The following is a 41,668-nucleotide window of genomic DNA, read 5'->3' on the forward strand; positions in this document are numbered from 1 at the left end:
GATCGCGACCGGCGCGCAGGTCCCCGAAGGGACCGAGGGCATCATCCGCCTGGAGCACAGCACCGTCGAGGACGAACTGGTCGACGGCCCGGCCGCGCGCGAATGGCGCGAGGCGGGCGAGGAAGCCGCGCACGGCGAGGAGCTGCTGCCCGCCGGGACCCCCGTCAGCCCGCCCGTGGTCGGCCTCGCGGCCGCCGCCGGGCATTCGACGCTGCCCGCGCACGCCCGGCCCGACGTGCGCGTCGTCGTCTTCGGCGACGAACTGCTGACCTCCGGCGTCTCCCGCGAGGGCCGGGTGCGGGACTCGTTGGGCCCCATGGTCCCCCACATGCTGCAGGCCGCCGGTGCGGCGGCCGGGCCGAGCATCGGACCGGTCGAGGACACCCTCGAGGCGCATGTGGCGGCGCTGCGCGAAGCGCTCGCCGACGCGGACCTGGTGTGCACCACCGGCGGCACCATGGTCGGCCCCGTCGACCACCTGCACGCCGCGCTCGCCGAGATCGGCGCCGAGTACGTCATCAACACCGTCGCGGTGCGGCCCGGGTTCCCGATGCTGCTGGCGCGCACCGCGGACGGGAAGTTCATCGCCGGCCTGCCCGGCAACCCGCAGTCCGCGGTGATCGCCGTCGTCTCGCTCGTCGCACCGCTCCTGGCGGGCCTGCGCGGGCTGCCGCTGCCGCCGCTCGGCACGATCGGCCTCGCCGAGGACGTGCCCGGCCGCGGCTCGTTCACCCACCTGGCCCTCGTCGACCGGGCCGGGCGTCGGCTCGGCCACCACGGCTCCGCGATGCTGCGGGGCCTGGCGGGCGCCGCCGGGTTCGCCGTGATCGGACCCGATGCCGCTGGGGCCGAAGGCGCCACCGTCGAACTCGCCACCGTCCCTGGAGTGTGACCTCATGATCCGCGCACGCGTACTGGACGCCCCGCTCGACGTCGCCGAGCACGAAGCCGCGGTCGCCGCGGCCGAGGCCGGGGCCGTCGTGTCCTTCTCGGGCGTCGTCCGCAACCACGACCACGGCCGCGGCGTGCTCCGCCTCTCCTACGAGGGCCACCCGTCCGCAGGCGAGCTGCTGCGCACGGTCGCCGAAGAGATCGCAGCCCGGCCCGGCGTGCGCGGCGTCGTCGTCTCGCACCGCGTCGGCGACCTCGAGATCGGCGACCCGGCACTCGTCGCGGCCGTCGCCGCCGAGCACCGGAAAGAGGCCTTCGACGCCTGCGCCGACCTCGTCGACGAAGTGAAGGCCCGCCTCCCGATCTGGAAGCACCAGTTCTTCGACGACGGCACCGATGAGTGGGTCAACTGCCCCTGAGCCGCGCCGTTGCCGAGCGGGTCGGCCCGCCCTTGTTCGACGCGGGATGTCGTACCCGTGGGGCAAGGTTAAGACCGGGGGCCATCGATGTCCGATTTGCCGGGACCCTCCATTCACATTCGCGCCCGGAGGCAGGGCGCGCCTCAGGCGGAGCCTTCCCCGTCCTCGGTCTTCTCCTTGCGGCCCAAGGTCTTCACGAGCACCACGCCGCCGACCACGACCACGAGGAGGCCGAGCAGGATCGCGGCCAGCGCCGCGCCCGTGTTCGAGTCCTCCTCGTCCTCGCTGCTGAGGCCGCCGGTGGCCCGGCTGGTCTCCTCCTGCGTCGCGGGCTCGGTGGCCGCGCCGTCGGTCGTCGCGGCGACAGTCGGCTCCGCGCCCGGCGCGTACAGGCCCTCGGGGATCGACTCGACGGTGAAGGTGATCGCGTCGTCGACGCGGTGGCCGTCCTCGGAGATCACGCGGAACGCCACCGTGTACTCGCCGGGGGTGGTGTAGAGCATCGGCTGGGTGAACGTGTCGCCGTCGAAGGTCGGGTCGGCGACGTCGACGACGGCGCCGGTCGGGTCGGTCACGGCGATCTCGGTCGACGGCCCGTCCAGCAGCTCGGAGAAGGTGGCCGTGACCTCGGCGGGGGCTTCGGCGACGGTGGCGCCGTCCTCGGGGTCGGTGCCGGTGAGCGCCGCGTGCGCCGAGGCCGGCGCGGCGGGGCCGAGCGTCAGGACGCCGCCCGCGGCGGCGGCCAGTGCGAGCGCGGCGGCGCGCCGCAGGGGCTGTCGTTGAGAAGCACGGAGAGACATTTCGCCATAGTGCCACGGCGGCCCCGGTTCCCCGTTGCGGGAAAGGTCACATCAATCACCAGGTCACAGGAGGGACGTGACCAACAGTGATCCCCGTTCGGGAATATGGCCCGGTTGGCGGAGATAGTACCGCTGACCCTCGTGTTGACGATCGCGAGAAGTTGTGGTGTGCTTACGTCCATGGTTGAACCGATCCGATGGGGAATCCTGGCGACCGGTGGAATCGCATCGACCTTTGTGGAAGATCTTGCCCTCCTCGACGATTGCCGCGTCACCGCTGTGGCCTCTCGATCGGCGGAGCGCGCCGCCGCGTTCGCCAAGAAGCACGACATCCCTCAGGCCTGGGAGTCCGTCCAGGCCCTCGCGGCGGACGACGAAGTCGACATCGTCTACGTCGCCACCCCGCACTCCCATCACTACCTGCCCACCCTGCAGCTCCTCGAGGCCGGCAAGCACGTCCTGTGCGAGAAGGCCTTCGCGTACAACGCCTCCCAGGCCCGCACGATGTTCGATGTCGCCCGCGAGCACCAGCGGTTCCTCATGGAGGCCATGTGGACCCGCTGCAACCCGGCCATCCGCGAGATGCGCCGGGCCATCAAAGAGGGCATGATCGGCGAGGTCGTGTCGGTGCACGGCAACTTCTCGTTCGCCGCCGAGATGCCGCCGAGCCACCGGCTCCGCAACATCGAACTGGCCGGGGGCGCCCTCCTCGACCTCGGCGTCTACCCGATCACGTTGGCGCACTTGGTGCTCGGCAAGCCCGACTCGATCCAGGCGCACAGCGTCATGGACTCGACCGGGGTGGACGCGCAGACCGCGCTCACCCTCCGGTACCCGAACGCGATCGCGCAGCTCTCCTGCTCCTACCGGGGCGGACCCGCGAACGAGGTCACGATCTCGGGGACCGAGGGCCGCATCGAACTGCGCGAATACGCCTACCGGCCCAGCGGGTACACGCTCGTGCGGTACGACGAGGCGCCCCGGGAATTCGAGGCGCCTTACGTCGGCCACGGCTACGTCCACGAAGCGCTCGAAGTGCACCGGGCGCTGCGCCAGGGCCGGCTCGAGTCGACCCTCGTGCCGCCGCAGAGCACCATCGAGGTCATGGAGATCATGGACGAGGCGCGCGCCCAGATCGGACTGCGCTACCCCGGCGAGACCCACCCCAAGTAACCGGCTTTCGAAGGCCCGCAGGCGGATCAGTACTCGATCTGCTTGCGGGCCGCTTCGCGCTTGGCCGCGATCGCGGCGTGCTTCTCGCGCAGCCAGGCCACGCGCGCCTCGGCGTTCTCGATGGTGGTCTGCTCGGCCTGCTCGACGAGCACGCCGCGGCGGGCGGCCTCGTCGCGGAAGACCTGGTCGAGGTTGGGCAGCAGGGCCATCACCGGCCCGGTGAAGAACCCGGTCTCGGCCTCCTTGGTGCGGATCCAGCCCTTGTACTCGATCTCGCAGACCACTTGGCGGCGACCGGCTTCGGGGTCGCGGATGGCGAGGTCGGCGACCATAGCCCAGATGGTGAAGATCGCGGAGGTGGCCTTCTCGGAGACCCAGCCGCGGCCGGGCACGAGCGGGAGCAGGTTCTCGATGCTCTCGGTGAACGAGTCGGTGGAGAGCTTCTGGATGATGCCGTCCAGGGAGCGGGTGCGGATGGCCTTCACCTTGTGCCACTTCGCGGTCGAGCCGTCGAAGCCGACCTCTTCGGGGCCGATGTCGATGGTGCCGAAGTTGTCGAGCAGGCCCAGGAGCATGCCGGTGCCGAGGGGCGGCTTGTTGCCCGAGGTGATGAGCTTGCCGAGGCTCCACTGCCATTCCTCCTGCACCGGGGAGGCCGGCAGCGGCAGGCGCTTGAGCAGTTCTTCGAGGTCGCCCTCTTTGAACGCGGTCTTCGCGTCGCTCGCGAAATTGACGGCGCCGTCGCGCTTCTCGACGACGAAACCAGTAGTGGCGTCCACTTTGCTCTTCGCGAGGCCGACGGCGGCGTCGCGCTTCTCCTTCGCGGCGTCCACGCCGACGTCGACGACCATCTTGCCCGCTTCCTGCGCGCGCTGCTTCATCTGCTCGAGGCGGTCCTTCATACCCATGCGAGCAAGATACAGGTCTCGGGCAATCGCCCGGTCACCCAGCGCATGGCCACCGGTCCCGTCCCGGGTTCGATACCGTGAGGGCCGATCACCCCACCCGAGAGGACCGCGATGCCCCCCGCCCGCGACGACCTGCCGCGCTCCCGCCGCCCCGGCCCCGGCTCGTACGGCTCCCGCGAGACCGCCCTGGCCGAGCCACGGCCGCTGCGCCTGCGCGACAACGGGATGCGCGTGCTCAACGACCGGATCTCGGCGCAGGTCCGCCCCGCCGCCTCCCGCAGCGAACCCGGGCTGCCGAACCGCAAGCCCGTGCGGGCCTTCCAGGACCCGGAGCTCGCGCCCGGCCCCGGCGAAGGCGTCCTCTCGGTCCTCGTCGAGAGCACCGACCTCGCGCCCGTGATCGCCGTCGACGGCATCCCGGTCGCGGTCGGCAACGGCCAGCTCGACCTGGTCCTCCTGACCGGGCCGCACACGGTCGAAGCGCAGAGCACGTCCACCCTCGACCCGGTCGCGGTCGCCGTCGCCGACGGCGGACGCCACCGCCTGCAGTACTTCGAGCACTGGCCCGCCGGCCACCGCGTCCTCGGCGACCTGCCCGAGACGCACGAATTCATCCCCACCAACGCCGGGTGCTGGTCCTGGCTGGCGATGACCTCCACGATCTGCTGCCTGCCGATGAGCGCGGCCATGACCCTCTTCCCTTCCGAGGACTGGCACTGGATCTCGGGGATCATCCTCGGCGCGCTCGCGGTCGTCCTCATCGCCACCGGTATCCCCCTGTGGCGCAAGGCCAAAGCCAAATACCAGCGCGACATCACCGCGCAGCGCCAGAGCCTCGCCCGCGAACCCGTCCCCCACGGCCCGGACGCGGTCTTCCTGGGCGACAACCCGACCGCTCCCCCGCCGCTCCCGATCGGCGCGGCCGCCATCGACCTGCACCTCGCCTGCGGCAGGCACCTGTGGGCGGGCGGCCGCACAGCCGCGCACGGTTCCTTCCTCGCCCGCGCCTGGACGCCGGCGCCGCGCGTCCGCATCGACGGCGTCGAGCAGCCCGCCTCCTGGGGCCACTGGCGCTACCACGTTCCCCCTGGCGCGCATCAGATCACGGTCGTCACCGACGGCCGCCCCGCGAACCTCGACATCGCCGCCCGCCACACCGGCCGCCCCGGCAAGCAGCGCGAGCTCAACGTCGAAACCCAAGCGGGCCAGACGATCACGCTCACGGCCGAAGCGCACGTGTACGCCGTCTGGCGCCCGGCCACCGGCGAGATCGAGTCGTTCGAACCCCGCCTCTGGCTGGAGAGCGCCTAACCGTTCAGCGCCGCCGCGAAGCGGCGCTGCAGGTCGGCGAGCTTGTGGGTGTACAGGTGCTCCTTCTGGCGCTTGGAGTCCGCGCCTTCGACGAGCATCGGCGTGGCGTACACGAACATGCCGCCGCGCCACATCCACACGACCCGGCGCATGTTCGGCTCGGCCTTCGCGGCCTCGGCCGCGGCTTGGGCGGTCGCGATGTCCTTGGCCCACACGGTGACGTGCACCGACGTGTCGAGGAACTCGTTGACCTTCCCGGCGATGGCGCGCCCGATGAAGCTCTTGGTGAACCGGCCGCCCTCCTTGATGGCGGGCTTGTCCGCCGCGTACGCCGCGGCCTTCGCCAACCCGCGCGGGTCGCACCAGGCCACCTCGTCGGGCACTTCGCCGCGGCTGGAACGGTAGTCGCACACCAGATCCGGCGCCTGCACCGCGGCCGGCATGACCCAGATCCGGTACGGGATGACCTTCCCGTCCTCGTCGGCGTCGCACACGCACAGGTTCTCGAACCGGACGCCGCCGCTCTCGCCGCGCACGAGGCTCCGCACCCGCTGCATCGGCAGCCCGAGCGCCCGCAGCCGCTCCAGCAGCGGACCCCACTGCGGCAGCGCGAACGCCTCGGCGTCGCTCTTCACGTCCGCGTACTCGAGGCCGTTGAGCCGCGAATGCGACTTCCACAGCCGCGCCGCGCCGTCGACCTCGTCGATCTTCGTGGAGGGCCGGTCGAGGGTGGCGTCCCCGAAGACCATGTCCGTCACGTAGACGAAGTTCTCCAGCTTGTGCCAGCGGCGTTCGTCCCCTCCGCCGCCGGCCCACTCGCCGGTGCCCGACACGCGCTACCCGATCTGGATCTTCGGGACGTTGATCATCTGCTCGAGGAAGGGCAGGAACACGTTGAAGATGTCCCACACCAGGTCGAGGGTCTGACCGAGGTTCTGCACGAACTGGACGGCGGCGTTGATCGCCTGGATCGCGTCGAGCACGAGGCCCATGATCTGGGCGATCGTCATCGCGATGCACAGCGGGATCATCGCGCCGAACGTCGCGGTCGCGGCGGCGACCTGCGGCACGATCGTCTTGATGATCCAGGCGACGCCCTTCGCGATCAGCTTCTCGACCTGCTCGCGCAGCGCCCGGGCGACGCCGGCCATCATGTTGAGCACCTGCTGCATGCCCAGCGCCAGGAAGCCCATCGCGTCCATCATCAGGCCGAGCTCCATGACGCGGGTGCGCGCGACGTCGCCGTCGTCGCCCATCCAGCTCGCGAGCTCGCCCTCGACCGTGGTGTTCATGTAGTCGGCGATCGGCGGCATCGAGTTGCCGACCTCCTGCCACATCTGGCCGGACTCCTGCATGCGGGTCTCGTTGCCGGTCACCAGGCCGAGGAGGTCCTCGAGCGGCTGGAACGTCTCGATCAGGAAGCTGACGATGGTGCCCGCGAGCCACGCGACCGGGTCGATGCCGACCACTTTGCCCGCGGCGGCGGTCAGCTGCGTGTAGCCGTCCTTGTTCGCCGCGAGCTTGCCCTTGAACTGGGAGAGCGAGCCGCTCACGCCGTTCCAGTTGATCGACTGGAGGTCGTTCTTGAGCATGGTGCCACCCGCTTTGAGGGTGTCCTTGTTCTTGTACGCCTCGTAGCCGGCCTTGATCGGCCCGTTGAGTTTGAAGCCCTGCTGCCCCCACCCCTGCTGGTCGAGGGTGCTCAGCGCGCCCTGCCCGACGTCGGCGCTCCACGTGTCCTGGTGGCCGGGGGAATTGGAGAAGTCGTTCATGCCGTGATCGCTCATGGGGCTTCCTTACTTCTGGACCATGGGGTCGTTTTGGGTGTCCTTGGAGTACTCGTTGACGGCGCCGGCGATGCCGGTGGCGATCTTCGCGAACTCCTCGCTCATCATCGTGTCGACGTCCTCCCAGGACGCCCCGGAGTCCTCGAGGCGGGTGGCGACGCCGTCGATGCCCTGGCTCGCCTTGCTGAGCAGGTCGCGCCAGCCGTCGGCGAGCGGGAAGTAGAGCATCGACATCGGGATGCCGGCCAGGCCCCACATCCACGGGTCGGGGTCGGCCTCGGTGGAGTACTCGGAGGCCTTGTCGGCGTAGGACATCGCCTCGCGCAGCTTGGTCGCGGCGGCGCGCAGCTGCTCGGGCTCGATTTCTTTCGCGGGCATTGGTGCCCCTTCCAGGGGGTAGCGGTGGATCGGGTGGGTCAGCGCGGACGTTCGGGGGCGATGCGGTCCAGGAGGTCGCCGAAACCGGTGTTGCCGAGGAACTGCCGGGCGATCTCGGCGGCCTTCTCGGCGTGCGCGACCCGCGCCTGGTCGACCAGGGCGATGATCGTCGGGGCGATCGACTGGCGGCGGCGCATCGCGTACTCGTCGATCTTGATCTTGTCGATGCGGCCGTTGCCGTCGAGCTTGACCGAGATGAGGCCGTCCTCGGAGAACACCTCGATGTCCGCGGCGTTGATCTGCTCCTGCATGCCCTCGTACTGGCGCAGGGTCTCCTCGGCCTGGCGCTGCATCGCCTCGAGCCGCGCCATCATCTCGTGCGGGTCGGGACGCTGGGGCCGGTCGCTCATCGGCTCCCCTCCTCTTCGGTGAAGGCGCCGAGCGAGCCCATGGCCGCCTGGATCGCCGACGTCAACTGGGCGTCGAGCTGGTCTTCGGCGGTGCGGAGGGTGGAGACGATGAGCTCGCCGAGCTCCACGCCGCTCAGCTCGAACGCGCTCAAGCGCAGGTCGAGCTCCTCGATCCGGCCGCCGGCCTTGGCCACGATGCGGACCTCGCCGTTCTCGCTGACGGCCTCACCACGGGCTTCGGCGGCCATCCGCTCGATCTCCCTAGTGCGGGCCTGCATTGCTTCACCGCTGTCGGACATCGGCTCCCCTTTCCTTCCGCGCGGCGCTCAGGTTCGTGCACGCGGTCCTCCTGCGATGCTATAGCGCACTGGCCAGTCCCCCCAAAGTGCGCCCCACCTGGGGTTGCGCGCCCGCCCGCGAAAGCGGACCCGTCCTACTCCCCCGGCGCGGGAGCCCCGGGCGGGTCGACGAGGAACCTGATGTGCGGCAGCGCGTCAAGGAACTTGGGGGTCTCATCCGGTGCGCCGAGCGCCCTGATGTGCTCCTCCTCGAACATCACCAGCCATGATCCGCGGACCATCCAGTCCCGCTTGAACACCAGCGGCTCGTACGGCCGCGCGGCCACTTGGGCCGCATAGGCTTCCGAGGCGGTGTGGACATGCGGCGGGTAGGTGAGGAAGTCATCGACGAACTTCCGCGCCTCCCGGATCCCCGGAACCTTGCCGAGCACGCTCGGTTTCAGCTTCGACGGCGGTTTGGGACCGTCGACCTTCTTGTACTCGCCGAGCCTCGGATACAAGTGTGCTCTCTGCTCAGGATAGGAGTTGAGGCGAAGATCGAAGGTCAGGTCCGGGTAGGGGCGCGACAGCGGCGTGCAGACGAACCGGAACGTTTCGAGCCCTCCGGTCGTGCGCATGGCGTACGCGGCGAAGCTCGTGAACGGCACCCCCTGCCATTCGGCCTCCAGGTAACCCGCGGCGCCCTGGACCGGGATGTGCAACTGCCGCATCGTCTCGAAGAACCAGGTCAGCCTCTGGTCCGCCAGCACCTCCGCGACCGGCAGCTCCTTGCGGTACGGCAGATCGCGCTTGCGGGCGAACTTGCCCCACCGCTTGACCCCGTTCGCCGCGACGTCGTGGACACTGATGCGGACGGCCCCGTCATCGGCGTCGACGCTGGTGGCGCCGTCCGACATGGCGGCGTCGACGATGTCCACCAGCGCCCGAGCCAGCGGATGCGACTTCCTCGGCTCTCCCGCTCCGGTCATATCGGCAAGCCCGGCTTCGGGACCTGGACGAGCTCGGCGACATACGGCTGGAAGATCGCGAACACGTCCTGGATGAGCGTGAGCAGGGCACCGAGCCCCTGGAACATCTGGATGGCGCCCTGGATCATCTGGATCGCGTCGAGCACGAGCCCGGCGATCTTCGCAACGGTCATCGCGATGCAGACGGGCGCAGCAGCACCGAGCGTCGCCGCCGACAGCGCGAGCTGCGGAGCGATGGTCTTGATGACCCACACGACGCCGTCCGCGATCTTCCCCTGCACGTAGGCGCGGAGCGCCTTGGCGAGCCCCGCCATCATGTGCAGCACCATCTCCATGCCGCCGGCGAGATGGCCCATGACGTCGACCATGAGGCCGAGCTCCATGACCCTCGCGCGCGCGGCCGAGCCGGCCTGGCCCTGCCACTGGGAGAGCTCACCGTCGACGACGGTGTTCATGTGGTCGGCGATCGGCGGCATGGCGTTGCCGACCTCCTGCCACATGTTGGCCGAGACGTTCATCCGGGCTTCGTTGCCGGTGACCACTCCGAGGAGGTCCTCAAGCGGCTGGAAGGTCTGCACGAGGAAGTCGACGATGGTCCCCGCCAACCACTTGAGCGGATCGATCCCGATCGCGCCCTTGGATTTGTGCAGGAAGCTCTCGTATTTGCCCTTCTGCCTCTCCGCTTCCAGGTCGACGTTGCGAGTCTTGTCGTTGATCGTGTTCCAGTCCAGCTTCAGATCCGCGTGGAGTCCTTTGGCGCGGTCCATGAAACTGCCCCGGCCCTCGCCTCCTCGCAGGTCGGACCGCATCTGGTCGATCCCGCCCTTGAAGGTCTCCCGGTTCTCGAAGACCGAGGTCGCCATCTTGAAGGGGCTGTTGACAAGGCGCTGGTGGTCGAGCACGTTGAGTGCGGCGTTGCCGGGATCGGCGACGTTCCCGTTCGAGTCGACACCGAACTCGCCTTGCTGCGGCGAATCGGAGAAGTCCTGCATACCGTGATCGCTCATTGGTTCGTCGCCCTCAGGTGGTGGTGATCATCGGGGGGTTCTGGGTGGAATCCTTGTAGTCGTTGTACGCACCGGAAAGGTCGGTGAGCAGGGACCCGAACTCCTCGCCGACGACCGAGTCGATCTCGACGTAGCCGTTGCAGCTGTCTTCGAGACGCTGACTCAAGCCCTCTATGGCTTGGCCCGTCTCGGCGAGCAGGTCCCGCCAGCCATCAGCCAGCGCGAAGTAGATCGGGGCCGTGACGACGCCGGGCAGGCCCCACATCCACCATTCCGGGTCGGCTTCGGTCGAGTACTGCGACGCCATGTCGGCGTACGAGACGGCTTCGCGCAGCTTGGACGCCGCCGCGGTCAGGTCATCGGGATTCACGTCGATTGACGGCATGGGTGGGGACCTCCATGAATTGCGTGGGATGCAGCAATGCTACTAAGCGTGGGCAATCGGCACGGTCCCGTAGATAACCAGACGCAATATCATCAGATCGAGCCGCGATGCCGTTAGCGGTAGCGGCGCAAGTCGACCCCCGACCCGTCGGCGAACGTGATCCGGCGGTAAACCCCGGCCGGTTTGAACCTGCGCAGGATCCTGGTGCGGCGCAGGCGGTCGACGTCTCCTTCGAACTCGTAGTGCGTATCGCGCACTTCGAGAACCGTCCGAACCGGCACCGGGCGGGCGAACTCGCTCGGCTTCCCCGACCCGCTCAGGAACTTCCCGTAAATGCGCCCCTCGACCACCACGAATGCGAGCCGCCGGTCGGTGAACACCCACAGGCCGCGCTCCCGTAGCTTCGGCGTCACCATGCGGCCCATGACCGACTCGCGGCCCTGCCCGCGCAGGACCACGTTGGGACCCTTCAACTTCTTGCCGCCACCGCTCCCGCCATCCGCTCCGCTGAGCCCTTCGGCGATGAAGGAGAGCACGATCAGCAAGACCACCGACCCGACGATCCACGCCAGCGTGAGCCAAGCGATCTTCGCGGTCCGCCGCGCAACCTGCTCCAACGTCCAAGGCGGCTTCGGAATGCCTTCGAAGGAGGGCAACTTCCATTGCGGAATCCAGTCGACGAGCCGTTCCTCAGGCTCCAACCACTGCCGTTCGAGCGTGCCTTTGGAGTCGAGCTTGAGGTCGAAACGAGGGGCGCGGGGCATCGGGGTGCTCTCTCACTAGTGCCTTGAAACGACGATGCGGGACACCGAAACCGGTGCCCCGCAAAAGGATCATCGCCTACGCGTAGGGGTCTTCTTCTTCGTTGCCGATGCCCCAGACGTCGTCGTCCTCGGTCAGCCACGTGCCGGACTCCTGGCCGTCTTCGCCAGGTCCGCCCATGCCGCGGCCGCCACCGGCGCCGCCCATCATGCCGCCGGCCATGCCGCCGCGGCCCATGCCCTTCGGGCCACCGGCACCGCGACCGCCGGCACCACGGCCGCCACCGGCTCCAGCACCGGCGCCGCGGCCACCACCGGCGCCGCCCATCATGCCGCCCATGCCACCAGCGCCCATGCCCGCGCCAAGGCCGCCACCAGCACCGCCACCGAGACCGCCGCCCATGCCGCCACCAGCGCCACCGCCGAGACCGCCACCAAGGCCACCGCCTCCGCCGCCGAGGCCGCCGCCACCGGAGGCCAGACCACCGGACGGCTCGTCGAGGTCAGGGGTCGAGGGCTTCCACGGATCGGTGTCACCGGTTCCGGGCAGCGTGTAGTCCTTGTTGGGGTTGGGCTCGTACACGCCGTCTTCGCCCAGGCCGCTCGGGTCGAAGCTCCCAGGCGGGGGCGTGTCCATCCCGGGGTAGTCACCCGACGGCATGCCCCCGCTGGGCACGCCGCCACCGCCACCGCCCCCACCTCCGCCGCCACCGGGCGGCAGGTTGGCCTCGGTGTTCGAGGCGCTGGTGGGCTGCTTCGCGGTGGTCGGGTCGTCGTGGGTGGAGTAGGTCGTGTTCGCGTTGTACTCGCGACCGATGATGTCGTTGTTGATGTCCTCGGACGCCTGAACGTAGTCCGAGTTGACCTGGCTCATGACGTCTTCGTTCTCGAGCAGGTACTGGTCCCGCTTCTCGACGTAGAGCTCTTCCCAGTCGGTCGACTTGAGCGGGTACGCCATGGGGCTGCCACCCTGCTCGATGTACCGCATCACTTCTTCGTTGTACGCCTGGTTCGCGGCCTGCTGCTCGCGTGTGGCGTTCTCGATCTGGGTGTTGTACTCCTGCATGGTCCCCTGAGGGAAGCCGACCATCTGGAGCGCGTAGTCGGGGGTGATGTGGTTGCACTCCCCTTCGCTCCACCACGGGGGACGGCAGTGGGCGTAGTCGTCCTTGAAGAGGCCGACGAACCAGTTCTGCTCCCTGGTCCAGAGCTGCGGAGCGGGGAAGGGGAGGAAGCCCTCGGGACCGCCTTGGGCGGCCCAGATGCCTTCGGACTCGTCCTTCAGCATTTCGCTGATGGCCTGCGAACTGTCGACGACTTCTTGGGCAATCTTGGTCAGGTCTTCGATGTTCTTCTCGAGCGCGTCGAAGTCGTCGCCGGTCCATTCCTCGGCAAGTTGACCCGTGTAGGTCGTGAGCAGACCGGGAAGGTCGACCAGTACCTGGTTGACCTCCTTGTACCAGGTGTCGCCGAGAAAATCGATCGCGTGCTCTTCGATGCCGGCGGGACGGATCGACTGCATGATGCGATCGAGGTCCGACTGCTTGGGCATCGCGTGGGAGAGGTTGTTCTCCGGATAGAGCGTGCTGCCGTCGGCGTGCTGCCGCTTCGGAACGGCCGACATCAAGTTCTGCCAGGCCGTCTCGACCTCGACATTGTTCTTGAGCGGGCATCCGTCTTGACCGCAGGCGGAACTCGACGATTGGGTGTTGATGCTCTGGAGCGTCTGCGCGTCCCCGGAGTGGCCGGCGGTTTCGAGGGTGACGGGTTTGGTCTCTGCCTCGAAGGTGTCGTCGAATGTCGGTCCTCTGTCACCCACCGGTGATCACTCCCTCTTCTTCGAGGCGTGCCGTTACGGCACTCTGCACGCCCGGCAAAGCCGTGTCGATCAAGTAGTCCCTGGCTTCCTCGACCGTGAAGTCGGCCTGAGTGCCAGTGCCGCCAGCTACGAGTTCGCTGCCGGTTTCGAGTCCGATTCGAATCAGATATGAACCGTCCCGGACGAGGACGATGAAGGTGTCGCCGACGCCGTAGTCGCCGAGGAACAGGAGGCCTTCATCCCAGCCCGGGATTTCCTTTTCCGCCGCGTTGCCTTCGTAAAGTTCGCGGTAACCATCGGTGAGCTCGGCAAAGCGCGTCGCGGCGTCTTCCTCGGATCCCTCCGGGACCAGCGAGATGTCGACCAGACCGTCGGCGTTGCCCGCCCTGGAGTCAGGGTCCTCGGCCCAGGTCACATCGGTCGAGCACATGGCGTGGTCGGGAAGGACACCGCCGCCGGTCTTCTTGCTCAGCAATTCGTTGGCCGAGGCGGCGTTGAGGGATTCGACCATTGCGTTGAAGCTGTCACCGAGGACCTCGCAAGGGTCCCAGCCGGTGATCGCCGCATCGATAGCGGCAGCGTCACCCGATCCGCTTTCCGCCGCTGTCGATTCGGCGCCTTCGCTGTTGCCGCTGCCCGGAGGGGTGGCACCGTCATCGCCGCCTGATCCGCAGGCTCCGAGAATCAGCAAGGCCGTCAGCGAGACCGCAGCGGTACCGGTTGCATTGCGGATCTTCATTCAGCGCTCCTTGCAGTAGTCCGATGCTTGTGAGTTGCTTCTTCTACCATGACGCGCCTATCCGAGCGCGTTCGCGTAGTCGTCCGAGGTAGCACCCGTGTCGCCCCCGTCGCCGCCGCCGGTCGCCGAGGTGTTCCCGCCCGCCGCGGAACCCGCACTGCTCGAAGCGAACTCGTCGTACTGGGTCTTGAAGTCGTCGACGTTGTACTCCTCGGAGGTCTCCACACCTTCGAGCGCGGCGTTCAACGCCTGGATGATCCCGAACAGCGACTGGCGAAGCGCCTGAAGGTTCCCCCACGCCGTCTGGTGCGACGTCGCGTACGTCGCCGCGGCTTCCTTGCCCTCGGAGGTCGTTCCGAATGCCGGCGCCTTCTTCAGTGCCCCTTCCCTCATGGAAGAGATCGGGCCGCCCTCGGCCTCGAGGACGTCCTCGAGCCAATACAGGAGGAAGTCTCTGTACCGGGCTACCGCGTCAGGATCGAACTTGCGCTCTGCCATTGGGGGTCCTCCGGGGCCGGGGGTAACGGGTATCAGGTCAATTTCAGGTTAGCAAAGCCTCGCAACCCGTGCTTCCCCGTAAGTACGCCGCAAATCCCCTGTTCAGGACAGGCATGAATCACTGCTTCGGGGCCAAGGTGGAGGGGCGCGCGAAGGGTCGCCGCGCCGCCGCCGGGGGAGGCTGACGACTGCTAAACGACGCAGCTCCTGCCCTGATGCCCTGCAGGTCAGGCGTAGAGGTCGTCGCCTTCGGTCAGGCGGGCGATGTCGGTGGCGACCTGCTGGTCGACGGTGCCGCCGGTGTCGATGGCGGTTTGGAGGCCGGCGATGAGGCCGTGGAGGGTACCGCGGAGGTATTGGAGGTTGCGCCAGGTGGTGGCGTGGAAGTCGGCGTATTCGACGGCGGCGGTTTCGGTGGCGCCAGGGGCGGTGCCGAAGGCGGGGGCCTTCTTGAGGTCGCCGTCGCTGAGAGACGGGATGATCTCGTTCTCGAGCTCTTCGAGGAGTTCGGCGAGGAACTGCCGGTAGCGCTCGAGCGCGGCCGGGTCGAATGCGCGCGTGGGCATGGCGGGGATCCTTCTCTACGCGTAGGGGTCGTCGTCTTCGTTGACGTAGCCCCACATGTTCTCGTCCTCGACGAGGTCGACGTCGGGTTCGCGTTCCTTGTCGTCCGTGTTCATGCCGCGCCCGGCGCCGGCGCCGCCTCCGCCGCCCATCATCGTGGTCGAGGCGCGGGAGGCGGGCGCTGCAGCGGCGGCGCCCGCGGCTGCGGCGCCGACGGCGGCGCTGCCCATGCCGCTGCCCATGGAGGGAGCGGCACCGGTTGTGCCCGTGGCGGGTGCGGAGCCGAAGCCGCCGCCTCCGCCGCCGAACGCGCCGCCGGTGCCTGAGCCGCCGCTCGCGAGGCCACCGCTCGGTTCGTCCTCGTCGTCCGGAGCGGGTTCCTCGGGCGTCGGCTCAGGCTCGGGGGCCTCGCCCGCAGGCGGGTCGAGGGACGGGTCCTCGCTGGACATGGGCTGAGCAGTACCGGCGGGCTGCTCCATGGCCGGGGGCTCGAGGTTCATGTAGGCGGGGTCGGCGGAGGCCGGGTACTCCTTGTCGCTGCGCACGGTCCGCACGGAGCGGTCCTCGGCGTCGGTGTCCGTGCTCCGCTGCTGGATGTCCTCATTGGATTCGGCTTGGCGGGCGTCGTACGCGCCCCAGCTCTGGTCGACGAGGGTGCCGTAGTGGTCCATCGCGTCGGCGACGGCAAGTTCCTTGGCCTCTTCGACGGTGAGCCCCTTGGCGGGGTCGAGGCCGTCGCGCTCGATGTTGACCGGGCTGGCGTAGTATTCGATGTAGTGGAGGATGCGCTCGTCGATGTAGTCGATGATCTCGGTGGCGAGCTCGGGTTCGGCCCCGCCGAGGGCGAGCACGTGTTCGGCGTCCTGGCAGGTGTACTCGATGCAGTCGCCGTGCCACCAGGCGGGCCTGACATGCACGGACACCCAGCTGTGCCAGTCGCCGTCGATCCAGAACTGCGGTGCGGGGTAGGGGATCTCGCCGGAGTCGCCGCCCTGGATCGAGTACAGGGCCTCCTCAGTGGACTGGAGGTTGGCGACGGTGGCGTCCACGTCGTCGACGAGGTCCTCCACGAGCTCGCGCGTCTGCGCGCAGGCGGCCTCGAAGGCCTCGAAGTCGGCGCCGGACCAGCCTTCGGCGAGGCCGTTCAGGTTCGACCTGATCCGCTCGGACCAGTCGGCGAGCCGGCCGGAGACCTGGTCGGTCCAGGCGCCTCGCAGCCGTTCGAGGGAGTGCGCGTCGGCGCGCTCGGGCCGGACGGCGGCGACGGCGGCGCGGAAGTCGGCCTCGGTCGGGAAGGCCATCCCGGCTTCCTTGGGGCGCAGGCGGTACAGCTGGCCTTCGACGGGCACGGCTGAGACGAGCTGCTGCCAGTCGAGTTCGGCCGGGTGCTCGGTCGGGTTGCCGCAGTTGGGGTTCGAGCAGACGGGGCGGCCGGACGGGACGGGGAGGAGCGTCTCGGCCTCGCCGGGGGGCGGCGGAGGCGGCGGTGCGGCGCCGCCGACGGGGACGTCGCCGAACGCGGGTGCACTCAAAGCCGGGGCGGCAGGGTCGAGTCCCTCATAGGACCCGATCGAGTTGTCGCTCATCGATTCGCACCTCGCGGCGTCAGGGGTGACCGGTTGCGTTCACGGTAGCAACCGGACGCCGGGAATGGGAGCCTGCCGAACCCCGTGCTCACCGTTCGGGGGGAATGTCGTCTTTGGTCTCCCAGTGGCGGCCGGTGGCGGCGCGCCTCAGGCCGCCGCGCACATCGGCTTTCGGCGCCTCAGGCGCCTCCCGCTCGGACTGCGGGCCGAGCCGGTCGATGCGGCAGTGCCACTGGTGCAGCACGGGACGCAGCGGATCGGGCACCGCGGTCACCGTCACCACCAGGTCGATCAGGGCCGCTTCGCCGGCGGCGAGGTTGACGACCGCCGACGCGTGGTGCGGCCGGTGCTCACCGCCTTCGACCGGGAGCGGCGCGTCCGGCGTGCGCACCTCGAGCCGGTGCGACCCGGGCGGGACCTCGAACCACATGCGGGTCCAGCACGCCCCCACGGGCGCGCCGTCGAGCAGGATCTCAGGTGGAGGCATGGCGAAACGGTGCGCGATCGGCTCGACCTCGCCGACGGCGTCGAGCGCCTTCCGTTGCCCCGCATGGATGTGCCGCTGCCCCTCGGGCAATTGCAGCGCCAGCTCGCCAGAGGAGAGGTCGGCCTTGAGGAACCGCGCGTCGACGAGGATGCCGCCGGCCCCGGCTCCGAGTGCGGGCAACGGCCCGTCGCCGTCGAGGACGACGGCATCGCGGAGCGCGAGCGGCGCTTCGTGCCCGAGCCGGTTGCACCGCAGAAACGTCCAGAGCACCCGGACCCCCCACAGCGCGAAGCCCACCGCCACGAGGATCCACCAGGCGACCATCGCCGCCATGAGGGGAACGCCTACGGACGTGAGCGCCAGCGCGACCACGCCGGCCACGAGGCCGCCGATCAGTGTCGCCGCGAATCCGAGGCGCTGGCGGGCGTGCGCGGGCAGGTACTGGAAGTAGTTCAGCCGCCCGCGCGGGCCGATCGTGTATCCGCTGAGGTCGCGGAGTCGCTGGGGCACTTCGAGGTCGCCGTACGAGCGGTGGCTCTCGCCGAGCATGCCGACGTAGTCGATCTTCGTCGCCGCATCGCGTTTGACGTCGATCGCGCGCCATGCCCGCGAGTGCTGGCTCTGCACCTCCACGAGGTGCCGCCCTGCCGTGAGCGGCAGACGGAGGCGTCCCCAGCCGGTCGCGACCGGTTCGCCGTCGACGAGCACGACCGGCACGAGGCTCGACCGGAGGAAGCCGTCGCTGGCGACGGGGTCGCCGGACTTCTCGCGGTCGAGGGCGATCTGCAGCCGCTCGGCCGGGTCGGCGATGAGCCAGCGCCCGCCGCACCAGCCGACGCGGAGATCCAGGGTGCCGCCGTTCGCGACCGGCCTGCGCTCGCCGATCGGCGCGAGGCCCCAGCCTCGCCGCGGGGCCCGGAAGACGGGGCTGGCGGAGGCGATCACGACCAGTCCAGGTCTTCGGGGTTCTTCATCGACTCGGGGGCGTTGTCCTCCCACAGCCAGTTCAGCGCCGAGTCGGGGATGCCGAGGAGGGGGCCGCCGCCGTCGTAGCCGCCCGCCCAGCCGTCCTCTTCGCCCTTGTACGTGGGGAACACGGCGGAGAGCGCTTGCGTCGCATGGCTGGCGAAAGCCCCCCAGCTCTCCATGGCCCCGGTCGCGTGCCGCCCGCCGGAGGTCATGGTCGCGGCGTTCAGTCCGTAGACGAGGAGGCCTTCGACCATGTTGGTGAGCCCGGACCCGGCGATGTCGAGCGGGGAGACGGGGTTGCCCTTGACCTTCTGGAACGCGAACGTGAAGATCGACATCGCGCCGGTGATCGCCGCGCACCCGGTGGCGATCGAGATGAGCGTGGCCTCGAAGCTCTTCGCGGTCGCCAGCAGCGCCGCGGCGGTGACGTTGGCGCTCGCCATGATCGCGGGCGCGCCGATCGAGCTGACGACGCCCGCCAGCGCGGCCGCGTACGCGCCGAAGTAGACGACCATGATCGCGGTGGCCGCGGTGAGGAAGAGCCAGAAGACGGTGAGCATCACGGCGAACGCGAGGAGCTGCGCCCCGACGAGGTAGGCGTTGACGGCGAGCTGCGTGAGCTGGGCTTTGACGTCACTCGAGGCGGCTTTGAATGCCTCGGCGTCCTCGCCGGACCAGTTCCCGTCGTTGACCTTGTCGACTTCGGTCTGGAGCGCTTCGACCGCTTCGAGGTTCTTCTCGGCGAGGGCGATCCAGGCGCCGGCGCCTTTCATGATGTCACCGGGGTTGCACTGGTTGAGGTAGACGACGGTGGCGAGGGCCTGCGTGGAGAGGCCGAAGGCGATGGCAGGCATGGCGATGCCGATGGCGCAGCTCTTGATGACGGCGTTGTATTCGCCGGCCATCGCCTCCCCGGCTTCCATGATGCTCTCCCCCGTGGACACTGGACCGCTCCTATCCGTTCGCGCCGAACGCGGTGGCGCAGGCTTCGTCGGTGTCGTCCATATCCTGCGCGCACGCGTCAAGTGCGGCGTTGACCTCGCGGAAGCATTCGGCGGCTCCGGCCATGGAGTGGGTGGCGGTGGCGGTGGCGATGGAGTAGGCGGCGGCCATGGGGAGGGTGACGGTGGTGTAGAGGCCGCGGTCGATCTCGCTCATGACCTCCAGGTACTGGTCGGTGCTCTCCAGGATCGGCACGACGTTGGCCTCGATGTCGGCGCCGAGCTGCCGGACGAATTCGCTGTCGAAGACGCGGGTCATTGTCCTGCCTTTCGCTGGATGCTGTCGCTGAGCTGCTGGATGCGAGCGGCCATGTCGTTCGCGGTGCGGGCGGCGCGGTCGGCGGCGTTCGGGGCCTGCTCGGTCTTCTCGGCGAGGTCGGCGGGGAGGGCGCCGCGGGCGCGCTGTTCGGCGGTGCGGCGGAGGTCGTCGCGGGCGCGGGCGATGAGGTCGGTGAGGGCCTGGCCGAGGCCGTCGAGGCCGCGCTGGCGGGCGGCGGGGGCGATCCAGACGTGGGCGACGGCGCGTTCGGCGCTGGAGGTGACGGCGAGGTCGCCTTCGTCGCTGTGGACGGTGACGTCGAGGGTCTCGCGGTCGGGCTGGGCGCGGGCGGCCTGGGCGGCGCGCATGGTCTTGAGGACGCCGTCGAGGTGGCCGGCGAGGGCGCGGTCGTGCTCGGGGTCGCGGCTGAGGGTGGCCGGGCCGCCTGCCCCGCCGGGGCCGATGGCGCTGGCGACGCCGTCGATGCCGAGGCGGCCGCGCATCATGGCGGCGAAGGCCTCGTAACCGCCGGTGGCGGCGGCCTGCTGGAGTTCGCCGATGGCCTTGATGCCGTTGGCGACGGCCGCGTCGGCTTCGGCGCCGGGGCGGGGCATCCGGGCGGCGAGTTCGGTGACGAGGCGGGCGATGGTGCTGGGGGGCTGGCGGAACCCGGCGGCCGACACCGCGACGGTGATCTTGTCGCCGTCGAGGCGCAGTGTCACGTATTCGTCGATGTCGGTGAAAATCGGGCCGGGTTCGGTCACAGTGGCGGCTCACTTCGGTGGACGTCACCATGACAATACCGAACAAACTCGTGTCGGGCGCACCGCTGCGCGAGCCGTGAGCGGGACCGTTCTGCCAGCTCACCTGGGCGGGAACGACAAATCTCAGCGTTCGGCTTCGGCTTCGGTCCGGCCGCTGTCGCCGTTCTCCAAGGGCCAGACGGTGGCTTCGACGGAGCCGACGAGTTCGAGGGGGCCGACGAGGGAGGCGGTGCGGGCGACGGTGAAGTCGTCGAGGGCGAGGAGGCTGATGCCGCCGCGGGACTGGGCGACGGCGGCGTAGTAGGCGCCGGTGCCGCGGTCTTGGAAGACCCAGCCGGGGCGGGTGTCGGTGGGGATGGTCGGGACCTTGGAGCGGGGGAGGCTGCCGGTGGCGGCGGTGTCGGGCGCGTACGGCGAGCGCGGCTCCGAGTACTCCTGGTACTGCGGGTGGCGCGGTTCGGGCGCGGTGTGCGGGTAGTCCTGCGGCTCGGGTTCCATGGGGGTCTCCGTGTAGTCCGGCATCTGGTAGCGGGTCGGGTCGCCCGACACCGGGATCGGCGGCGGGTTCACCGGCTGGTCGGGCGCTGCGATGAGCGTCCGCATCTCTACTTTCCCCGCAACGTAGCTCACCAACCACAATCCGGCCGCGAGGGCCGCGAGGTCGACGCCGACGGCGAGGAGGACGCGCAGGTTCGCGTTGAGTCCGGTCCCGAACTGCGCCAGGGAGAACAGTGCGGCGGCGAGGGCGAAGACGACGAGTCCGGCGAGGGCGCCGGCCATGACGGCGGGGCGGCCGAGGCGCGGGACGGGGGCGGAGGGCCACTTCTCGGAGGCGCGGACGCCGCCGAGGGCGGCGGCGGCGAGGAGTGCTACGGCGAGACCGGCGACGGCGAAGGCGATCGCGGCGGCGGTCAGCCGCCCGGCGATGTCGTCGATGTAGTCCATGTTGGTCTCCGCGAGGTAGGTGCTCGGCCTGGTGGCCGGCGGTGTGGGCTGGATGGAGTTGTGTCGGGCGGTACCGGCTCGCCGGGCTCTATTGTGCGGTGCCGGATCGTCTCCGAGCGTAGGACACCGGTCTCCCCGAGTTTAGTGTCGGATTGCCGACACGGAGTGATCACGCCCATCGGATTGCCTTCGGGGGCTGAATCAGATTCACTGTCTCGTGGCAGCGCTTGCAGTCGCTCTTCGGCCCGACGAAGGTGCGTTCCGTCAGCACTGCGGCATATGATGAGGGCAGACCCCGCAATGGGTTGGGAGACAAGAAACATGAGTGAAGATTGCGTTACGTGAGACTGCAGTGACTCCTGTGACGAGAGGATGGGACTGAACGATGATGAGCGAGACACTCTGGACGGTAGCCGCGCACGCCCAGGCCGGCGCCGAGATCAACACGCAGGGGATCATCGGGTTCTTCCTGTCGAAGATCGCCCCGATCCTCCTGGCCATCCTGGGACTCATCTTCATCGCGCGCTCCAACAAGGGCGAGGTCAGCCGCGTGCTCACCTCCTCCACGATCGCGATCATCGGCATCGCCTTCATCGCTGGAGCCGTGGTCCTGGTGGCCGTCGGCAGCGGCCTGGTCGACATCCTCTTCAGCTCCGAGGACTAGCAAGCCCCCCAATCGCCCCTGAAGCAAGGCCGGACGGAGGACGCCCATGCGCTTGCGCACCGACGACGACATCTACCGTGCCCGCCTGCTGTACCTCGGCCCTCCCGGCTACACCCTCCCGGTCCACCTCCCGTACGGGCAGTACGGGGCGTTCGCCGCGCTCCTGGGACTGTTCATGTTCCTGCGCTGGGCCTTCACCGGCGACGTGGACCTCTTCCCCGCCATCGAGATCTCCCTCGCCCTCGTCGCCACCTCGCTGATCTTCCGCTACGTCGACGCCGACCGCCCCGCCACGACCGTCGTCCGCACGCTGCTCACCGACTGGAAGCACACGCGGGACGCCGGCGACGAGAAGCGGATACCGGCGTTCACGACCCGTTCGATCCGCCTGCGGCCCACACTCGTGGAGCCAGTCCGAACTGAGGAGCGCCTATGAGCGGCGAGGATCGCCGACAGCCCGTCGCCAAGTTCTCCGCCCCCCGGCCGCCCGCGCCGGTGCGCGACCGGGAACGGCCCTCAGGCGACCTCGGCGACGACGCCACCGCGCTGGCCGACGCCGTCTTCAAGGCGGAGCCGGTCAAGGCGCACCGCTCGGCGACCCCGCCCGCCCCGAGCCCCACTCAGCCGAGCCCGACGGCCACGCCGTCCCCAGTGGACCCGCTGCGACACGCTTCGCCACCTGCGTCGATGACACCCCCGGCGACTGGTCGTCCACAGGGTTATCCCCAGGGTTATCCACAGAATCCGCAGAGTTATCCACAGGGATATCAACAGCGTTACCCACAGGCTCCCACCAGCGGAAATCCACAGGGTTATCCACAGCGCAACGGCAGTTATCCACAACCGGGACAGAGTTATCCACAGGCTGTTGACCAGCGGCGCGGGAATGTTTCCACAGGTCGTACAGCAGCTGAACAAAAGGGTGCACAACGGGTGCCCGGCCAGGACCTCGTCCCGGTCAAGCAGGCCCGCGCCGAGGCCGCGCTCCTCGACACCGCCGACCCGAAGCCGACCCGCGTCAAGCCGCTGCCGGCCTCCAAGGAGAAGCAGCCGCTCCGCGAACTGAGCCTCACCGAGATCGCCGGGCACGCCACGTTCACGCCCGCCTCGGTCACCGCCTGGTACAAGCTGCCCGGCGTGCGCTGGTCCTTCCGGCCCGACCTCGAGCGCGAAGCCCTCATCGTCGCCATCGCCGAGCAGTTCGCCGGCCTCGCGGGCATGCGCGTCCATCTGCGCCGCACCACCCGGCCGTTCCCGGCCGACCAGTGGGCCCGCACCGTCGACCAGTACACGGCCCGCCCGCTGCGCACCGTCCCCGGCGGCACCAGCTGGGCCGACCACCTCGTGGCCGCCCAGCGCCACCTGCAGCAGCTCTCGCACGCCGAGGGCGAGACGTTCCTCGGCATCACCTTCAGCCGCCGCGGCGCCATGGACCAGCTCGGCGAGAAGGTCGGCCGCATGTTCGGCCGCGGCACCAAGCTCTCCGAGCGCGAGAAGATCGAGAAGCGCAGCCTCCAGTTCGACGAGGTCCTCGGCTCCTTCGGCGTGCGCGCCCGCCGCGCCACCACCGCCGAGCTCGAATGGCTCGTCTACCGCTCGGTCGCCCTCGGCATGTCCCCACCGCGCCTGCTCTCGGGATCGAACGGCGAGTGGGAGTCCGGCGACGTCCTGGCCCTCACCGAGTCGATCGAGCGCTACCGCAGCCCCTACGGCTCCACAGTGAAGCTCGTCAACCGCCTCACCGGCGAGGAGAAGCACACCGCGGTCCTCACCGTCGGCCGCATGGAAGAGCTCGAGATCCCGCAGCGCCACGAGCCGTGGCTGCACTTCCACGAGCGTTGCCCCTGGCCCGTCGAGCTCTCCAGCCGCATCGACATCCTCGGCCCCGGCGAGGCCTTCCGCGACCTCGACCACCGCCTGCGCCTCATCCGCAGCCAGCAGCGCGACTACGACGAGCACTCGATGGACGCCCCGCCGGAGCTCCAGCGCCTCGCCGAACGCGCCCTCGGCGTCGGCGACGAGATGACCACCGGCCTCCCGATCGACGCCGCCCGCGCCCACGGCTGGCACCGCCTCGCCGTCACCGCGGACACGAAAGAGGAGTGCCTGGAGCGCGCCCGCACGCTCATGCAGATGTACCAGCGGGACATGCGCATCAGCCTCCAGCACCCCAAGAACCAGGACTGGCTGGCCCGCGAGTTCATCCCGGGCGAACCGGTCGCGCAGACCGGCTACGTCCGCCGCATGCCGGTCAAGCTCTTCGCCGCGGCCCTGCCGCAGGCGGCCTCCACCGTCGGCGACCAGCGCGGCGACCTCATCGGCCGCACCGCGGGCACCTGCCGCCGCCCCGTCTTCCTCGACATGCACTTCGCCACCGAGGTCCGCGAGAAGTCCGGCCTCTCGGTCTTCGTCGCCGAACCCGGCGGCGGCAAGTCCACGCTCATGGGCGCGATCGGCTACCTGGCGGCCCGCCGCGGCGTCCAGGTCACGCTGCTCGACCCCTCGGGCCCGCTCGCGCGCCTGTGCGAGATGCCCGAGCTCAAGCCGTTCTCGCGGGTACTCAACCTCACCGGCTCGGAGTACGGGACGCTCGCGCCCTACGCGCTCATCCCGTCCCCGCGGCGCGAGCACTTCGACGACTCCCCTGACGGCCAGCGCGAGTACGACATCGCGATCTCCAACGCCCGCAGCGAAAGGCGCATGCTCGTGCAGGACATCTGCGCGATGCTCCTGCCGCCGCAGATCCAGCGCGAGGCGAGCACGGCCCGCCTCCTGCGCCACGCGGCCCGGCACGTGCCGGCCGAAGAGGACTCGACGATCGAGGACATCGTCGAGTCCCTGCAGGACGCCGAGGACCACGCCACCGGCGACGGCGCCGAACTCGCCGCGCTCCTGCTCGACACCGCGGAGATGCCGCTCGCGAAGCTGTTCTTCGGCAGCCCCGACAAGGGCGTGCTCGAGGACGACACCGCGCTCACCGTCATCACCATGTCCGGCCTGCGCCTGCCCGACCTCGGCATCGAGCGCGAGTACTGGAGCGCTGAAGAGGCCCTGGCCCTGCCGATGCTCCACACCGCGCACCGCCTGGCCGTGCGCCGCGCCTACGGCGGCGACATGCACCGCCGCAAGCTCGTCGGCCTCGACGAGGCGCACTTCATGGAGGGCTGGAAGTCCGGCCGCTCGTTCCTGGTCCGCCTCGCCCGCGACTCCCGCAAGTGGAACCTCGCGGCCCTCGTGGCCTCCCAGAACCCGAAGGACATCCTCGGCCTCGACGTCCAGAACCTCGTCTCCACGGTCTTCGTCGGCCGCATCGCCGAGGACCGCGAGGTGGCCGAGGAAGCGCTGAAGCTACTCCGCGTGCCCACGGGTGTCGGCTATGAGAGCGTCCTCGCTTCGCTCTCCGAAGTGGACGCTGCCGAGACGCAGAAACTCCCCTACCGCGAGTTCGTGATGCGCGATGTGGACGGCCGCGTCCAGCGCATCCGGGCCGACTTCAGCTGGGTCCGCAACCTGCTCGACTACCTGAACACCACGCCTGGGGAGGCGAAGTGACCGACCCCTCCGCCGATCACGACCTTGCTCCTCCTACTTCCACCCACCGACGATCCGGCCTCGCCACACGCGTGGCCGGCCGCCTCGGCCGGGTCCTGCTCGCCCTGACGGCGGCCTCCGGCGCCCTGGTCTTCACACCGGGAATCGCGGGGGCGCAGGGCGACGCGGAGGGGTGCACGGACTACGAATGGCACACGGCGTGGTCGCAGTGCGTCGATGAACTGCCTGCCGGCCAGGAACTCCAGTGCGAGGCCGCGCCCCAACCGGCCTCCCCGGACTCGGGCATGGCGGGCTGGTTCGCCGACCCGAGCAACCTCGACAAGAGCGAGGGCATCGGCACGTACAGCCGCTACGGCTACGCGGGATACCAACTCCCGATGTACGGCTCCCAGGAGATGGCCATCGGCGGCGGCTGCGTCGACGCCGTCTCCATCCCCAACGGCGCCGACACCGCGAACGCCCTCGCGAACATGGAGTTCAACCTGTCGGTCGCCACGGTCGGCGCCGCGAACTCGATGCGCCAGGCCGCTTGGGAGCCCGACAACATGTGGGGCTGGTCCAACGAGTTCATGGAGCGCGGCACCGAGATCCTGTACCGCCAGATCTTCACCGTCTTCGGCGCGGTCACGGTCGGCCTCATCGGTCTCTACCTGCTCTGGCGCTCAAGGCAAGCCGACATGAACAACGCGGTCACGACCGTGGCCTGGGCCGTCCTCATCCTCGTCCTGGTGACCGCCGTCGTGCGCTGGCCGGTCAAGGCCGCCGAGTACACCGACCAGGCACTGACCATCGGCATGAATCTGAGCACGGTCCTCATCAACGACGACCAGGTCGAGGGCTGCATCCGCGAAGACGGCATGGACCAGGACCGCTACGACGAGCTCAAAGAGCTCAACGGCGAGAACTTCTGCATCGACACCCGCACAGCCGCCGTTGTCGCCTCCGACACCGTCTCCGGCCAGGTGCTCTACCAGAACTGGCTGCGAACCATGCTCGGCCAGAGCGAAGAGGTCACCTTCCAGGAACGCGACGGCGAGGTCGTCGAGGACGCCGAGGGCAACCCGGTCGTCACCGAATCCAACGCCGCCTACAAGTACGGCCCCGCGCTCTTCGCCGCTCAAGCCTTCTCCTGGCAGGAAGACGCCGAGGCCGAAGACCCGGGCACTCGCAACGACCTCATCGAGGAGAAGCAGGAACTCTGGAGGAACCTGGTCGCGCAGATACAGACCGAGGACCCCGAGGCCTACGCCAACATCAGCGGCCAGCGCGCCTGGGAGCGCACCGGCACCGGCTTCCTCGCCCTCCTGACCGCAATCTTCTTCTCGCTCTTCGACTTGACCGCGTCGATCCTGATCATCCTGGGCTTCATGATCGTGCGCTTCGCGATCGTGGCCCTGCCGATCATCGGCACTATCGCGCTGCTGCGCCCGGCAGGCGGTCCGTTCAAGCGCCTGGTCAACACGGTGCTCGGCGCGATCATCAACGTCGCGATCTTCTCGCTGGCCGCAGTCATCTACATCTGGGCCTCAAGTCGCATCCTCGGCACCACTATGCCCGTCTGGCTGCAAGTCGTTCTCATTGGACTCCTGGGCATCGCCGCATGGCTGCTCCTACGACCAGGCAGACGCATCGCCGGACTCGTCGCCGGCGGCGGCGTCGCCGACTCCCTCCTCGGCAGGCGCACCACCGAGGCCGATCGGGAAGCCGACCGCGAACGCCAGCGCATCGCCCAGCGCCGCGACGACGTGCGCCCCGAAGAGGTGCCCGACACGGTCCGCACCTCGCGCAGCACCAACGACACCCTGCCAGAGCAGAAGACGGCCGCCGACCAACCGGTCGGCGCCAGCGGCCCCAGCGGGACGGGCACGTCCGGCGGTGGCGGCGGCTCCGGTGGTGGAGAGGTCTACCGGCCTTCGAGAAAAGAGTGACCGTTGAACCGAGCCCTCCGGATCATCTTCTCCCGCTACGGGATCGTCGTCATCATCCTGATTTTGGTGCTCGGGGTGATCGCGCTTGCGTCGCAACGCCAGCAGACGCCGCTCGACGGTGGCAACACGGCCAATGGAGGCTCGAGCTCGGAAGCGAGCTCTGAGGCGTTCACCGAGGACGACGGCCTCGCGACCGAGAACTGCGAAGGCGACGACTGCTACCCCGAAGAAGAGCTGCCGCAGGAGGCGGTCGACCGCTCGGTCGAGTTCGCCGAGGTCTGGCTCAACCCGAACGGCTACAGCGCAGACGGCTGGTACGACACACTCGTCCCGTTCCTCACCGACGATCAGGCCGAGCTGATGCAGGGCGTCGACCCGATCTCGGTGCCCGCAACGGAGATCACCGGGGAACCGGTGCCCGAGGGCTTGAAGGTCGGCATCCCGATGGACACGGGCACGCTGACGCTCACCATGACTGAAGGCTCCAACAACTCGACCGAGCTGGACTGGCTCGTGTCGGCGATCGACTGGGAGCAGTCATGACAGGCATCGGCGACGACACCACCGCGAAGGAACGCGCCGCGGAACCCTTGGCCCCCAAGGTCCCCAAGAAGCTCCGGCCCTGGCTGTGGACCATCACGGTCCTCAGCGTGTGCTGCCTCGGCGCGGTCGTCTCGATCGTTCAGCTGCTGTCCGACCAGTCGAACGGAGAGGACGGCACTGTCACGCTGGCCGGCTGCGGCACGAACTCGACAGTGGACCCGAACGCCGAATTTCCCGCGATCGCCCCGTACACCTCCGAAGAGATCAAGAACGCCGCGATCATCATCTCGGTCGGGCAGGATCTCGAGATCCCGGCCCGCGGCTGGATCATCGCGGTGGCGACGGCGATGCAGGAGTCGAGCCTGACCAACCACGGCCACCTCGGCGACCAGAACGACCACGACTCCCTCGGCCTGTTCCAGCAACGCCCCTCATCCGGCTGGGGCACACCCGAGCAGATCCAGGACCCCGTCTACGCCTCGACGAAGTTCTACGACAAGCTCGTGACCATCGACAACTGGGAGACACTGCCGCTTACCGTTGCAGCCCAGAAGGTCCAGACTTCCGCGTTCCCCAACGCGTACGCCAAGCACGAACCCAAGGCCACCGAAATCGTCAACACCCTGACCGGTGGGGGCGGCCGTGTGGCGGCGGTCGACACGCAGCTCGGCAACTGCAACCCTTCCGGCGAGCTTTCCGCCTCGGGCTGGATCATCCCTGCCAAGGGGCCGATCAACTCCGGATTCCGGACCGCGCAGCGCCCGACACACAACGGCGTCGACATCGGTGCCCCGCGCGGCGCCCCCATCGTCGCGGCGGCGGCGGGCACCGTGATCACCTCCGAATGCAACGCGAGTCTCTACGGTGCGCCCTACTCCTGCAACCAGGACGGGTCGCCTGAGGTGGCCGGGTGCGGCTGGTACGTCAACATCGTGCACGCCGGCGACTACCTGACCCGTTACTGCCACATGACATCCGCACCGCTGGTGAAGGAGGGCGATGTGGTCCAGGCCGGTCAGCTCCTCGGGTACGTGGGCTCTTCGGGCCGCTCGAGCGGCCCGCACCTCCACTACGAAACCCACCTGAACGCCGACCGCAGCCCCGCCGGCGCGGTCGACCCGGTCGACTTCATGAACCAGATGGGCGCGCCGCTCGGGTAATCAGCTCACCGGAACCACGCAGGCCGCACAAGCCGCAGATCCCAGTTTGCGGCGTACACAACGGTTTGCGTGAAGTCGATAGACTCTCGTGTCGTGAGCGGCACACAACCCCTTGTGCTGCTTGAGCACAGAGGAGTTGCGATGGTCGGAGCGATACCCGGACCTGAGGAGTCGAAGGAGCGCCTAGCGGCGTGGAAAGGCAAGATCGACCAGCTCGCCGCCGACACGCAGGCAATGAGCGATCGGATGCAGGAACTTCGGGTGACCGTCTCGGACCCGAACTACATGGTCACCGTGACCGTCGATTCGACGGGCAACCTGCTCGACCTCCAGCTCACCGAGCGCAGCAGGCGCGTCGAGCTGCAGCATGTCTCCCAGACGATCATGCAGACGATCCGGACGGCCAAGGCGCAGGTGGCTGAGCAGGCCAAGGAGATCATCGAATCCACCCTCGGCGAGGATTCTGCGGCAGGCCGCGCCATCGCGGAGCGGGTTCGCAACCAGCTCATGCCTCCGGTTGAGCCCGAGGAGCGGTGGTAGCCATGGGAAACGGATTCACGGTCGATCCTGAGGAATTGCGCGCGCATGCGGGACACCTTGAGGAGTTGAAGGGCCGATTCGACGCGGTCATGAACGCCAGCACCCACATCGAGCAGGACGACGAGGCCTACGGCACCCTGTGCGGCTGGATCTCCGGCATTCTCGAGCAGCGCCACCAGGACCATTCCCGGATCACTGCGTATCTGGCGGAGAACTTCACGATCGCAGCCGAGTCGCTTCGCGCCTGCGCGGACGACTACGAGACGAGCGATACCGAGTCGCAAGGGGCTTTCTCCGAGCTCGAAGGTCGGATGGGGGTGTAGGTCGATGTCGGACAATTCGTTGATCGCCCCGGTCCAGTCGGATCGGAAGGGGTATGAGGGCGCGGGTCTGGTCGAGGGCTACTTCGACATGGTCGCCGCTTTCAAGTCGGATGGCTGGGTGGACGACGCCCTGGGTGTGAGCGGGTTCGCGCTCGAAGTGGTCGGCTCAGTGATCGACCCTTTCAGCGCCCTGTTCGCCAATGGCATCGGTTGGGCGATGGAGTACTTCGAGCCCCTTCGAGAGATGCTCGAAGAGCTCACGGGCAAAGCCGATGTGGTGATGTCGCACGCGCAGACCTGGACGAACATGTCCAGCGAGCTGAAGTCGATCGCCGATGACCTGCAGGCGTTCATGGCCTCGGACATGCCGAGCTGGAGCGGCGCCGCCGCCGACGCCTATCAAGCATTGATGGTGCACAACGTGAACGCCGCCAACGCTATGAGCGCCACCGCCGAGGCCCTCGCCGCCGCAACCGAGGGGGCGGGCGGACTGGTGCAGGTCACCTATGAGCTGGTGCGCGACCTGATCGCAGAACTGGTCGCACATGTCATTGTGTGGGCCATCGAGGCGATCTTCGTGGTCACGATTCCGGTGATTGCGGCCCAGATCATTGCGGCAGTTGTGAAGTGGGCCGGAATTATCCTGGGATACGGCATGGCCTTGGTGCAGAGCCTCCAGAACCTAAAAGCGCTGCTGGGACTGTGAGGAACCATGCGACAAGCTCTCAAAATCCTCCTGCTCCTCGGGATCGGCTTCATCCTCGCTAAAGACAAGGATGGCGGCGGAATCACCCCCGGCGATGGCAATAACACCATCGATCCCAACACCGGCAAGCCGAAGACCGACGAGCAGCGGAAGCAGGACTCGACCTACAAGGGCACCAACGCCCAAGAAGACTTTGACGGTGTCATTAAAGCAGGTGACCAGGAAAGCCAAGACGGCCGAGAGGAAGGCTCGAACGGCGGCGGAAACGATCAACCGGGCACCGACAGCCCGAACCTGGAGCCCAGTTACCCCGATCAGTGGGCCAGTGACGCAAACCTGCGAAGCCACTGGGAGGATCACCGCAACGACCACAACGCCGACTGGGAATCCGAGGCCGAGTATCGGGAGGCAGCGATCGACTTGATGAGCACCGACGGAGGCAGGCGACCAGGTGTCAAGATCAAGACTGATGGCGACACCTCGTACTTCTTCGATCCAGCCACAGGTGAATTCGGTAGATCCGGGCCGCGAGGGATTATTACCTACTACATTCCGAGCCCTGATCCTCAGGCTCATTTCGATCGCCAACCGGGAACGGAGGTCTAGCATGACCATGGGAAATCGGTTCCCTTGCCCTTGCTGCGGGCACGTCGTGCACGAATCTGTTGGATCTTCAATGATTTGCCCCATCTGTCGCTGGGAAGACGATGTGACGCAACTTCGTTGGCCCGCTTATGAAGGCGGTGCGAACAGGACCAGCTTGCTGCAGGCTCAGGACAACTACCAACGCTTCGGTGCCTCGAATCCTGACGCCGCTGCGCGGGCGCGCAAGCCACGCGAGAATGAGCCCCTGGAGCCCGGCTTCAGATTCGCAGATCCCGCGATCGATGATTTTGAGTCGCCGGACGAGACCGGCAGTCCCTGGCCGAGCGACCGCTCCGTCTTTTACTGGTGGCGCCCCACCTTCTGGCGTAGGCGTTGACAGGCTCGAGGCCGTGAGGTCCTCTAACATCGATAGGATCGGCGCATCGCCCCACCGCGGTGCGCCGACCTGTCTCTGGTGCTCCGCTTAAGCCTCGCAGCCTCGGGTGATCGATGCCCAGATCGATACGGCCTCGGCGACAATGTTCTGAGCGTGCTGCTCAGCCCACTCGACTTCCATCGGGGCGCAGACCCGCAAGCCGGGCTCGGCAGTGCCGAGCCGGATCACCGAACCTAGGGCCTCGGTCCTTCGCTCCCATGCGCGGGCCATCGTGATCCGAAAGCGCGCTTGGGAAGGGATCGCCTGGAAGTACAGACGGCGGCCGCCGATCACCGCCGTGAAGTGGAGACCGTCGAGTTCATCGCCGGCGTCCGAGTGCGTTGTCTCGCAGACGAGTTCGAGGCTCACAGGGCCATCGTCTCGCGGAAGGCCTGGCGCTCGTCGAAATGTCGCTCCCAATGGCTGAGGTACGGGCTGATCGGGTTGGTCCGGTGCAGCCCTTGCAACGGCGTGCCCGACAGGAGACCCCGCGGCGGCACCTGGCCCCCTTGCACGACGGTGCGGAGGGGAACGGTCGGTCCTTCGATGGGTTCGGCTTCCTCCGGTGTGTGGATGCCGAGCGCCCGGAAGAGCAAGGCGCGCAGGGTCAGCCAGAAGTGCACCCAGCGGTCGGCGAAGGTGGTCGTGGCGACCAGGTGGGCGTGGTGCAGCTCTTGCGATCCGGCCAGGAACCGAGCCCATGCGTCCTCGCGGAGCTTGCCGAAGTCGTAGCGGTCTTCGTTGTCGTCCGCCCAGAAGCGACGTCGAGGCCGCTCAGGCGGTTCAGGCGGCTCGATCCCGGTGCGCCCGGGCGACGGGCGGCGTCCTTCGGCCCCTTCGGGAGTCTGGCCGGGTGACGGTCGGTTGGCGCGTTCGCTTCGGGGCTCGACCGGCTCGCGGGACGGGTCGGGCAGTTCGCCTCGGCGGTGTCGGCCAGTGCGGGTGTCGGGGCGCCAATCCGGGGAGCCGAACGGGCCGGGGTCCTTGGGATCGTGCGGGCGATCGCGGTCGATGATCCACGTGTCGCCGGGCCGGTGCCGCAAATGCGGCGGTTCGTAGCGCGGGGATCGCGGGTCGGATTCGGGCAGCGTCGGGTCGGAGGCGTCGGGGTCGTACCGGCACGCGCCGGGCGAATCCGACTCGACGGAAGCGGCGTAAACCACCTGCTCAAGGTAGGCGGGAACGCCCGGTCGGCGGTTCTGAATCGCCCCGGAATGGCTGTTTGCGGGCAGCCCGAAATCGAGTATGGTCGTAGTTGCCAAGGGAGCTTGCTCCTCTGGTGTTTGGGGCCGCCCGGTGGAACATGATTGGTAGTCGGTGCCACCGGGCGGCTGCTGAATCTGCCTTATTCAGTTGGGCGCAAGCCATCGCACAGACGGATCAACCGTCAGTGCACAGGCGCGCTGAGCAAATGGTGAGCGAGCAACGCTCGATTGTCAACCACCAGTGTCGGCGTGTCGTGAAGTCTCGAATGGACTTTCCCAGTGACACATTTAAATCAAGCCATCTCCGCCCGTGAGCGACGCAACGCAGTTGCCCTGCACCCCAATGACAAAGGCGTAAGACTCCTGGTCGAGATCGCCCGTCAGAGAGACCTCGACACTAAAGGCCGTGACCGAGGTCTCTGTGGACTCGGCCTGTTCGATGCCGTTAAGGAAGGCTGTTGTCGCACCCCATTCGGTGATTGCCAGGTCAAGTTCTTCGGGCGTTGGGCCTGTGTAGCTTGAACATTGAAGAGCAGCAGCGGTTTGGGGGTTGCGCTCCACGACAATTGCGCGTAGGAAGTCCGTTGCCAAGTCCTGAGGGTCGACCACCTCGCCAGTTCCATTAGTTGAACTGGGCTCCTCGTCTTGGAGGCGGACTGCGTTTGAAACGCAGTAGGTATCACCGGACTTCTGAACAGTCACAACGAATTCCTCATGGCGCTGCGAGCTCTGGTAGATGTACGAGACCGTCGCCGCGACCGTGGCGCCATCGACGCCCGCAACCGGGTCGCCCGTTTCAAGGTCAACATCAGTGATGCCGCCGAGCTCGTCGGCGTAGGTCTGGCGGAGGTCGTCCAAGTCGCTCGGTGATACCTCAGGCGAAGCGCCATCGCAAATGGTGGCCTCGGACCGGTCGAGTTCCTGATTCGATCCGTACCGCAGATATCGCCAAGCGGCGTTCTTCTCACTCGAAGCGGCCTCGTCCCGCGGGTCCTGGTTCTCGGGGTTGCCGCTCGCGGCGAAGGTGGGGGCAACCCATCCACCCAGGGCAAGGGCGAGCGCCCAGGCTGCGGCCATGACGCCGACGCGGCCCCATTTCCTCGGGGGGTCTGCGAACTCGTTGTTCTCGGGCTCGTTGACCGCGACGACGCGGTACTGCTTGCCGTCCGCGGTGCTGAACTTGGTCCCGCCGCCGCTGCGGCGCGGACGACGAGTGGTGCGAACGACACGCCGGAACAACCTACCCATGGCCTAACCCTATTGGACCGGACCCACCGACCTCAACCAGAAGCTCGACCCGTAACCCCGCTAGTTCCGCGGACTTCCTTCGGGTGCCCTCCATCCGCGGGCCGTCTGGACCAGGACTGAGACGGCAATAGTCGCGATCGAGGGAAGCGCCCAGAGAACCCCGACCATGGTCACTGGCATGGTCCCTTGGGCGGCAAGGATGCCGAGCCAGACGAACGGTGCCCCCGCGATCACGACCGGCGCAAGCCGGAGGTACCAGCGGCGGCTGCGCCCGAAGATTGCCAGTGGAATGCCCACGACCAGCCCGTAGGCGATCGCGGAGACGAGCCAAGCGAGCGGCCAGAAGAGCGGGCCGCCCGGGTCGTTCGCGGCGATTGCGACCGCGACGAAGGTCGCGATGACGACGGTCCCGAACACCACGGGCCACACCACGAGGCACGCGATCAGATGGAACCAGAGCACCCACCGCGGTCCGCGGCTGCTGATGGGTCGCAAGGGCGGGAGCGGAGTCGGGTGGAGCTGCATGGGCGACCTTCGTCGGGAGGGAACCAGGGAACATCAAACTTGAACATGTTCAACTCATGATTGCGAGCCTAGCACGTTATTGAACTTGTTCAACTATGGCGCTCCCCGCAGCTCTGACGGGTGCATCCGTGTCCGCCACGGTTTGCCACAACTCGGTACGATCAGACACGAAGCGTGATCGCGTATTGGGAGCGAGGGCCAGATGTCGAACGGTTTCGCCGTGGTGCCAACCGATATCACCGCTGCCGCGAGTCAGGTGAAGACGCTCGGGTCGAATGCGGACGCGTCCCGGCCGGTGAGTACCGCCGGGCAGCAGGCCGCCTCCGCGAACTCCGGGTACATGACCTCGATCGCGATCAAGAACTTCACCGACTGCTTCGAGGAGGTCGGGGCCGCGCTCGAGAAGCGGCTGACGAACCATGCCGAAGCCCTCGACGAGTGCGCGGAGTCATACGACGCCACCGACAGCGAGGTCGCGAACCCCTTCAACAGCTACCTCCGCGACCTCAGATAGGAGCGCGATGCCCACCTTCCCCCAGGCGCTCAGCTCGAAACCGGGCGAGTTCGGCGATTTCGGCGGCGCGGTCAACACCGCCGGCAGCGCGGTCAAGCAGACGTCCTCCGGGTACAAGCGGGCCGCGAAGAGCGTCGAGAAGTCGTGGACCGGCGATGCCTCGGACCAGTTCCAGCAGGCCGCTCGCAACGCGGCCAACGCCATGTCGCAGGTGCAGACGCAGCTGGAGACGACCGAGCAGGCCGCGAAGGCCGGCGGCCAGATGATGAACGTGACTCAGAAGGCGCTCGAGACCACCAAGAAGACCACGGAGTCGACCGGATTCCGGGTGCTGCCCGCACCGATGGTGATGCTGGGGCAGGTCCATTACCAGCAGGCGCAGGCCGTTGCACCGTACGGCTCCGCGGCCGTCATCGCTGGGTACACCATCACCGCAGGCATCATCACCGGTCAGCTGGTCACGCTTACGACCACGTTGACCATGCAGGATGTGGGGACCGCCGCGACGATCAACGCCACGGGGCTCGCGATGCGGATGCTCGGGGTCGCGCTCGACGGCGGCAACAAGGCGCTCCTGCCCGCCACGAAGGTCACCCAGGATCGCTATGTGCGGCCCGGATTCCGAAGCGACACGGTGAAAGACGCTTGGAAGAAGAGCAAGACGGACACCGGGGCGCGCCAGGACGCGGCCGGCTTCCCCAGGGACGGCATGACCTACGACCCGCACGACGACGACTTCAGCCGCGGTCCGCTCGAGAGCCGCGACGCCGACGTCGGGCACCCGCCGGGCTGGGAGTTCAGGGACCAGTATTCGGCGGCCCGGCTCTGGGGCGTGAGCCGACGCGATTTCCGCGACGATTACAACCACCCGGACTTCATCATGGAAGGGGCGACGGAGAATCGGAGCCACAAGTACGAGTCGACCAGCGATGAGCTGAGCGAGTGGATCCCGTACCACTTCGACAAGTACGGTGACCCGCCGCCGCCGTCGGTGCCGAACGTCGACTACAGCAAGCTGAACCTGGGGAACGCATGAGCGTCAAGCCGAGTGCCGATCTGGCCGCTGTCGCCGACGCGATCGTCGGGGCGTTCGGGGGGTTCGCGCCGCACGCGTCGGAGACGCACGTCAGCGAGTCCGGCCCGCATCAGGTCAAGGTGCTGTCGTTCGCTGACCAGCCGGAGGCCGGCGCGGTGTCGTACGCGACGCTCGGGCTGTGCGCGGCCCCGCTGCGGGTGCCGGGCCGCGAGGGTGGGCCGCGGCTGGGCGTGGAGCTGCTGGGGGTGTGCCATGCGCTGTTCCCGGAGTTCAAGTACGCGTTGTCGACGGCTGCTTTCGGCGTGCTCGGCGGTGGCGCGATGTTCCCGGGTCAGATCGTGACGGACGCGTTCGCGATGTACTACCCGGGGATGGCGATGGAGCATCTGCTGTTCATCGACCCGATCTCGTGGGCAGGCCGCCCGCAGCCGATCGAGCTGCCGGGGCGGGCGTACGTGTGGCTGCAGGCGGTGCCGATCGCCGAGTCGGAACGGCGGTTCGCGGGCGAGCAGGGGCCTGAGGCGCTGATCGATGCGCTCTCGAGGGCTGACGCGAACGTTACTGATCCGCGCCGGTCTCCGGTGCTCTGAGCGCGGCTTATTCCAGTTGCGGGGGTTGGGGAAGCAACGGGGCCGCGATCTCATCGCGCCGATCGTTGGCCTGCTTCTGAGCGTCGCGAAAGGCCGCCGTGATCTCTTCCGCCGCGATTTCACGGTCGACGCGCCGCCACAGTTCGTTGTATTGGAAGCGGATGTCGACGGGTTTGCGGTCGATGCCGACCGTGACCCACACGAGGCCTTGCGGGGACCGGCCCGTGAAGTACTCGTCGGCGTGCTCGGCGTAGACGTTCTCGATCTCCGCGAAGTCGGCGATGGCCTGGTCGGCCAGCGCCTGCTGCTCCTGCATTTGCCGGTTCCAGTTACGCTCGCGGATCTCGCGCAGTTCCTGCGCGGTCGCGGGGAAGTCCTGTGCGTCCATGGTCGTCTCCGTCGGTCGGCGGCGCTAGGGGCGGTGCAGCTGTTCGGAAGCGCGGATCAATGCCGCTTCCGCGGCGGCGAACGCCTCCGCGACGGCGTAGGCGAGGGCGGTGCCGTCGTAGCGGAGGGCCGCGTCCAGGAATTCGATGCCCTTGACGGTGGCCTGCGAGTCAAGCGTGACCGCGACGAGGCCGAGATCATCGACGCTCCGGTAGGAGGCCGTTTGGAAGGCCTGCAGCGCCTCCCACTGTTCGAGGCCCTGGGTCCGCTGGGCGATGGCCTGGGCCTCGGTGGGGGTGGACTTCAACTGGGCCAGCGCATCCGAGACGTCCATGCCTTCGGCGGCCATACCTCGGAGCAGACCGAGCGTCGCGTCCACGCGGTCGTCGAGGCCGGTGTAGTCGAAGGCGGCCAAGTCGGCGACGAGTTCGCTCATGGCCTGGGCGGGATCGTCGGGCGGTGTCGGCATCGCGGTCCTCCTCGAGATCGTCCACGTGGAGAGGGGTCGGCATCGATCCTAACGTCCGCCTGCCGACCAGCAAGGGACGGCGATCGCGAGGACCGCGGGAGGGGTTGCGGCGTTTTAGGGTGGGGTATGGGCGTCCCCTCGGGTTCTGAGCGGGCGGGGGCGGAGTTCGCGGCGCAGACGGCGCGGACGCGCGGAGCAGTCTCGACCGGGCGATGCTGTGCCTGTGGGGGCCGCGGTCTCGGCGTTGAGCGTGTGCGCCGCGATCAGCATCTGGCAGGCGGCGGGCCTGTGGACGCCCCTGTGGTGGATCGGGGTGACGGCCGGTGTGGCGCTGTGGGCGGTCGTCTACGTGGCCCGCCCGTGGGTCTCCTACTACGGGCTCCGGGCGACCGCGCGGCGCGTCGTCAGGGGACCGGCGACACTGGTGCGGCGGCTGCGGCGGGGATCGCGGTCTTAGCGCGTGAGCTGCGGTTTCTTGGGATACTGAGCTCATCAGCCGAGGTGGGGGCGCGCGATGAAATACCGGATCATGGAGCAGACGCGGCCCGGCGGGCTGCTCGGGCAGGTGTACCGGGAGGTGCTGATCCCGGCGTTCCCGGCGAACGAGCTGGAGAGCGAGACGGGCATCGCCAGGACCCTTGAAGCGGGGCTCGGGAGCCTGCTCGTCGCGGTCGACGACGCGGGCAGGCCGGCCGGGGCGGCGTTCGGGCGCTGGTCGCCGGCGTCGCAGGTGCAGATGCTGACGTACCTGGCGGTGGACCCGGCGACGCGCGGGCACGGGCTCGGCGGGCGGCTGCTGGGGGACGCGCTCGAGACGTGGCGGGAGCGGTACGACCCGTGCCTGGTCGTGGCCGAGATCGAGTCGCCGGACGCCCCGGCCGTGCACGAGGCGTACGGGGACCCGCGGCGGCGGCTCGCGTTCTACGAGGCCGCGGGGGCGCGCGTGCTCGACCTCCCGTACTTCCAGCCGGGCATCGGCGGGCCGCACCTACGGGTCATGGGGATGCTGCTGCTCGTGCTGCACGCCGACCCGTCGTTCACGCAGAACCGACCGGACCGATTGGCGGGCAAGGCGTTGCGCACGTTCATGGAGGAGTACATCGAGTCCTCGGAGGGCCGCAAGCCGGCCGACTGGGACACGCAGGCACTGCTGAAGGCGATCGACCAGGACGGCGGCATCCCCATGGCCCGCAAGGACCCCGGCCGCTAGCCGCACCGCGCCGGTGGGGGTTTCCCAGTATGTACCGGTGCACTAGAGTCGCTCCCAGTGCGCCAAGCCACACCCCGCCAGCGAAGACGAACTGGAATGATCGAGCGACCCGCCACCGCCCCCGCCCGCGCCGCTGATGCGGCCCTTGGAGTGCGGCCGTGACCGCGGCGTGCCTCACGGCGGCGCTCACGGCGCTGATCTCGGCGTTCTTCCCGGTGACACCGGTCGAGCCCTACCTGGTGGCGCTGGCCGCCGCGACCGAGTACAGCCCGATCGCCCTCGGCGTCGCGGCCGCGGTCGGGCAGACCATCGGCAAGACGACGCTGTTCCTCGGCGTGCGCGGGGCGCTGCATTCGGCGCGGCTGCAGGGGTGGGTCGAAGCGGTCGAGCGGCGGCGCGAGGCGCGCCGATGCGCCAGGACCGCAACCGAACCCGAGCCCGCGCCCTCCGGCTCGACGGCGGTGCGGGAGCGGCTGCGCGCACCGCTGGCGGCGCTGATCGCGCTCGGCCGCAAGCTCTTGCGCCTCCTCGACCGCCCGTCGCTCGCGGCGCCGATCCTCCTGCTCAGCGCCACAACCGGTCTGCCGCCGCTCATGGCGACGAGCATCTGCGCGGCCGGGACGCGCATCAATTTGCCCCTGTTCGTGGCCGCGTGCCTGGTCGGCCGCTCGATCCGCTTCATCGCGATCGCCTATGCGCCGCAACTGGTCCTGGGTTTGGGTTGAAGCGCCGCAATGCGAACCTGGACTGGGCCTGTCGCACTCGCGGTCAAGTGTGGCGGTCCTCCAGGTAGCGCATGAGGTTCGCGGCGGACTGCTGGAGCTTCCGGTCGCCGTCGATGACGTCGCGGAGGTCGTCGGGCGCGCAGGGGCGGCGGTCGGCGAGGCGGGCGATGTCGAGGAAGTGGGGGGCGATCGCGGTGCGGCGGTAGGCGGCCAGCTTGTGGTGGCCGTCGATGAGGAACGCGGCGCAGTCCTGCTCGTCGCCGGGCGGCTCGGAGCGGAGGATGACCGAGAGCGGGCGGGCGCCCTCCTCGATCTCCTCGACGTAGCCGTTGAGGGTCGCCTCGTCGCGGGGAGGCCACGCGTCGGTGGGGATGACGGCGGTGCCCTCGGTGCCGATCGGCTCGTACGGGTACCACCAGGCGGTTCCGTTCTCCCCGAACGGTTCGATGTGGACGTTCGCGTCGCGCCAGATCCGGACCCCGTAGTGGCCGGGCTGCAGCAGCCCGAGGATGGGGCGGGCGAGTTCGACCGGGTCGGTGTCGCCGGCGGGGTGGCGGAGGCGTTCGCGGAGGTCGCGCAGGGAGTGCCGGAACGCGGCGTCGCGCGTGCGGATCGCGAACCGGTCGATGGACCCGGAGCCGGTATAGCCTTCGACGATGAGCGGTCTCCAGCCGACGCGGAGCGCGCTCGCCCCGTCGTGGCCGCCGACGGAGAGGGTGCCGTCCCCGTCGCGCACCTCGAGCACCCGGTACCCCAGTGATTCGGCCAATCGCGTGATCATCTGATCCTCCGTCCAACTCTCGACCGCCGCGGCGTTCGCACTGCGCCGCCCCGTCCCGGCGAACCCGTCATATCGGGCGGCGCCGGACGCCCGTCCAGCCTAGTACCCCGTTGCGACGACCGCGAACATCGCCGCGGTGAGCTGCGCGTTCGCGCACGCGCGCATAGTGGTCGTGAATATGGGGTACCCCGATTCGCCCGCAAAGCAACTAGAATGGGCCGCACAACCCCTCATTGCCCCTGGAGGGCAGCCATGACGGTCCCGCCGCCGCACCCCAACCCGTACCTGCCGCCCGGCCACCCCTACGGGCCGCCTCGACCGCCGCGCATGCCCGGTCTCACGACGACCGCCGTCGTGCTCCTGTGGGTGATGGTCGCCATCAGCACCTTCAGTGCGCTCCTGACGCTCCCGATGGTCGTGTCCGAGTCGCCGATGCTCGACATGCTGCCCCCGGACGCGGCGCTCCTGATGTCGATCGGCGCGGTCCAGGGCGTCGCGTGGGCGGGCCTGCGCGCCTGCATCGCCGTCAAGATCGTCCAGCGCAGCAGTACGGCCCGGTCGGCGGCGTTCATCGCCGAAGGGGTGGGCATGGCCTGCCAGCTGGTGCTCGCGGTGCTGCTGTTCAACACCGTGATGCCTGCGGCGCCCCCGGAGGGCATGAGCGTCCGCTACAACTTCGACTGCACGGGGCTCGTGCTGCCGATCCTCGTCATCTGCTTCCTCTCGACCGCCCGGTCGCGCTGGTGGTGCGACCGCTGATACCCCTGAATACCGCTTCACGTTAGGAGTACGCCATGAGCTACCCCCCTCCTCCTCCCGCTCCCCCTCCCGGCCCGCCGCTCGGCGCCGCCCCTGAGTCGATGCCCGGTTCCACGAAGGGCGCCGTGGTGCTCCTGTGGATCCTGTTCGGCCTCGGCATCTGCGGCAGCGGCGCCCTGGCCGCCGGCTACTTCGCGCTCACGAGCCTCGAGGAGCAGGGCGACGTCGTGATCCCGTCGTCGTACCTGCCGTACCTGGTCATCGCGATCGTCCAGGCCGTGGTCTGGACGGTGCTGCGCGCGGTCTTCGCCGTGAAGATCGCCCGCCGCAGCGCGGGCGCCCGCAAGGGCGCCATCATCTTCGAGATCGTCAACGTGGGCCTGTCGCTCCTGGCGTGGCTCTTCGCCCCGGAAATCGAGTACACCGCCGGGGAGCCGGCGGGCGGCACGGCAGGCGGCTTGATCGGCGCGGTCCTCGGCATCGCCATTGCCGCCGTCATCATCGGCCTGCTGTCCACTGCGGACTCCAAGCGGTGGTGCAACGAGTAGTGCGACCGGGCGCGGCCGCCGGACGGGATGCCGTCCGGCGGCCGCGCCGCGTTTATCGCGGTGGCCGGGGGGCGGGCCGGTGCGCTGGGTGAGTCGGAAATGGAGG

General features: G+C 68.6%; 51 protein-coding genes (1 of these 51 running past the window's edge). 23 read left to right on the forward strand and 28 right to left on the reverse strand.

The window, feature by feature from the left end; genetic code table 11:
- Together J5V16_RS22365 and J5V16_RS22370 are read left to right on the forward strand one after the other, a co-directional pair.
- Positions 1 to 892, forward strand: partial view of a molybdopterin molybdotransferase MoeA gene (locus J5V16_RS22365; protein ID WP_208499239.1) — the 3' portion only. It extends 269 nt beyond the left edge of the window; only the last 892 of its 1,161 coding nucleotides appear in the window; its start codon lies beyond the left edge, outside the window; the stop codon is at positions 890 to 892.
- 4 nt (positions 893 to 896) lie between these two features.
- Positions 897 to 1,310: a molybdenum cofactor biosynthesis protein MoaE gene (locus J5V16_RS22370; protein WP_208499241.1), complete on the forward strand. Its 414-nt coding sequence runs from the start codon at positions 897 to 899 to the stop codon at positions 1,308 to 1,310.
- Between the two features lie 143 nt (positions 1,311 to 1,453).
- Here the strand turns inward: J5V16_RS22370 and J5V16_RS22375 are convergent, their stop codons facing one another.
- Entirely contained in the window at positions 1,454 to 2,110 is a 657-nt protein-coding gene (locus tag J5V16_RS22375; RefSeq protein WP_208499243.1) for a copper resistance CopC family protein, read from the reverse strand.
- 180 nt (positions 2,111 to 2,290) lie between these two features.
- On the opposite strand from J5V16_RS22375, the gene J5V16_RS22380 reads away from it, so the two are divergent.
- Positions 2,291 to 3,283, forward strand: coding sequence for a Gfo/Idh/MocA family protein (locus tag J5V16_RS22380; protein WP_208499245.1), 993 nt, complete (start codon positions 2,291 to 2,293; stop codon positions 3,281 to 3,283).
- A gap of 26 nt (positions 3,284 to 3,309) precedes the next feature.
- On the opposite strand, the gene J5V16_RS22385 is transcribed toward J5V16_RS22380, so the two are convergent.
- Positions 3,310 to 4,191: a translation elongation factor Ts gene (locus tag J5V16_RS22385; protein WP_208499247.1), complete on the reverse strand. Its 882-nt coding sequence runs from the start codon at positions 4,189 to 4,191 to the stop codon at positions 3,310 to 3,312.
- Positions 4,192 to 4,302: 111 nt separating this feature from the next.
- On the opposite strand from J5V16_RS22385, the gene J5V16_RS22390 reads away from it, so the two are divergent.
- Positions 4,303 to 5,502 (forward strand): hypothetical protein, encoded by a 1,200-nt coding sequence (locus J5V16_RS22390; RefSeq protein ID WP_208499249.1) that lies wholly within the window; start codon positions 4,303 to 4,305, stop codon positions 5,500 to 5,502.
- Here the strand turns inward: J5V16_RS22390 and J5V16_RS22395 are convergent.
- The 19 genes from J5V16_RS22395 to J5V16_RS22485 form a co-directional block, all read right to left on the reverse strand.
- Positions 5,499 to 6,335 (reverse strand): hypothetical protein, encoded by an 837-nt coding sequence (locus J5V16_RS22395; protein ID WP_208499251.1) that lies wholly within the window; start codon positions 6,333 to 6,335, stop codon positions 5,499 to 5,501. The genes J5V16_RS22390 and J5V16_RS22395 overlap by 4 nt on opposite strands.
- Positions 6,336 to 6,338: 3 nt before the next feature.
- The gene (locus tag J5V16_RS22400) at positions 6,339 to 7,289 is read right to left on the reverse strand and encodes a hypothetical protein (protein ID WP_208499253.1); all 951 of its coding nucleotides are present in this window, start codon (positions 7,287 to 7,289) and stop codon (positions 6,339 to 6,341) included.
- Positions 7,290 to 7,298: 9 nt separating this feature from the next.
- Positions 7,299 to 7,667, reverse strand: coding sequence for a hypothetical protein (locus tag J5V16_RS22405; protein WP_208499255.1), 369 nt, complete (start codon positions 7,665 to 7,667; stop codon positions 7,299 to 7,301).
- Positions 7,668 to 7,705: 38 nt separating this feature from the next.
- Positions 7,706 to 8,077, reverse strand: a complete 372-nt coding sequence (locus J5V16_RS22410) for a YbaB/EbfC family nucleoid-associated protein (RefSeq protein WP_208499257.1) — start codon at positions 8,075 to 8,077, stop codon at positions 7,706 to 7,708.
- Entirely contained in the window at positions 8,074 to 8,376 is a 303-nt protein-coding gene (locus J5V16_RS22415) for a YbaB/EbfC family nucleoid-associated protein (protein ID WP_208499259.1), read from the reverse strand. Before J5V16_RS22415 ends, J5V16_RS22410 begins: the two co-directional genes overlap by 4 nt.
- A 134-nt stretch (positions 8,377 to 8,510) precedes the next feature.
- Positions 8,511 to 9,344, reverse strand: a complete 834-nt coding sequence (locus J5V16_RS22420) for a hypothetical protein (RefSeq protein WP_208499261.1) — start codon at positions 9,342 to 9,344, stop codon at positions 8,511 to 8,513.
- Entirely contained in the window at positions 9,341 to 10,351 is a 1,011-nt protein-coding gene (locus J5V16_RS22425) for a hypothetical protein (protein ID WP_208499263.1), read from the reverse strand. The genes J5V16_RS22420 and J5V16_RS22425 overlap by 4 nt, the downstream gene beginning before the upstream one ends.
- Before the next feature lie 13 nt (positions 10,352 to 10,364).
- The gene (locus J5V16_RS22430; RefSeq protein ID WP_208499269.1) at positions 10,365 to 10,736 is read right to left on the reverse strand and encodes a hypothetical protein; all 372 of its coding nucleotides are present in this window, start codon (positions 10,734 to 10,736) and stop codon (positions 10,365 to 10,367) included.
- A gap of 113 nt (positions 10,737 to 10,849) precedes the next feature.
- Positions 10,850 to 11,500: a hypothetical protein gene (locus J5V16_RS22435; protein ID WP_208499271.1), complete on the reverse strand. Its 651-nt coding sequence runs from the start codon at positions 11,498 to 11,500 to the stop codon at positions 10,850 to 10,852.
- Between the two features lie 76 nt (positions 11,501 to 11,576).
- A complete protein-coding gene (locus tag J5V16_RS22440; RefSeq protein ID WP_208499273.1) occupies positions 11,577 to 13,316 on the reverse strand; it encodes a hypothetical protein in 1,740 nt (579 codons plus the stop codon).
- A complete protein-coding gene (locus J5V16_RS22445; RefSeq protein ID WP_208499275.1) occupies positions 13,309 to 14,055 on the reverse strand; it encodes a hypothetical protein in 747 nt (248 codons plus the stop codon). The genes J5V16_RS22440 and J5V16_RS22445 overlap by 8 nt, the downstream gene beginning before the upstream one ends.
- Before the next feature lie 57 nt (positions 14,056 to 14,112).
- Entirely contained in the window at positions 14,113 to 14,553 is a 441-nt protein-coding gene (locus J5V16_RS22450; protein WP_208499277.1) for a hypothetical protein, read from the reverse strand.
- Positions 14,554 to 14,780: 227 nt separating this feature from the next.
- Positions 14,781 to 15,119: a hypothetical protein gene (locus J5V16_RS22455; protein WP_208499278.1), complete on the reverse strand. Its 339-nt coding sequence runs from the start codon at positions 15,117 to 15,119 to the stop codon at positions 14,781 to 14,783.
- A gap of 15 nt (positions 15,120 to 15,134) precedes the next feature.
- Positions 15,135 to 16,703 (reverse strand): WXG100 family type VII secretion target, encoded by a 1,569-nt coding sequence (locus tag J5V16_RS22460; protein WP_208499280.1) that lies wholly within the window; start codon positions 16,701 to 16,703, stop codon positions 15,135 to 15,137.
- 88 nt (positions 16,704 to 16,791) lie between these two features.
- Complete coding sequence (locus tag J5V16_RS22465) at positions 16,792 to 18,135, reverse strand: hypothetical protein (RefSeq protein ID WP_208499282.1); 1,344 nt, start codon at positions 18,133 to 18,135, stop codon at positions 16,792 to 16,794.
- Positions 18,132 to 19,103, reverse strand: coding sequence for a hypothetical protein (locus J5V16_RS22470; RefSeq protein ID WP_208499284.1), 972 nt, complete (start codon positions 19,101 to 19,103; stop codon positions 18,132 to 18,134). The genes J5V16_RS22465 and J5V16_RS22470 overlap by 4 nt, the downstream gene beginning before the upstream one ends.
- A 10-nt stretch (positions 19,104 to 19,113) precedes the next feature.
- Complete coding sequence (locus J5V16_RS22475) at positions 19,114 to 19,419, reverse strand: hypothetical protein (RefSeq protein ID WP_208499286.1); 306 nt, start codon at positions 19,417 to 19,419, stop codon at positions 19,114 to 19,116.
- Complete coding sequence (locus J5V16_RS22480) at positions 19,416 to 20,183, reverse strand: hypothetical protein (RefSeq protein WP_208499288.1); 768 nt, start codon at positions 20,181 to 20,183, stop codon at positions 19,416 to 19,418. The genes J5V16_RS22475 and J5V16_RS22480 overlap by 4 nt, the downstream gene beginning before the upstream one ends.
- A gap of 123 nt (positions 20,184 to 20,306) precedes the next feature.
- A complete protein-coding gene (locus tag J5V16_RS22485) occupies positions 20,307 to 21,128 on the reverse strand; it encodes a hypothetical protein (protein ID WP_208499290.1) in 822 nt (273 codons plus the stop codon).
- Positions 21,129 to 21,516: 388 nt separating this feature from the next.
- Between J5V16_RS22485 and J5V16_RS22490 the strand changes: the two genes are divergently transcribed.
- The 11 genes from J5V16_RS22490 (at position 21,517) to J5V16_RS25850 (ending at position 31,526) form a co-directional block, all read left to right on the forward strand.
- Entirely contained in the window at positions 21,517 to 21,792 is a 276-nt protein-coding gene (locus J5V16_RS22490) for a hypothetical protein (RefSeq protein ID WP_208499292.1), read from the forward strand.
- Positions 21,793 to 21,838: 46 nt separating this feature from the next.
- Positions 21,839 to 22,228 (forward strand): hypothetical protein, encoded by a 390-nt coding sequence (locus J5V16_RS22495; protein ID WP_208499294.1) that lies wholly within the window; start codon positions 21,839 to 21,841, stop codon positions 22,226 to 22,228.
- Positions 22,225 to 25,344: an ATP-binding protein gene (locus tag J5V16_RS25635; RefSeq protein ID WP_208499296.1), complete on the forward strand. Its 3,120-nt coding sequence runs from the start codon at positions 22,225 to 22,227 to the stop codon at positions 25,342 to 25,344. The genes J5V16_RS22495 and J5V16_RS25635 overlap by 4 nt, the downstream gene beginning before the upstream one ends.
- The gene (locus tag J5V16_RS22505) at positions 25,341 to 27,272 is read left to right on the forward strand and encodes a hypothetical protein (protein ID WP_208499299.1); all 1,932 of its coding nucleotides are present in this window, start codon (positions 25,341 to 25,343) and stop codon (positions 27,270 to 27,272) included. Before J5V16_RS25635 ends, J5V16_RS22505 begins: the two co-directional genes overlap by 4 nt.
- Positions 27,273 to 27,275: 3 nt before the next feature.
- On the forward strand, positions 27,276 to 27,815 hold the full coding sequence (locus tag J5V16_RS22510; RefSeq protein WP_208499301.1) for a hypothetical protein: 540 nt from the start codon (positions 27,276 to 27,278) through the stop codon (positions 27,813 to 27,815).
- Positions 27,812 to 28,975: a M23 family metallopeptidase gene (locus tag J5V16_RS25250; protein ID WP_208499307.1), complete on the forward strand. Its 1,164-nt coding sequence runs from the start codon at positions 27,812 to 27,814 to the stop codon at positions 28,973 to 28,975. The genes J5V16_RS22510 and J5V16_RS25250 overlap by 4 nt, the downstream gene beginning before the upstream one ends.
- 141 nt (positions 28,976 to 29,116) lie before the next feature.
- The gene (locus J5V16_RS22520) at positions 29,117 to 29,515 is read left to right on the forward strand and encodes a YbaB/EbfC family nucleoid-associated protein (protein WP_208499311.1); all 399 of its coding nucleotides are present in this window, start codon (positions 29,117 to 29,119) and stop codon (positions 29,513 to 29,515) included.
- Between the two features lie 2 nt (positions 29,516 to 29,517).
- Positions 29,518 to 29,838, forward strand: a complete 321-nt coding sequence (locus J5V16_RS22525; RefSeq protein ID WP_208499313.1) for a type VII secretion target — start codon at positions 29,518 to 29,520, stop codon at positions 29,836 to 29,838.
- Positions 29,839 to 29,842: 4 nt separating this feature from the next.
- A complete protein-coding gene (locus J5V16_RS22530) occupies positions 29,843 to 30,544 on the forward strand; it encodes a WXG100 family type VII secretion target (RefSeq protein WP_208499315.1) in 702 nt (233 codons plus the stop codon).
- Positions 30,545 to 30,550: 6 nt separating this feature from the next.
- Positions 30,551 to 31,150, forward strand: a complete 600-nt coding sequence (locus J5V16_RS22535) for a hypothetical protein (protein WP_208499317.1) — start codon at positions 30,551 to 30,553, stop codon at positions 31,148 to 31,150.
- Positions 31,151 to 31,157: 7 nt separating this feature from the next.
- On the forward strand, positions 31,158 to 31,526 hold the full coding sequence (locus J5V16_RS25850; protein WP_408612513.1) for a CPCC family cysteine-rich protein: 369 nt from the start codon (positions 31,158 to 31,160) through the stop codon (positions 31,524 to 31,526).
- An 87-nt stretch (positions 31,527 to 31,613) separates the two neighbouring features.
- Here J5V16_RS25850 and J5V16_RS22545 read toward each other — a convergent pair whose 3' ends face one another.
- The 4 genes from J5V16_RS22545 to J5V16_RS22560 form a co-directional block, all read right to left on the reverse strand.
- Positions 31,614 to 31,934: a hypothetical protein gene (locus J5V16_RS22545; protein WP_208499320.1), complete on the reverse strand. Its 321-nt coding sequence runs from the start codon at positions 31,932 to 31,934 to the stop codon at positions 31,614 to 31,616.
- On the reverse strand, positions 31,931 to 32,728 hold the full coding sequence (locus tag J5V16_RS22550) for a hypothetical protein (RefSeq protein WP_208499322.1): 798 nt from the start codon (positions 32,726 to 32,728) through the stop codon (positions 31,931 to 31,933). The genes J5V16_RS22545 and J5V16_RS22550 overlap by 4 nt, the downstream gene beginning before the upstream one ends.
- Positions 32,729 to 33,058: 330 nt before the next feature.
- The gene (locus J5V16_RS22555) at positions 33,059 to 34,018 is read right to left on the reverse strand and encodes a hypothetical protein (RefSeq protein ID WP_208499324.1); all 960 of its coding nucleotides are present in this window, start codon (positions 34,016 to 34,018) and stop codon (positions 33,059 to 33,061) included.
- A 60-nt stretch (positions 34,019 to 34,078) separates the two neighbouring features.
- The gene (locus J5V16_RS22560) at positions 34,079 to 34,513 is read right to left on the reverse strand and encodes a hypothetical protein (protein WP_208499326.1); all 435 of its coding nucleotides are present in this window, start codon (positions 34,511 to 34,513) and stop codon (positions 34,079 to 34,081) included.
- Between the two features lie 250 nt (positions 34,514 to 34,763).
- Between J5V16_RS22560 and J5V16_RS22565 the strand changes: the two genes are divergently transcribed.
- Genes J5V16_RS22565 through J5V16_RS22575 form a run of 3 tightly spaced genes read left to right on the forward strand, consistent with a single transcriptional unit; the run spans position 34,764 to position 36,683 of the window.
- Positions 34,764 to 35,057, forward strand: coding sequence for a hypothetical protein (locus J5V16_RS22565; protein WP_208499328.1), 294 nt, complete (start codon positions 34,764 to 34,766; stop codon positions 35,055 to 35,057).
- A 7-nt stretch (positions 35,058 to 35,064) separates the two neighbouring features.
- Entirely contained in the window at positions 35,065 to 36,093 is a 1,029-nt protein-coding gene (locus J5V16_RS22570; protein WP_208499330.1) for a GH-E family nuclease, read from the forward strand.
- Positions 36,090 to 36,683: a suppressor of fused domain protein gene (locus J5V16_RS22575; protein WP_208499332.1), complete on the forward strand. Its 594-nt coding sequence runs from the start codon at positions 36,090 to 36,092 to the stop codon at positions 36,681 to 36,683. Before J5V16_RS22570 ends, J5V16_RS22575 begins: the two co-directional genes overlap by 4 nt.
- A 7-nt stretch (positions 36,684 to 36,690) precedes the next feature.
- Here J5V16_RS22575 and J5V16_RS22580 read toward each other — a convergent pair whose 3' ends face one another.
- Together J5V16_RS22580 and J5V16_RS22585 are read right to left on the reverse strand one after the other, a co-directional pair.
- Positions 36,691 to 37,071, reverse strand: coding sequence for a YbaB/EbfC family nucleoid-associated protein (locus J5V16_RS22580; RefSeq protein WP_208499334.1), 381 nt, complete (start codon positions 37,069 to 37,071; stop codon positions 36,691 to 36,693).
- A 24-nt stretch (positions 37,072 to 37,095) separates the two neighbouring features.
- A complete protein-coding gene (locus tag J5V16_RS22585) occupies positions 37,096 to 37,539 on the reverse strand; it encodes a hypothetical protein (protein WP_208499336.1) in 444 nt (147 codons plus the stop codon).
- 223 nt (positions 37,540 to 37,762) lie between these two features.
- On the opposite strand from J5V16_RS22585, the gene J5V16_RS22590 reads away from it, so the two are divergent.
- The 3 genes from J5V16_RS22590 (at position 37,763) to J5V16_RS22600 (ending at position 39,474) form a co-directional block, all read left to right on the forward strand.
- Entirely contained in the window at positions 37,763 to 37,996 is a 234-nt protein-coding gene (locus tag J5V16_RS22590; protein ID WP_208499338.1) for a hypothetical protein, read from the forward strand.
- Between the two features lie 57 nt (positions 37,997 to 38,053).
- Positions 38,054 to 38,749: a GNAT family N-acetyltransferase gene (locus J5V16_RS22595; RefSeq protein WP_208499340.1), complete on the forward strand. Its 696-nt coding sequence runs from the start codon at positions 38,054 to 38,056 to the stop codon at positions 38,747 to 38,749.
- 158 nt (positions 38,750 to 38,907) lie between these two features.
- A complete protein-coding gene (locus J5V16_RS22600) occupies positions 38,908 to 39,474 on the forward strand; it encodes a hypothetical protein (RefSeq protein ID WP_208499342.1) in 567 nt (188 codons plus the stop codon).
- A 43-nt stretch (positions 39,475 to 39,517) separates the two neighbouring features.
- Here J5V16_RS22600 and J5V16_RS22605 read toward each other — a convergent pair whose 3' ends face one another.
- On the reverse strand, positions 39,518 to 40,255 hold the full coding sequence (locus tag J5V16_RS22605; RefSeq protein ID WP_208499344.1) for a hypothetical protein: 738 nt from the start codon (positions 40,253 to 40,255) through the stop codon (positions 39,518 to 39,520).
- Between the two features lie 252 nt (positions 40,256 to 40,507).
- Here J5V16_RS22605 and J5V16_RS22610 point away from each other — a divergent pair, with 252 nt between their 5' ends.
- Entirely contained in the window at positions 40,508 to 41,014 is a 507-nt protein-coding gene (locus tag J5V16_RS22610; protein ID WP_208499346.1) for a hypothetical protein, read from the forward strand.
- Between the two features lie 35 nt (positions 41,015 to 41,049).
- On the forward strand, positions 41,050 to 41,562 hold the full coding sequence (locus J5V16_RS22615; protein WP_208499348.1) for a hypothetical protein: 513 nt from the start codon (positions 41,050 to 41,052) through the stop codon (positions 41,560 to 41,562).
- The last annotated feature ends 106 nt before the right edge of the window (positions 41,563 to 41,668 follow it).

It is taken from the genome of Glycomyces niveus, from assembly GCF_017592475.1.
GTDB classification, from domain to species: Bacteria; Actinomycetota; Actinomycetes; order Mycobacteriales; family Micromonosporaceae; genus Glycomyces; species Glycomyces niveus.

What these genes read in the sequence shown, in the direction of transcription:
- J5V16_RS22370 (WP_208499241.1), top strand. Translation starts at nt 897, where the DNA reads ATGATCCGCGCACGCGTACTGGACGCCCCGCTCGACGTCGCCGAGCAC.
- J5V16_RS22375 (WP_208499243.1), bottom strand. Translation starts at nt 2,110, where the DNA reads ATGTCTCTCCGTGCTTCTCAACGACAGCCCCTGCGGCGCGCCGCCGCG.
- J5V16_RS22380 (WP_208499245.1), top strand. Translation starts at nt 2,291, where the DNA reads ATGGTTGAACCGATCCGATGGGGAATCCTGGCGACCGGTGGAATCGCA.
- J5V16_RS22385 (WP_208499247.1), bottom strand. Translation starts at nt 4,191, where the DNA reads ATGGGTATGAAGGACCGCCTCGAGCAGATGAAGCAGCGCGCGCAGGAA.
- J5V16_RS22390 (WP_208499249.1), top strand. Translation starts at nt 4,303, where the DNA reads ATGCCCCCCGCCCGCGACGACCTGCCGCGCTCCCGCCGCCCCGGCCCC.
- J5V16_RS22400 (WP_208499253.1), bottom strand. Translation starts at nt 7,289, where the DNA reads ATGAGCGATCACGGCATGAACGACTTCTCCAATTCCCCCGGCCACCAG.
- J5V16_RS22405 (WP_208499255.1), bottom strand. Translation starts at nt 7,667, where the DNA reads ATGCCCGCGAAAGAAATCGAGCCCGAGCAGCTGCGCGCCGCCGCGACC.
- J5V16_RS22410 (WP_208499257.1), bottom strand. Translation starts at nt 8,077, where the DNA reads ATGAGCGACCGGCCCCAGCGTCCCGACCCGCACGAGATGATGGCGCGG.
- J5V16_RS22415 (WP_208499259.1), bottom strand. Translation starts at nt 8,376, where the DNA reads ATGTCCGACAGCGGTGAAGCAATGCAGGCCCGCACTAGGGAGATCGAG.
- J5V16_RS22420 (WP_208499261.1), bottom strand. Translation starts at nt 9,344, where the DNA reads ATGACCGGAGCGGGAGAGCCGAGGAAGTCGCATCCGCTGGCTCGGGCG.
- J5V16_RS22425 (WP_208499263.1), bottom strand. Translation starts at nt 10,351, where the DNA reads ATGAGCGATCACGGTATGCAGGACTTCTCCGATTCGCCGCAGCAAGGC.
- J5V16_RS22430 (WP_208499269.1), bottom strand. Translation starts at nt 10,736, where the DNA reads ATGCCGTCAATCGACGTGAATCCCGATGACCTGACCGCGGCGGCGTCC.
- J5V16_RS22435 (WP_208499271.1), bottom strand. Translation starts at nt 11,500, where the DNA reads ATGCCCCGCGCCCCTCGTTTCGACCTCAAGCTCGACTCCAAAGGCACG.
- J5V16_RS22445 (WP_208499275.1), bottom strand. Translation starts at nt 14,055, where the DNA reads ATGAAGATCCGCAATGCAACCGGTACCGCTGCGGTCTCGCTGACGGCC.
- J5V16_RS22450 (WP_208499277.1), bottom strand. Translation starts at nt 14,553, where the DNA reads ATGGCAGAGCGCAAGTTCGATCCTGACGCGGTAGCCCGGTACAGAGAC.
- J5V16_RS22455 (WP_208499278.1), bottom strand. Translation starts at nt 15,119, where the DNA reads ATGCCCACGCGCGCATTCGACCCGGCCGCGCTCGAGCGCTACCGGCAG.
- J5V16_RS22460 (WP_208499280.1), bottom strand. Translation starts at nt 16,703, where the DNA reads ATGAGCGACAACTCGATCGGGTCCTATGAGGGACTCGACCCTGCCGCC.
- J5V16_RS22475 (WP_208499286.1), bottom strand. Translation starts at nt 19,419, where the DNA reads ATGACCCGCGTCTTCGACAGCGAATTCGTCCGGCAGCTCGGCGCCGAC.
- J5V16_RS22485 (WP_208499290.1), bottom strand. Translation starts at nt 21,128, where the DNA reads ATGGACTACATCGACGACATCGCCGGGCGGCTGACCGCCGCCGCGATC.
- J5V16_RS22490 (WP_208499292.1), top strand. Translation starts at nt 21,517, where the DNA reads ATGAGCGAGACACTCTGGACGGTAGCCGCGCACGCCCAGGCCGGCGCC.
- J5V16_RS22495 (WP_208499294.1), top strand. Translation starts at nt 21,839, where the DNA reads ATGCGCTTGCGCACCGACGACGACATCTACCGTGCCCGCCTGCTGTAC.
- J5V16_RS25635 (WP_208499296.1), top strand. Translation starts at nt 22,225, where the DNA reads ATGAGCGGCGAGGATCGCCGACAGCCCGTCGCCAAGTTCTCCGCCCCC.
- J5V16_RS25250 (WP_208499307.1), top strand. Translation starts at nt 27,812, where the DNA reads ATGACAGGCATCGGCGACGACACCACCGCGAAGGAACGCGCCGCGGAA.
- J5V16_RS22520 (WP_208499311.1), top strand. Translation starts at nt 29,117, where the DNA reads ATGGTCGGAGCGATACCCGGACCTGAGGAGTCGAAGGAGCGCCTAGCG.
- J5V16_RS22525 (WP_208499313.1), top strand. Translation starts at nt 29,518, where the DNA reads ATGGGAAACGGATTCACGGTCGATCCTGAGGAATTGCGCGCGCATGCG.
- J5V16_RS22530 (WP_208499315.1), top strand. Translation starts at nt 29,843, where the DNA reads ATGTCGGACAATTCGTTGATCGCCCCGGTCCAGTCGGATCGGAAGGGG.
- J5V16_RS22535 (WP_208499317.1), top strand. Translation starts at nt 30,551, where the DNA reads ATGCGACAAGCTCTCAAAATCCTCCTGCTCCTCGGGATCGGCTTCATC.
- J5V16_RS25850 (WP_408612513.1), top strand. Translation starts at nt 31,158, where the DNA reads ATGGGAAATCGGTTCCCTTGCCCTTGCTGCGGGCACGTCGTGCACGAA.
- J5V16_RS22555 (WP_208499324.1), bottom strand. Translation starts at nt 34,018, where the DNA reads ATGGGTAGGTTGTTCCGGCGTGTCGTTCGCACCACTCGTCGTCCGCGC.
- J5V16_RS22570 (WP_208499330.1), top strand. Translation starts at nt 35,065, where the DNA reads ATGCCCACCTTCCCCCAGGCGCTCAGCTCGAAACCGGGCGAGTTCGGC.
- J5V16_RS22575 (WP_208499332.1), top strand. Translation starts at nt 36,090, where the DNA reads ATGAGCGTCAAGCCGAGTGCCGATCTGGCCGCTGTCGCCGACGCGATC.
- J5V16_RS22580 (WP_208499334.1), bottom strand. Translation starts at nt 37,071, where the DNA reads ATGGACGCACAGGACTTCCCCGCGACCGCGCAGGAACTGCGCGAGATC.
- J5V16_RS22585 (WP_208499336.1), bottom strand. Translation starts at nt 37,539, where the DNA reads ATGCCGACACCGCCCGACGATCCCGCCCAGGCCATGAGCGAACTCGTC.
- J5V16_RS22595 (WP_208499340.1), top strand. Translation starts at nt 38,054, where the DNA reads ATGAAATACCGGATCATGGAGCAGACGCGGCCCGGCGGGCTGCTCGGG.
- J5V16_RS22605 (WP_208499344.1), bottom strand. Translation starts at nt 40,255, where the DNA reads ATGATCACGCGATTGGCCGAATCACTGGGGTACCGGGTGCTCGAGGTG.
- J5V16_RS22610 (WP_208499346.1), top strand. Translation starts at nt 40,508, where the DNA reads ATGACGGTCCCGCCGCCGCACCCCAACCCGTACCTGCCGCCCGGCCAC.
- J5V16_RS22615 (WP_208499348.1), top strand. Translation starts at nt 41,050, where the DNA reads ATGAGCTACCCCCCTCCTCCTCCCGCTCCCCCTCCCGGCCCGCCGCTC.